This is a genomic window from Candidatus Alistipes pullistercoris (assembly GCF_027665465.1).
Classification (GTDB): domain Bacteria; phylum Bacteroidota; class Bacteroidia; order Bacteroidales; family Rikenellaceae; genus Alistipes_A; species Alistipes_A hominis.
This window is the reverse complement of record NZ_JAQDED010000001.1, coordinates 700,971-756,234: the sequence shown is the minus strand read 5'-3', so window position 1 is coordinate 756,234 and position 55,264 is coordinate 700,971. Positions and strand designations below refer to the sequence as shown.

66 protein-coding genes and 2 pseudogenes (1 of these 68 running past the window's edge) are annotated in these 55,264 nt (G+C 50.7%); 41 read left to right on the top strand and 27 right to left on the bottom strand.

Annotated elements, in window-relative coordinates:
- From PGR91_RS03365 to PGR91_RS03345, 5 genes and pseudogenes are all read left to right on the top strand, one after another.
- Positions 1–497: pseudogene (locus PGR91_RS03365) on the top strand (hypothetical protein); the annotation flags it as partial.
- A 27-nt stretch (positions 498–524) separates the two neighbouring features.
- A complete protein-coding gene (locus PGR91_RS03360; protein WP_147387363.1) occupies positions 525–1,022 on the top strand; it encodes a hypothetical protein in 498 nt (165 codons plus the stop codon).
- Between the two features lie 27 nt (positions 1,023–1,049).
- Entirely contained in the window at positions 1,050–1,481 is a 432-nt protein-coding gene (locus PGR91_RS03355; protein WP_118655687.1) for a DUF551 domain-containing protein, read from the top strand.
- 4 nt (positions 1,482–1,485) lie between these two features.
- Positions 1,486–1,965: a transglycosylase SLT domain-containing protein gene (locus PGR91_RS03350; RefSeq protein WP_147387362.1), complete on the top strand. Its 480-nt coding sequence runs from the start codon at positions 1,486–1,488 to the stop codon at positions 1,963–1,965.
- Between the two features lie 507 nt (positions 1,966–2,472).
- Positions 2,473–2,742, top strand: coding sequence for a hypothetical protein (locus PGR91_RS03345; protein ID WP_118655681.1), 270 nt, complete (start codon positions 2,473–2,475; stop codon positions 2,740–2,742).
- Here PGR91_RS03345 and PGR91_RS03340 read toward each other — a convergent pair whose 3' ends face one another.
- From PGR91_RS03340 to PGR91_RS03325, 4 genes are all read right to left on the bottom strand, one after another.
- On the bottom strand, positions 2,743–3,018 hold the full coding sequence (locus PGR91_RS03340; protein WP_118655679.1) for a Txe/YoeB family addiction module toxin: 276 nt from the start codon (positions 3,016–3,018) through the stop codon (positions 2,743–2,745).
- Positions 3,000–3,296 (bottom strand): hypothetical protein, encoded by a 297-nt coding sequence (locus PGR91_RS03335; protein ID WP_118655677.1) that lies wholly within the window; start codon positions 3,294–3,296, stop codon positions 3,000–3,002. The genes PGR91_RS03340 and PGR91_RS03335 overlap by 19 nt, the downstream gene beginning before the upstream one ends.
- 126 nt (positions 3,297–3,422) lie before the next feature.
- Positions 3,423–3,734: a helix-turn-helix domain-containing protein gene (locus PGR91_RS03330; RefSeq protein ID WP_118655675.1), complete on the bottom strand. Its 312-nt coding sequence runs from the start codon at positions 3,732–3,734 to the stop codon at positions 3,423–3,425.
- Positions 3,721–4,002: a type II toxin-antitoxin system RelE/ParE family toxin gene (locus tag PGR91_RS03325; protein WP_118655673.1), complete on the bottom strand. Its 282-nt coding sequence runs from the start codon at positions 4,000–4,002 to the stop codon at positions 3,721–3,723. The genes PGR91_RS03330 and PGR91_RS03325 overlap by 14 nt, the downstream gene beginning before the upstream one ends.
- A 324-nt stretch (positions 4,003–4,326) precedes the next feature.
- On the opposite strand from PGR91_RS03325, the gene PGR91_RS03320 reads away from it, so the two are divergent.
- From PGR91_RS03320 to PGR91_RS03265, 12 genes are all read left to right on the top strand, one after another.
- The gene (locus PGR91_RS03320; protein ID WP_147387361.1) at positions 4,327–4,608 is read left to right on the top strand and encodes a hypothetical protein; all 282 of its coding nucleotides are present in this window, start codon (positions 4,327–4,329) and stop codon (positions 4,606–4,608) included.
- Positions 4,609–4,610: 2 nt separating this feature from the next.
- The gene (locus tag PGR91_RS03315; protein ID WP_118655671.1) at positions 4,611–4,931 is read left to right on the top strand and encodes an SH3 beta-barrel fold-containing protein; all 321 of its coding nucleotides are present in this window, start codon (positions 4,611–4,613) and stop codon (positions 4,929–4,931) included.
- Positions 4,932–4,933: 2 nt separating this feature from the next.
- Positions 4,934–5,716, top strand: a complete 783-nt coding sequence (locus PGR91_RS03310; protein WP_118655669.1) for a phage antirepressor KilAC domain-containing protein — start codon at positions 4,934–4,936, stop codon at positions 5,714–5,716.
- The gene (locus PGR91_RS03305; RefSeq protein ID WP_259336707.1) at positions 5,703–5,837 is read left to right on the top strand and encodes a hypothetical protein; all 135 of its coding nucleotides are present in this window, start codon (positions 5,703–5,705) and stop codon (positions 5,835–5,837) included. The genes PGR91_RS03310 and PGR91_RS03305 overlap by 14 nt, the downstream gene beginning before the upstream one ends.
- A gap of 149 nt (positions 5,838–5,986) precedes the next feature.
- A complete protein-coding gene (locus PGR91_RS03300) occupies positions 5,987–6,865 on the top strand; it encodes a hypothetical protein (protein ID WP_182424199.1) in 879 nt (292 codons plus the stop codon).
- Positions 6,866–6,882: 17 nt separating this feature from the next.
- Positions 6,883–7,353, top strand: a complete 471-nt coding sequence (locus PGR91_RS03295) for a hypothetical protein (protein ID WP_118655667.1) — start codon at positions 6,883–6,885, stop codon at positions 7,351–7,353.
- 70 nt (positions 7,354–7,423) lie between these two features.
- Positions 7,424–7,924 (top strand): hypothetical protein, encoded by a 501-nt coding sequence (locus PGR91_RS03290; protein ID WP_147387360.1) that lies wholly within the window; start codon positions 7,424–7,426, stop codon positions 7,922–7,924.
- Between the two features lie 2 nt (positions 7,925–7,926).
- Positions 7,927–8,190: a hypothetical protein gene (locus PGR91_RS03285; protein WP_147387359.1), complete on the top strand. Its 264-nt coding sequence runs from the start codon at positions 7,927–7,929 to the stop codon at positions 8,188–8,190.
- Between the two features lie 3 nt (positions 8,191–8,193).
- Positions 8,194–8,598: a hypothetical protein gene (locus PGR91_RS03280; protein ID WP_118655661.1), complete on the top strand. Its 405-nt coding sequence runs from the start codon at positions 8,194–8,196 to the stop codon at positions 8,596–8,598.
- A gap of 63 nt (positions 8,599–8,661) precedes the next feature.
- Positions 8,662–8,895, top strand: a complete 234-nt coding sequence (locus tag PGR91_RS03275) for a hypothetical protein (RefSeq protein ID WP_118655659.1) — start codon at positions 8,662–8,664, stop codon at positions 8,893–8,895.
- A 169-nt stretch (positions 8,896–9,064) separates the two neighbouring features.
- A complete protein-coding gene (locus PGR91_RS03270) occupies positions 9,065–9,469 on the top strand; it encodes a hypothetical protein (protein WP_270399142.1) in 405 nt (134 codons plus the stop codon).
- Position 9,470: 1 nt separating this feature from the next.
- Positions 9,471–9,608, top strand: a complete 138-nt coding sequence (locus tag PGR91_RS03265) for a hypothetical protein (RefSeq protein WP_270399141.1) — start codon at positions 9,471–9,473, stop codon at positions 9,606–9,608.
- Between the two features lie 15 nt (positions 9,609–9,623).
- Here the strand turns inward: PGR91_RS03265 and PGR91_RS03260 are convergent, their stop codons facing one another.
- The 3 genes and pseudogenes from PGR91_RS03260 to PGR91_RS03250 all read right to left on the bottom strand — a co-directional run bounded on the left by PGR91_RS03260 (position 9,624) and on the right by PGR91_RS03250 (position 10,589).
- Positions 9,624–9,995 (bottom strand): hypothetical protein, encoded by a 372-nt coding sequence (locus PGR91_RS03260; RefSeq protein ID WP_270399140.1) that lies wholly within the window; start codon positions 9,993–9,995, stop codon positions 9,624–9,626.
- A 226-nt stretch (positions 9,996–10,221) separates the two neighbouring features.
- Positions 10,222–10,329: pseudogene (locus PGR91_RS03255) on the bottom strand (cell filamentation protein Fic); the annotation flags it as partial.
- Between the two features lie 8 nt (positions 10,330–10,337).
- Positions 10,338–10,589 (bottom strand): helix-turn-helix domain-containing protein, encoded by a 252-nt coding sequence (locus PGR91_RS03250; RefSeq protein WP_270399139.1) that lies wholly within the window; start codon positions 10,587–10,589, stop codon positions 10,338–10,340.
- 172 nt (positions 10,590–10,761) lie between these two features.
- Here PGR91_RS03250 and PGR91_RS03245 point away from each other — a divergent pair, with 172 nt between their 5' ends.
- From PGR91_RS03245 to PGR91_RS03220, 6 genes are all read left to right on the top strand, one after another.
- Positions 10,762–10,917, top strand: a complete 156-nt coding sequence (locus tag PGR91_RS03245; protein WP_270399137.1) for a hypothetical protein — start codon at positions 10,762–10,764, stop codon at positions 10,915–10,917.
- Between the two features lie 10 nt (positions 10,918–10,927).
- Positions 10,928–11,245: an SH3 beta-barrel fold-containing protein gene (locus PGR91_RS03240; RefSeq protein ID WP_270399135.1), complete on the top strand. Its 318-nt coding sequence runs from the start codon at positions 10,928–10,930 to the stop codon at positions 11,243–11,245.
- A gap of 88 nt (positions 11,246–11,333) precedes the next feature.
- On the top strand, positions 11,334–11,762 hold the full coding sequence (locus tag PGR91_RS03235; protein ID WP_270399134.1) for a hypothetical protein: 429 nt from the start codon (positions 11,334–11,336) through the stop codon (positions 11,760–11,762).
- Complete coding sequence (locus PGR91_RS03230; RefSeq protein WP_118655653.1) at positions 11,763–12,338, top strand: terminase small subunit; 576 nt, start codon at positions 11,763–11,765, stop codon at positions 12,336–12,338.
- Positions 12,331–13,761 carry a phage terminase large subunit gene (terL, locus tag PGR91_RS03225; protein WP_270399133.1) on the top strand — a complete coding sequence of 477 codons (1,431 nt, stop codon included), beginning with the start codon at positions 12,331–12,333 and terminating at the stop codon, positions 13,759–13,761. The genes PGR91_RS03230 and terL overlap by 8 nt, the downstream gene beginning before the upstream one ends.
- Before the next feature lie 10 nt (positions 13,762–13,771).
- Positions 13,772–15,196, top strand: coding sequence for a phage portal protein (locus tag PGR91_RS03220; RefSeq protein ID WP_118655651.1), 1,425 nt, complete (start codon positions 13,772–13,774; stop codon positions 15,194–15,196).
- A gap of 53 nt (positions 15,197–15,249) precedes the next feature.
- Here PGR91_RS03220 and PGR91_RS03215 read toward each other — a convergent pair whose 3' ends face one another.
- Genes PGR91_RS03215 through PGR91_RS03205 form a run of 3 tightly spaced genes read right to left on the bottom strand, consistent with a single transcriptional unit; the run spans position 15,250 to position 16,367 of the window.
- Positions 15,250–15,681, bottom strand: coding sequence for a hypothetical protein (locus tag PGR91_RS03215; RefSeq protein WP_220452152.1), 432 nt, complete (start codon positions 15,679–15,681; stop codon positions 15,250–15,252).
- A 1-nt stretch (position 15,682) separates the two neighbouring features.
- Positions 15,683–16,120, bottom strand: a complete 438-nt coding sequence (locus PGR91_RS03210; protein WP_118655649.1) for a Panacea domain-containing protein — start codon at positions 16,118–16,120, stop codon at positions 15,683–15,685.
- Between the two features lie 4 nt (positions 16,121–16,124).
- Positions 16,125–16,367, bottom strand: a complete 243-nt coding sequence (locus PGR91_RS03205) for a hypothetical protein (RefSeq protein ID WP_118655647.1) — start codon at positions 16,365–16,367, stop codon at positions 16,125–16,127.
- Between the two features lie 233 nt (positions 16,368–16,600).
- On the opposite strand from PGR91_RS03205, the gene PGR91_RS03200 reads away from it, so the two are divergent.
- The 7 genes from PGR91_RS03200 (at position 16,601) to PGR91_RS03170 (ending at position 21,729) form a co-directional block, all read left to right on the top strand.
- Positions 16,601–16,846, top strand: coding sequence for a DUF5678 domain-containing protein (locus tag PGR91_RS03200; RefSeq protein ID WP_118655645.1), 246 nt, complete (start codon positions 16,601–16,603; stop codon positions 16,844–16,846).
- Between the two features lies 1 nt (position 16,847).
- Positions 16,848–17,351: an aspartyl protease family protein gene (locus PGR91_RS03195; protein ID WP_172970719.1), complete on the top strand. Its 504-nt coding sequence runs from the start codon at positions 16,848–16,850 to the stop codon at positions 17,349–17,351.
- A gap of 24 nt (positions 17,352–17,375) precedes the next feature.
- Positions 17,376–18,707, top strand: coding sequence for a site-specific integrase (locus tag PGR91_RS03190; protein WP_118655641.1), 1,332 nt, complete (start codon positions 17,376–17,378; stop codon positions 18,705–18,707).
- Between the two features lie 408 nt (positions 18,708–19,115).
- Complete coding sequence (locus PGR91_RS03185) at positions 19,116–19,424, top strand: hypothetical protein (protein WP_147387358.1); 309 nt, start codon at positions 19,116–19,118, stop codon at positions 19,422–19,424.
- 69 nt (positions 19,425–19,493) lie between these two features.
- The gene (locus PGR91_RS03180) at positions 19,494–20,666 is read left to right on the top strand and encodes a 6-bladed beta-propeller (RefSeq protein WP_055203139.1); all 1,173 of its coding nucleotides are present in this window, start codon (positions 19,494–19,496) and stop codon (positions 20,664–20,666) included.
- Positions 20,667–20,713: 47 nt separating this feature from the next.
- Positions 20,714–21,028, top strand: a complete 315-nt coding sequence (locus PGR91_RS03175) for an NVEALA domain-containing protein (RefSeq protein ID WP_147387357.1) — start codon at positions 20,714–20,716, stop codon at positions 21,026–21,028.
- Positions 21,029–21,057: 29 nt separating this feature from the next.
- Positions 21,058–21,729, top strand: a complete 672-nt coding sequence (locus tag PGR91_RS03170) for a hypothetical protein (protein WP_125147127.1) — start codon at positions 21,058–21,060, stop codon at positions 21,727–21,729.
- 46 nt (positions 21,730–21,775) lie between these two features.
- Here the strand turns inward: PGR91_RS03170 and PGR91_RS03165 are convergent, their stop codons facing one another.
- Together PGR91_RS03165 and PGR91_RS03160 are read right to left on the bottom strand one after the other, a co-directional pair.
- Positions 21,776–22,354, bottom strand: coding sequence for an RNA polymerase sigma factor (locus PGR91_RS03165; RefSeq protein WP_055203143.1), 579 nt, complete (start codon positions 22,352–22,354; stop codon positions 21,776–21,778).
- Positions 22,345–23,523: a glycosyltransferase gene (locus PGR91_RS03160; RefSeq protein WP_118655639.1), complete on the bottom strand. Its 1,179-nt coding sequence runs from the start codon at positions 23,521–23,523 to the stop codon at positions 22,345–22,347. The genes PGR91_RS03165 and PGR91_RS03160 overlap by 10 nt, the downstream gene beginning before the upstream one ends.
- A gap of 181 nt (positions 23,524–23,704) precedes the next feature.
- On the opposite strand from PGR91_RS03160, the gene tgt reads away from it, so the two are divergent.
- Entirely contained in the window at positions 23,705–24,835 is a 1,131-nt protein-coding gene (gene tgt, locus PGR91_RS03155; protein ID WP_118655637.1) for a tRNA guanosine(34) transglycosylase Tgt, read from the top strand.
- 90 nt (positions 24,836–24,925) lie between these two features.
- Positions 24,926–26,020 (top strand): LptF/LptG family permease, encoded by a 1,095-nt coding sequence (locus tag PGR91_RS03150; protein WP_118655635.1) that lies wholly within the window; start codon positions 24,926–24,928, stop codon positions 26,018–26,020.
- Positions 26,021–26,109: 89 nt separating this feature from the next.
- On the opposite strand, the gene aroB is transcribed toward PGR91_RS03150, so the two are convergent.
- Entirely contained in the window at positions 26,110–27,153 is a 1,044-nt protein-coding gene (gene aroB / locus PGR91_RS03145) for a 3-dehydroquinate synthase (RefSeq protein ID WP_055203149.1), read from the bottom strand.
- Between the two features lie 115 nt (positions 27,154–27,268).
- On the opposite strand from aroB, the gene typA reads away from it, so the two are divergent.
- On the top strand, positions 27,269–29,068 hold the full coding sequence (typA, locus tag PGR91_RS03140) for a translational GTPase TypA (protein ID WP_101573542.1): 1,800 nt from the start codon (positions 27,269–27,271) through the stop codon (positions 29,066–29,068).
- A 66-nt stretch (positions 29,069–29,134) separates the two neighbouring features.
- Here the strand turns inward: typA and PGR91_RS03135 are convergent, their stop codons facing one another.
- On the bottom strand, positions 29,135–30,043 hold the full coding sequence (locus PGR91_RS03135; protein ID WP_118457914.1) for an EamA family transporter: 909 nt from the start codon (positions 30,041–30,043) through the stop codon (positions 29,135–29,137).
- Between the two features lie 169 nt (positions 30,044–30,212).
- Here PGR91_RS03135 and PGR91_RS03130 point away from each other — a divergent pair, with 169 nt between their 5' ends.
- The gene (locus PGR91_RS03130; RefSeq protein ID WP_118655633.1) at positions 30,213–31,364 is read left to right on the top strand and encodes an aldose epimerase family protein; all 1,152 of its coding nucleotides are present in this window, start codon (positions 30,213–30,215) and stop codon (positions 31,362–31,364) included.
- A 151-nt stretch (positions 31,365–31,515) separates the two neighbouring features.
- On the opposite strand, the gene PGR91_RS03125 is transcribed toward PGR91_RS03130, so the two are convergent.
- The 4 genes from PGR91_RS03125 to PGR91_RS03110 form a co-directional block, all read right to left on the bottom strand.
- Positions 31,516–31,785 carry a type B 50S ribosomal protein L31 gene (locus PGR91_RS03125; protein ID WP_055203156.1) on the bottom strand — a complete coding sequence of 90 codons (270 nt, stop codon included), beginning with the start codon at positions 31,783–31,785 and terminating at the stop codon, positions 31,516–31,518.
- 178 nt (positions 31,786–31,963) lie between these two features.
- Positions 31,964–32,839, bottom strand: coding sequence for a hypothetical protein (locus PGR91_RS03120; protein WP_228385730.1), 876 nt, complete (start codon positions 32,837–32,839; stop codon positions 31,964–31,966).
- Between the two features lie 58 nt (positions 32,840–32,897).
- Positions 32,898–33,344 (bottom strand): hypothetical protein, encoded by a 447-nt coding sequence (locus tag PGR91_RS03115; RefSeq protein ID WP_055203593.1) that lies wholly within the window; start codon positions 33,342–33,344, stop codon positions 32,898–32,900.
- A gap of 189 nt (positions 33,345–33,533) precedes the next feature.
- Positions 33,534–34,130: a DNA-3-methyladenine glycosylase I gene (locus PGR91_RS03110; protein ID WP_101573548.1), complete on the bottom strand. Its 597-nt coding sequence runs from the start codon at positions 34,128–34,130 to the stop codon at positions 33,534–33,536.
- Between the two features lie 728 nt (positions 34,131–34,858).
- Between PGR91_RS03110 and PGR91_RS03105 the strand changes: the two genes are divergently transcribed.
- Both PGR91_RS03105 and PGR91_RS03100 read left to right on the top strand, forming a co-directional pair.
- Positions 34,859–36,091 carry a YeiH family protein gene (locus tag PGR91_RS03105; RefSeq protein ID WP_118655631.1) on the top strand — a complete coding sequence of 411 codons (1,233 nt, stop codon included), beginning with the start codon at positions 34,859–34,861 and terminating at the stop codon, positions 36,089–36,091.
- Between the two features lie 240 nt (positions 36,092–36,331).
- Positions 36,332–38,767, top strand: coding sequence for a sugar-binding domain-containing protein (locus tag PGR91_RS03100; protein WP_118655629.1), 2,436 nt, complete (start codon positions 36,332–36,334; stop codon positions 38,765–38,767).
- 404 nt (positions 38,768–39,171) lie between these two features.
- Here the strand turns inward: PGR91_RS03100 and PGR91_RS03095 are convergent, their stop codons facing one another.
- The 9 genes from PGR91_RS03095 to PGR91_RS03055 all read right to left on the bottom strand — a co-directional run bounded on the left by PGR91_RS03095 (position 39,172) and on the right by PGR91_RS03055 (position 50,805).
- Positions 39,172–40,758, bottom strand: a complete 1,587-nt coding sequence (locus PGR91_RS03095; RefSeq protein WP_228385731.1) for a tetratricopeptide repeat protein — start codon at positions 40,756–40,758, stop codon at positions 39,172–39,174.
- Between the two features lie 264 nt (positions 40,759–41,022).
- Positions 41,023–43,152, bottom strand: a complete 2,130-nt coding sequence (pnp, locus tag PGR91_RS03090) for a polyribonucleotide nucleotidyltransferase (RefSeq protein ID WP_101573554.1) — start codon at positions 43,150–43,152, stop codon at positions 41,023–41,025.
- A 132-nt stretch (positions 43,153–43,284) separates the two neighbouring features.
- The gene (rpsO, locus tag PGR91_RS03085; RefSeq protein WP_055203075.1) at positions 43,285–43,557 is read right to left on the bottom strand and encodes a 30S ribosomal protein S15; all 273 of its coding nucleotides are present in this window, start codon (positions 43,555–43,557) and stop codon (positions 43,285–43,287) included.
- A 174-nt stretch (positions 43,558–43,731) separates the two neighbouring features.
- Complete coding sequence (locus tag PGR91_RS03080; RefSeq protein WP_259336705.1) at positions 43,732–45,171, bottom strand: NfeD family protein; 1,440 nt, start codon at positions 45,169–45,171, stop codon at positions 43,732–43,734.
- A 31-nt stretch (positions 45,172–45,202) separates the two neighbouring features.
- Positions 45,203–46,153: a CorA family divalent cation transporter gene (locus PGR91_RS03075; protein ID WP_055203071.1), complete on the bottom strand. Its 951-nt coding sequence runs from the start codon at positions 46,151–46,153 to the stop codon at positions 45,203–45,205.
- A 70-nt stretch (positions 46,154–46,223) separates the two neighbouring features.
- Positions 46,224–46,994, bottom strand: coding sequence for a menaquinone biosynthetic enzyme MqnA/MqnD family protein (locus tag PGR91_RS03070; RefSeq protein WP_118655625.1), 771 nt, complete (start codon positions 46,992–46,994; stop codon positions 46,224–46,226).
- Between the two features lie 207 nt (positions 46,995–47,201).
- On the bottom strand, positions 47,202–48,203 hold the full coding sequence (locus tag PGR91_RS03065) for a class II fructose-bisphosphate aldolase (RefSeq protein ID WP_055203068.1): 1,002 nt from the start codon (positions 48,201–48,203) through the stop codon (positions 47,202–47,204).
- A gap of 218 nt (positions 48,204–48,421) precedes the next feature.
- Positions 48,422–49,765 (bottom strand): glucose-6-phosphate isomerase, encoded by a 1,344-nt coding sequence (locus PGR91_RS03060; RefSeq protein ID WP_101573560.1) that lies wholly within the window; start codon positions 49,763–49,765, stop codon positions 48,422–48,424.
- A gap of 32 nt (positions 49,766–49,797) precedes the next feature.
- A complete protein-coding gene (locus PGR91_RS03055; protein WP_055203583.1) occupies positions 49,798–50,805 on the bottom strand; it encodes an NAD(P)H-dependent glycerol-3-phosphate dehydrogenase in 1,008 nt (335 codons plus the stop codon).
- Between the two features lie 277 nt (positions 50,806–51,082).
- On the opposite strand from PGR91_RS03055, the gene purH reads away from it, so the two are divergent.
- The 5 genes in view from purH to mrdA are tightly spaced (at most 34 nt apart) and all read left to right on the top strand, a layout consistent with a single transcriptional unit that may run on beyond the window.
- Positions 51,083–52,603: a bifunctional phosphoribosylaminoimidazolecarboxamide formyltransferase/IMP cyclohydrolase gene (gene purH / locus PGR91_RS03050; RefSeq protein WP_055203582.1), complete on the top strand. Its 1,521-nt coding sequence runs from the start codon at positions 51,083–51,085 to the stop codon at positions 52,601–52,603.
- Between the two features lie 31 nt (positions 52,604–52,634).
- Positions 52,635–53,654, top strand: a complete 1,020-nt coding sequence (locus PGR91_RS03045; RefSeq protein WP_055203064.1) for a rod shape-determining protein — start codon at positions 52,635–52,637, stop codon at positions 53,652–53,654.
- Between the two features lie 27 nt (positions 53,655–53,681).
- A complete protein-coding gene (gene mreC, locus PGR91_RS03040; protein WP_101573561.1) occupies positions 53,682–54,545 on the top strand; it encodes a rod shape-determining protein MreC in 864 nt (287 codons plus the stop codon).
- A 34-nt stretch (positions 54,546–54,579) separates the two neighbouring features.
- Positions 54,580–55,095, top strand: a complete 516-nt coding sequence (locus PGR91_RS03035) for a hypothetical protein (protein WP_055203060.1) — start codon at positions 54,580–54,582, stop codon at positions 55,093–55,095.
- A gap of 4 nt (positions 55,096–55,099) precedes the next feature.
- Positions 55,100–55,264 carry the 5' portion of a penicillin-binding protein 2 gene (gene mrdA, locus PGR91_RS03030; RefSeq protein ID WP_055203058.1) on the top strand. It continues 1,659 nt past the right edge of the window, so the window shows 165 of its 1,824 coding nt (coding positions 1–165); its start codon is at positions 55,100–55,102; its stop codon lies beyond the right edge, outside the window.

Here is a 55,264-nt window from a genome sequence, read left to right as displayed (position 1 = left end):
GTCAACAGCCGGGGAGAACCGCAACTGTCGGCACAAGCGCAATTAGGATTCCCCGCGAGTGGGAAGCAATGGAAGGGAATGTTGCCCACCGTTCAGACGCAAGGCTTGAAGATGTGCAACGGAAATGGCAAAACACAGTTTTATCCAGTGGGATTACTTCCGACACCACGCACAAGCGATCACAAGCCGCCCGTCTCGCCCCGCGCTATGACGAGAAAAAACGGATGCATTCGAAACGACAAATTGAGCAATATTCCTACGATACTCGGGGAGCATTGCCAATTAAGACCTGGCAAGACTTCCCTACTCAATCCCCGGTTTGTAGCCGAAATGATGGGCTTTCCTACGGACTGGACGGAATTACCTTCCCGAAATGGCGAAAAGAATCGATCAAAGCCTACGGCAATGCGATAGTGCCGCAGGTGGCGTATCGGATATTCGAAACGATTAATGAATATGAAAATTACCATGCCGAGCAAATTTTCAAAATAGTTTAACCGCCTCCGGGCATAACATTATAAGCTATGATTTTAAGATTTAGAGAAGGTTCCGCGCTTCATGCCGAATTAAAGCGGATGTACGATGTGCGCGAAGCCACGTACAAAGAGGCATGCGACATTATCGAAGAGTTGGTCGGCGAGCGACCGGAAGGATTCGGATACCTATGGGGCTGGGGTTTCACCTGTGCATGGGATCCGTACACGGTCGCATTTAAAGACGGTTTTGTTCCCGATCCCAAATTGATGTCGGAAAATACGGAAGAATCGACCCGTGAGCATAAAGTGTACAAAATACTTATAACCACCCAAAAAGGCCGGGAAGCGTCGGATAAATTCAAGAGATTCTACAATTCCATTACCTCCAACAGTCTGGAAAAGTTGGGTTTGCCTCTTCATGCAGAAAGTCGGTATTTCTATTTCATGCCCAGCAAGGATGAAGTCGGGTACTACCTCGCGGTTGGCAATAGTATAGCCGATGTGCTGAAAAATAACGTCGATATCACGATTGAATTACCGGAATGATTATCAATACAATTAAACCGAAAACCGATGACAATCTTACCGCCCATCTGCCGGGCATTGGCAATGGGACTGAATGAAGAATTTGAGAAAATGAGAACAGCAAAAGAAGCGGCCAGAGAGTATGCCGAAACATTATGGAATAGAAAATCCACCCTTGAATGGGATGTCAGCCGTGATGCCTGCAAATCTCGTTCTGAGCGAGATTTCCTCGCAGGCGAAGAGTTTGGTTATCGCAGGGGTTTTGCCGATGCCTGGCGATGGATTCCGGCGAGCGAGCAACTTCCGGAAGAAGGACGGAAGGTGTTGGTGAAAGAGGAATCTATATCCCCTAACACCGACGAAACCGCAAAAACAAACATAAAAGGGTATGAATTAGCGGTGTGGAATGGATGTGAATGGCAATTGGAGTACATAGATAAACCGACTCACTGGCGGCCCATTGAACGAGTAAATGAATAAGGGTATGAAATACATTTTATTGATTATCACCGCCCTACTCGTTATCATCCTGATTCGGGTAGAGCACATAGCGGACAGGATTCCGGAAATACGGTTTGATTCCATTATAGTCGATCCGCCGCCGGAAATTAAAAGGACTACACCGATTATCCGTTCGGATTGGGATTTATTCATCGAAGCCCTGATCTACGTCGAAAGCAAAGGAAACGAACGGGCCGTAGGTAAAAACGACGATGGCGGAGTACTGCAAATACGGCCCATCGCCGTAAAGGAAGCCAACCGTATCATAGGGTTTGACAAATTCGTCGATTCCGACCGTTTCGACCGCCTAAAATCCATCGAAATATGGGAAACGATACAAGAATACCACAATCCTGGGAAATCATTCGAAAAGGCCTTAAAACTCCATAACCCCAACGGTGGGGAAGAATATTCAGACAAAGTAATGAACAAATACAAGCAACTCAAACATGATAACTATTAAATCGCTCGCAAAGAAGCTGGAAATTGCCGAGATCCGCATCTGGTTTTTGATTCGGCAGCGGATTATCAAGACCACGAAGAAAGGAACTGATATTTTGGTCGATGAATCGGAGGTATATGGCTACCTGCAAAAACGCCCCGAACTATGGGATAAATGGAAGATAGACTATGAATACTGCCAGACTCACAAGATAGCATAAAAAAGCAAGGACTCCCCCGAAAGTTCGTCCCTGCCAACGTCCGCCCAGACATCCTCAAAGATATAAATTTTATATTGAAAAACATGACGACACCTTCAATAAAAAGAAGACGAGGCGGCAGACGCGACGACTCAACGGTTCACATTAACTTCACAAGGAAAGAACTGATAGACGAACTTCGGCGGGTGGAGTTCTATTGCAAGGTGGTAGACCGGCGGGCTCGAATCAAAGAACGCAGGATGAAAAAATAAAGCTGATACTTGCATAATGTCCCGGAACTATTGACCTTTGCGAAAACAGATTATTCTATGGCTGGAACGTCTGATTTACTACGGGAGATCGCCGACATGCTCGATGCGGGATTCTTCAAAAACATAACCGAGGATGATCTCGACAGGGCGAAAAGGGTGATTATGGCATTTCGGGATGTCAAAGTTGATTATGAGCAGGCGAAACGAATCACCGGCAAGTCCGATTCGGCTTTCAACGCTAAAATATCACGATCCGGGATACCCGTCTGCAAGGAACGGCTATACAGGTACAGCGATATGGTTAAGATCAAAAATAAAGAGGTTTGACTATTGATAGTGCCCCAGGGCGGATACGACAAGCACTTCAACCGTTTCCTCGTTTATCCGATATATCAACCTGTGTTCCGAACTTAGCCGCCGAGACCAAAAACCGCTATATTCATGTTTGAGTTGTTCAGGGTTGCCTATTCCCGTTTGGGGATGATCTTCAAGCTCGATAAATATTTGTTCGATACGCCTGGTAATCGCTCTATTGCCGCTCTTATGATGCTTTTGCAGATCTTTGCGGGCCTTATCTTTTACGATTATTTTATATTGTCCCATAGTGACTTGCTTGGATCATAAATAATTCCTTCTCCGGCTTTGCCTGCTTCGTATTCCTTGATACGGCGGGACAGTTCGGCGATATTTCGCGGATCGTCGAACCAGGGATCGCCTGAAGGGGATGGATTAAGACTGATACCGTCGCTAACCACTAACTCAATAAGTTTACGCCCGCGCTTCACAAATACGCGGGTATGTTCGGCCATGTCAAAGTATTTTTTTTGATTGTTCCGAAACTCCGAAGGGCTAATAGTAATTGCATCCATAATCTTTTTCATTTGTACACACTTTTGTACGTTTTCTTGTACAAATATAGTGCCTTTTATTGAGCAATGCAAATTTGTGTGGGTTTTCAGAACCAAGCTACCATCCGATGGCGGCCTTTTTCTTATCCACTAACCAAACTAAATGCTGGCAATAGATTTAACTATTTCTACTTTCATGCCCAGCGCATTGATAATTTTATAAAACATTCCCGCGCTGGGGTTGATAATGCCGTTTTCTACACGGGAAATGTAAGACTTTGTGACATTGATACGATTTGCGAGTTCTGATTGCGTTATTTTCGCTTCCTTCCTCGCATCGTGCAATATCTGTCCCGCATAAAAAGTGTATGCGTTTTCTTCGGCTTGTCTCCGTTTCGAAGTGCCGACCTTCCCGAACTTCTCATCCAAAACAGCGTCGTAATCCACAATCTGATGATTATTTGTCTCCATAATAAGCCTTTTTTATTTTTATCGCTTTCTCAATTTCGCTTGTCGGCGTTTTCTGTGTTTTCTTGTGAAATCCGTTAAACAATACGACTATCGATCCTTCTTCAAAAATAAAAAACACACGATAAATATTGCTGTTGTATTCGATTCGCAATTCATAAATATCATCCCTTAGCAACTTAACAAACTTTTTCGATAGTCTTTCTTGGGTTTGCAGGAGTAGTAGCCCGTACTGGATTTTCTCTTGCACCTTATTGCTTAGGGTTTCCATAAACCGCTCAAAATACCCTCCATATGTTATTATTCTACGTCTCACGTTGCAAATGTAATACAAAGTTTCAATTTATTGAAACTTTTTTTTTGTTTTTTTTGTTTGGTATTTAAAAAATAGTTCTTTATATTTGTAATGCTTAACATTTCGACGAGGCGGACTGACTAACCGCCTTCATATTTTAAGGGCGGCTTTTTTGTACCCCAGGATTTAGCGGTTACGTACCCCCGTGTAACGTCTGTAATAGACTTACAGCCTCGTCAAGGTGTTAAGCAGCGGGAAAGGCGTAACCGCTTTTTTATGCCTAACAAAATGCTTAACACCATGACAAACAACACAATCTATGCCAGCCATCATTCTGATTGCGGGTGTATTCTCGAACAATTAACGGACTCATTATCCGTTTACAAAGTTTCCAAGCGAGGCAATGAATCGCTGCTTTGCATCAAGAGCAGTCATGACGAAATCACCGTTACCCTTCGCCATGCAAAATTACTTCTCGAATCCCTTTCCCGTCTCATCGAAGACCGCACCATCACCGGCCCGCAACCGGTCTACAACTTCAGAGAATGCGTTAATGCTGGTAGAATCGTTAAAAGGGGGTAGCCATGAAAACATCTGATTTGCGAGACATTATGCGTATAGCTTGGCAACTTGTACGTAAAAATGGCTTCACAATGTCCGAAGCCCTGAAAACCGCTTGGCTTAATTTCAAGCTCAAGATGAAAATGAGATACGGAATCGTCAAGTTCTACTACCAGAAAATATCCGGTGAGATTCGTGAGGCATACGGCACTTTGCGCGCCGATCTTATGCCTCAGACAAAAGGTGCGGATCGCAAGCCCAATCCAACTGTTCAGGTCTATTATGATTCGGAACGCGAAGAATACCGCTGTTTCAAGATTGCCAACCTTATAAAAATCGCGTAGCCATGAACACACAAATATTCCAGTACAACGACAATCCGGTGACTTTCCGACTGGATAACGGGCTTACCTATGTGTCGGCCACTGAAATGGCAAAACCGTTCGGCAAGCGGCCAAATGATTATTTGTCGTTACCATCTACAAATGAATTAGTTAAGGCCATTACCAGAAAATCTGGTATTGCTGAAAATCAACTAATTAAAATAAATCGCGGTGGTCTTAATCCCGCCACCTGGCTCCACGAAGACGTAGCCCTTGATTTTGCACAATGGTTGAGTGTAGATTTTCGTCTTTGGTGTCTTGACAGGCTTAAAGAACTGCTGAAGTACGGCATCACAGCCACACAGCCGACCATAGAGGCTATCATTGACGATCCGGATAATGCGATCAAGCTGCTTACGGCGTTGAAGCAAGAGCGGGCCGAGAAGGAGCGCCTTGCCGAAGAAAACAGACTGGCAAACGAGCAAATCGAAAAGGCCGCGCCGATGGTGCAATATTACAATAAAGTATTGCAATCGGACAGCTTGATTACAACAAACCTGATAGCCGATCAATTAGGCGTTAGCGCAAGGCGGCTAAACGACATGCTGGTGAAGCGCGGTATTATATACCGGCAAAGCGATACCTACGTACTGTATGCGAAATACCGGGGCCAGGGATACGAAGGTTATAGGACGCATACTTACATCAGCAGCACGACCGGACAACAGTTCACCAAACAGCATCTATACTGGACGGAAAAGGGCCGCGAATTCATCTACAACCTGTTTCACGATGACCGAGTATGAATATACGGCCCTGGACGTAATCAAACGTATGGGCGAAGACGAAGTATTCCGCCGGGAATTGTTGCTGCTGATAAACGAGCTGCTTTGCATGTTGAAAAACGCATGTGAAAAATCGAATTAATTTTACATTTATACAACTGTAAACCAGGCATTTTATACTATTTTGCAAAGGGGTGGTGCGCTGTGCCGCCCCTTTCTATTTTTGTTCCATAGCGCTATCGGTAACGGCCCCACGTAAGCGGGCCGAAAATTAATAATCAATCAATAACTATGGACAAAGATATTTTTATGTTCGGCGACGGCGGGTCTAAGGGATCTGACATCATGGCGATGATTCCGGCGCTGATGCAGAACAAGGGTATGGACCCGAACCTCGTTGCGGCCCTGATGAACGGTAACAACAACCGGAATGGTTTCGGCGGGGACGGATGCTGGTGGATCTGGATTATCCTGCTGTTCTTCTGCTGGGGCGGCTTCGGCGGCAACGGTTTTGGCAACAATGGCGCTAACGGTCTTCCGGCACAACTTAACAACGATGCGGGTCGTGAATTGCTGATGAATGCAATTCAGGGCAACGGCGCAGCGATCAACCAACTGGCCGCCTCGCTGAACTGTTCGACAACGCAGCTTCAGGGCGCGATTTGCAGCCTTCAGGGATCGGTGGATAAAATCGGCGGTCAGATCGGAATGAGCGGACAGCAGATTATCAACTCCATTCAGTCTATGGGCTGTCAGATCGGCAACCAGATTGCCGAATGTTGCTGCAACGTCCGCCAGGACATCGTGAAAATGGGCTACGAGAATCAGCTCGCGACGATCAACCAGACCAATGCGCTGCAATCTACGGCCAACACGCAGTTCAACATCATCGGAGCGAAGATCGACGCACAGACGCAGATCATCAACGATAAGTTCTGCTGGCTGGAAAAAGCCCGTTTGCAGGATCGTATCGACGAACTCAGCCGCGAGAACTCACAGCTTGCTACGGCAGCCAGCTTGCAGTACCAGACTGCGAATATCGTCAGCCAACTCAAAGCCCCGGCACCGGTTCCGGCTTACATGGTTCAGAATCCGAATTGTTGCTACACGCCTACGGTGGCCGTTGCTTCGTCTCCGTTTTGCGGATGCGCTGCGAATGCCGTAATCTAAGCAAAAAGGAGGTGATTATGTATCCAAGAGCAGACTTTAGAGTTGTTTTTCCGGGATCGTTTATCCCCAGAGTGGATGTAGGCGGGATTTATGAACTCCGGACTAACGCAGTACAGATTACCGATGCTTCGGTGGACTACGGGATTTCCCCTATCTGTTACAATGCTTTGCCATGCAAAAGCGTGGTCTTGCTCAGTGTACATGCAGATGCGCCGGCGGGAGGCGAGTCCCTTCCGGTAACAATCGCAGTGCCGAACAACGGCCAGTCTACGGTTTCCAGTGCCGATACTACCACGGGAACAACGAAAATTCCGGTAGTAGATAGCAAGAACAGTAATGTCACGGGAGCCGATGTTACGGGGAGCACCGAACGCCTTGCCTATATCGATAAGCGAAACGGCATAATCCGTTTTCTGGAATTTACAGCAAGAGCGGCCCCCGCGCCGACTGCATCCGCTGAACCTGCAGCAAGTAAAAATTCAAAGTAAAAAAAAAACGAAAGCGCAGGGAGGCAATCCCCCTGGGCTTTCCTAAAAATTAAAAATCATGTTCCAAAATTTGAGAAAAGGATCATCTGTATATGTGCTCGACACACGGGAAACTCCGAAATTCTATACGGCGGCTGTCAAGGAGGTCGGCGTGCCGTACTATCCGCAGCCGACACCCGGACAACTGACGCCCTTCCAGCAGCAGTACATCAATATTACTATTGAGAACAACGAACCCTGGGGAGTGCCGGTTAATCTGGATGTCGTATCGAAGGATGGGCTTACCGTCTCCATGACGCGCGAAGGTCTGATGCCAGCTATCACAGCGGCGCAGAAAGAGAGTTCGGATATCATCAATTCGTTCGAACGTCACAAAGCGAACCTGGCAGCCTACGATCAGATTTTAAAGGATCTCGATCCTTCCTATGCGAAAGCGAAGGCTCAGGACGAAGAGATCAAGCGTCTGAACAACGAATTGAGCGAAATAAAGAGTATCATTCGTTCGGTTCCGAGCCTGGAGGATATAAAGGGCCTTTTCGATAAACAAGGAACACCAAAAACAGCTAAATGATTATGAGTTGGAATGGTATGGTAATCGGACGCGCTCACGGAGGCAGCGAACGAGAAGACGTGGATTATATGCTCGATGAAGCCTATGAAAAAGGCCGCGAGGATATGCGTCGAGAAATGATGGACAGCGGTCGATATGGAGATCGTTCAGACTATCCGCGCGGGGACTATGAAATGCGCCGCATGGATGGGGAGGGCTACGGAGATCGCCGCGGAGTCAAGGGTACCGGGCCGTATGCCGGTGAATACAGGCGTAGAAGGTATTAGGTTATGGGACGGCTTGATGTTTACGAAGCATTGCCGGAAGGTATGAGAGAATACCTCTCCAATCACGGCTGGCATTTCAGTAAAAAGCTGGCCGAGTACGCGACCCATCCTTCGCGGATGAAGAATGCCGACGGCACGTCGCACCACTGGGATCACGAACAGGTGAAACAGGCCCTTGAACGTAATGGGATTACGGTCGAGAAAGCAAAGGAATACGATTGTATGTACGTTGCGAATATGGCCTATTCGGATTTCTATCCGAAACCTTTGGCTTCCGAGGCTGCTGTATTGCAGTACGTGAAAGCCTACATCGATGATCCGGACGGGTACGACGGCATTGCGCTCACCCGCTATTATGCGGACTGCATAGGCAAGGGAGAACCTCTCGCCTGGGAAGAATTCCTGTAACCGGCGGGGCACTCCGAATAGTATGCGGAGTGCCCTTATTTTATTCAATTTAGAATCAATATCATGGAAGATACAGAACTGAAACAGTACATCTTGGATTATGCTAAATCCATCGCCAAAGGGGATGAAGACGTGCTGGCGGTCGCCGGACGCGTATCCGACTTCATCGAAGGCAAAGAAGACCGGTGTAAGGGGTGTACCCTTGTGCAATGGCTTTGGCTGATTTTATACCTGAATGTCGATGTCCTTTTAAGCAAGGACGATCAGGAGGACGAACCTAAAAAGACGAAGAAATGAACGAGTATGCCCAAAGATTATTGGCCGGAGAAAGTCTTCGGTCGGTCATCGGCAGCATGGATCCCCGCGACCATCGGCGGTTGTTGGAGTATGTGGATAAAGAAGCCACTTTTCTACCCAGATTCGTGCGCCGGAAGATGTGCAAGCGAATAAAAAAGTACATCGAAGAATGATTACCGCAGAAGTGCACATCCGCGAGTACGCCTGGGAGCTAAGGATCTATCTCGCCGTGACTTGTTACTATACGGACGAGATCATGGACTCCCTGGCCCGGATCGGCTGTCCGCCTGAGATCATGGACAGGGCTTACGACAACATGACCCAATGTGCATTGGATACGGGATTGACCTATTCGAATTCGCACCGGTCGGTCATGGTCGTGGCCCTCAGTTCGTCTCCGGCTCAGTTTTTAAACTCATTCGAGCATGAATTAAGGCATTTGACCGATCACATTGCCATTGTCGAAGGGCTTAAAATAGGCGGCGAAGACGTGGCCTATCTGACCGGCGATCTAAATTCCCTGCTATGGGAATACATACATCCTTTCGTTTGTTGCAAATGTAAAAGCCATTGATATGCGTGATGAAAAAGACTCCTGCGAAGTACAGGAACGAAAAGACAGGATCGACGAATTGCTCAAAGACCTGGAGGCAGAACTTCCCCAGCCTAAATTCGAACAGATAAAGGAAGAACTGTTTATGTTGCTGGGATAGCATACCGGCAAAGACTTAATTTGCGCCGTCCGGAAGAGTCTTCCACCGTCTTTTCAGATTGAGCAATATCCGTTCCTCACCGATGCGTTTTCTGCGGAGTCGGTAGTATCTCCATTGGTAGTAGGTTGATACAGGCCAGAACAAGTTGATAGATATGTCTTTGCAATTAAGTTCTTTTGCATACAAATTGGCCGTTTTAATGGATGTCGCCATGATCGCTTGCAAGACCGCTGATTTACATGCTTCGGACATCAACTCGCCCATCGTCTCGGTTAATTTCTCCAGTGCAATAATGGTGTTATTGAGTTCGATTGCTGTATATTCAGAAATAGCTTCCTGTAATGATTGCGAATATTCTTCGCAGGGGATGTCAATGTGTTGTTCCATGATACTATTTTTCATATTCACATTCACTCTTTTGTTACTTTCGTAATCATTGCCGTTGCTTTCGGGATCTCCGCGGATTCACATATCGAATCGTAAAATTCTTTTAATGCCTTTGCCGTATTATAAAAATATGAATCTCTCCCTGATTCCGCACGAATGCTATAAAATCGCCACAATGCTCGAATGGATCCACGACTTTCACACCTAAAGCAGAAGTAATGCCCTATAACCCCTTGACCGTTCCGACCTCGATACGGTCGATGGCCCCCGTCTCGAATAGTGCGTGTGCCTTTTCGAGACTACATGCGTCTATTTGATATGTTTTATTTCCCATAATCGCAACTATTTCCTTTCTTTCACCTCCAGCACTGTCCCGCATTTCGGGCAGGTGATCGTGTTCCTCGGTTGCGGGGCGAAAAGCTCCGTAACCGGCACGTCAAGAGCGGTGGCAATTTTTCGCAATGTCGTGATGGTAGTATTTCCGTTTATTGCCTTCGATAATCCGACACGAGAAATGCCGATTCTTTCGGCTAAATCCGTTTGTGTCATCCCTTTACTCTTGAGAATCTTGGCAATTCTAAATTCATTATCCATAATGTAAACATATTGTTAGGCGTCACAAAGATATAAATTATACTTAATGTATGCAAATTATCATTTAATGATAAAAAAAAGTTGTCAAAATATTTGTATGAATGAATAATTATTGTTTGCTTTGTATTGTTAAAAGATAACAACAAGTTTACAACAATTAAACGATACGACAATGAAAATAAGAAGATCAACCCCTAAAGTTAGTCGTGAGGCGGCGATAAAAATTGCCATGAACACAAACGGCATATCATACAAAATCGCTGTGAAGTACACTGATAGCGAATTGAAAGAAGTTTTGCGCCTGCTTAAACTAAAAGCTAATTTTTAAAACTGAAGCTGTGAAAACAACCGATTTAAAACAGATTATGATAATGGCGTGGCGTTTTTGGCATACCACACGCCGCGCATTTGGCGACTGCCTAAGACTGGCATGGCAGAATTTCAAAATTGTGCGTCGCATGCAAACTGACGTGGTCAAATTTTATTTTCAGAAGGTCGATGGGTCAATACGTGAAGCATGGGGTACACTGCGCGAGGATATCGTGTCTCCCGTAAATGGTAATCCTCATCACAAGAAAAACGATACGGTACAGGTATATTTTGACACAGAACGTCAAGAGTGGCGGTGCTTTAAACGGCTAAATCTTGTGGGTTAATTAGTAAATGTTATTCTACGAAAAAGAGTGATAAGATTTGCATAATGTGCCGGACGTATTGACCTTTGCAATGTAAGGTATTACGCCTATGTTTCAGGAAATATCGGAACTTAAATATGTCAAGTCCTTAAAGCGGGACGCCATCGAAAAGGAAGCTCGACTGAGTAAGCCGAAATTATCGGATCTCTCGTCGATCCCTTTGCTTTATGATGAGTTCAGACGAATTGTAGCCGATGACAAAAACCAGTCTAAACGGGCCGGTAGGTTGAAGAAACAATTCGTATTTATCATTCTATATCTATATTCTCCTGCCGCCCTTGCAGGTGGCAAAATCGGTACAGGTGTTCGCAATGAGCTTCAGATGTTATTTCAATATAAATCCCCCGCAGCGATCAGCAATATCGGGGCGAATGCGGCATTCTGGTATTCACAATACCGAGATTTCCGGAAACAGGTAGAGTCGGTATTTGTCCGGCTTATGGAATGGTATAACGATAGGATAAAAACGGATAGTTAAATGGCGAAGGGATTGACGATAAAACAGGAGAAGTTCTGTAACAAATACCTCGAATGCGGTAACGCGTCCGAGGCGTATCGCTTTGCCTATGACTGCTCGAACATGAGCGAAGAAACGATTTGGAAAAGGTCAGGAGAATTACTCCATAACGGGGCAGTAACGGGGCGGATAGATTATCTCAAAAGCCACCTTGCCGAGGCGGCGGGCATTTCAGCTCTCCAGATTGTTCGTGAGCACCAGAAGATCGCATTCTCCGATGCTACCCGTATTCGAAGTGGATGGATGTCGCTCAAGGAGTTTGAAGTCCTTACGGAAGATGAAAAAGCGTGTATCAAGTCGGTTGAGACTAAACAAACCAAGCGCGTTACTGATGAGGGGGAGATCATTATTGACGAACAAGTAAAAATCGTTTGTTATGACAAACAGAAATCGCTCGATAGTATCGTGAATATGCTTGGTTATAATGCACCTTCAAAAATAGCCAATACGGACAGTAAAGGGAACGACATCCCGCAACCTACGTTAAGTACAGACAGATTGCTCCAGTTGATAAAAGAAGGAAAGACGGATGGATGATTATTCGAAGGTGGGCGACCTGCTGGTCAAAGAGGGATCTCTGACATTTGCCGCTACGATGTTTGAGGCGGTGAATAGGAGACCCTTTCTGATATCTCAGCATCATCGGGAAATTTGTCGGAAACTGGATCAAGTACTCCGAGGCGAACACCCCACCAATCGACTAATACTGAACATCCCACCGCGCCACTCAAAAACGGAATTGGCAGTGGTAGCCTTCACTGCGATGGGCTTTGCCATCAATCCGCATTCGGAATTCATGCACCTATCCAGTAGCGATGAGCTTACGACCCGCAATGCGACGAATATCCGCCGAATCATGGAAGACCCAAACTATCGGGCTTTTTTCCCGCACGTCGAGCTATCGAATAACGCAAAGGGAAGTATATCTACATCGGGTGGCGGAGTATTCTATGCAGCGCCTTTTATGGGGCAAATTACGGGGTTCGGATGTGGCAAGCTAGGAGCGGAAGTATTTAGCGGATCTATGAATATCGATGACCCTATGAAAGCTCAAGATGCCTTTTCGACTACGATCAAACGTCGGATTGGGGGGCTGTGGACATCTACATTCAAGAACCGCCTTAACGATACGCGCACGCCGGTCATCGTGACTGCTCAGAGGCTTGCTCCGGACGATTTCTGCGGGTACCTGTTGGATACGGAGGGAACTATTGAAGAAGGTGGCGAATGGGATGTTGTGTTATTCCCGGCCATCGTAGATGATGGATTGTCTACCGAGCATGCGCTATGGGAGGCCCGTTTCCCTTTGAAGAAACTGAAAGCCTATCGAGAAGCGGACGAATTTACTTTCAATACGCAATATATGCAAGATCCCAAGCCCGCCGAAGGGCTGATGTACCGGGAGTTCAAAACATACGAGATAATACCTTATGCGCGGGATTCTGTGCGTAAAGCCTATGTGGATACGGCGGATACCGGCGACGATTATCTGTGCGCTATCTGTTATGTGGAACAGCCCGAAGGTATTTACGTGATCGATGTGCTTTATACGAAAAAACCGATGGAATACACGGAAACCGCGACCGCCGAAATGCTTTCCAAGCATCAGATCGACGTGGTGAATATCGAGAGTAACAATGGGGGGCGCGGTTTCTCCCGGAATGTAGAAAAACAATGCCGCCTGATGGGAAATAGTAAGACCCGTATTTCGTGGTTCGCTCAGACCGCGAATAAACAGGTGCGGATATTCACGAAGTCGGCAGACGTGAACAATATTATTTATTTCCCAATCGGATGGGATCGAAGGTGGCCGGATTTCTACCAGGCCATTGCTGGGTATATGAAAGAAGGCCGGAATGCTCACGATGATGCGCCGGATGCACTGACCGGATGCGTGGAGAAAAGGGATAAGTCGCGTAAAAAAAACACATATACAAAAGAGGATTTAGGGTTATTTTAACGTCTTATTTATGGAATACTTTGGGAATCTTTGGAAAACAATTAAGAATATCAGCCTGAATGCCATCGGAGTCAAAAGGACGCTTGATGAACTTATTCGTGATGGGGATGTGTCTAAGGCGATGACCTTATTCCAGAATAGGGACAATGAGGTCGATCAGGCTATTATGGAATACAATCCCGAAACGCACGAAGTCATGTTTCGGAAAAATAAGATAAGGAAGAACCGGGAGCCGTATAAAGTTGAGAAATTGCCACGGGCCTGGCAGCGGCATATCAATGAAGTCGCGCTATATTTCCTTTTGGCAAATCCGATCAAATGGAGCAAGGAGGATGTGAATCGATATGAAGACGCATTTACCGCCTACAACAAATTTTTAGCATCGACCCGGTTCAATACCACCATGCGTCAAGCCAAAAGGATTGCCGGTGCAGAAACGGAATGCGCCAAACTGTATCATATTTATCGCAATGAAGAGACATTTGCGCCGGAAGTGAAGGTGGTTTTATTGGCAAGATCATTAGGGCATACTTTACGTCCCATGTTCGACCAATACCACAATCTGATAGCCTTTGGATACGGCTACTATCTCAGGGAGAATGGGGTTACGATAGAGCATTTCGACATCCAGACTTCTGCCAATATAATCAAATGCAAACGATCTTTCCGTTCTTTGAATTGGGATATTGAGACTACACCGAACCCTTCTGGTAAAATCAATGTCATTTATTATCGACAAGAGAAGGAGTGGGATGGTGCGGAATTACGTATCAATCGGGACGAAATGATTGACTCAAAGGCTGCTGATGTCAATAATTATTTTGCTGATCCGATTGTGAAAATATCAGCAGACATATATGATTCATTGGTGGATCCTGAAATGGTCGGGAAAGTGCTCCAATGCGACGGTGAAAACAGTGTTTTCGAATACGTTACACCTCCGACGGCCTCTGATATGAAAGAGGGAGAAAAGAAGGTTTTAAAGGAATCGATTCATCAGGATACTATGACTCCAAAGTTCGACTATGAAAGTATGCTGGGATTAGGGACTCTCTCCGGTGATGCTTTGAAAAGGGCAATGATTCTGGGCTATATGAAGCGACAGAATCGCATGGAGATATATGACGAACTTGTTGACCGAGAAAAGAATCTTATCATTGCTATAATGGCTAATGTAACTCACGTCCATCTAAGAGACTCTCTTTTGAAAATGCAGATTACTCACGAATTTGCGGAACCTTTTAACGAAGATGTACAACAGCAATGGAGCGCGATAGGCAGTCTTTATCGGGATGGCGTTATATCTCTTGAAACCGCGATACAAAAACTTGGACTCGCTCCAGATCGGGAAAATGAGATACAAAGGATAAAATTAGAACGAAGTACATCCAGTTCTATTCAGGAAAATATTACTGTATCTGAGACAGAAAAGTAGTTGTACATATTGTAAATGGATAACAGTCCAGAATCCCTGGGCTGTTAAATGTATTAATGTTCGTATATATCACCGAACTTTGTTTCTATGAAAAACACACGGAAGACACAGCCAACTTGAAGCCCTACTAATGGCAAGTTGCTACCGGAAGATCGCAATACATGTACATTTGTTACATCGGGAGTAACACATTCGGGTAATTTTGGTATTATTTTACTTTTATGTAATGGTTCCATGCCGAAACCATGCCTCCCAGATTTTCTGATTTCTTCCCATCCTAACTCAGACAGCTTATGCAATCTGATTAAAAAGTCAATAAAAAAATCTGCTTTGTTACAACTTTTAATAGATTTGTCGGATAAGTATCTAAAACAAAACAAGGGATAGTCATCTTCGATTATTTTCTGAATGGCAATTGTTTTGGGAGTACTATTCTCCTTGATTAAGGATTTGTTGTTGCTATTGCTTTTTTTCTTTTTAGACATTTTACTTCAGGCGCTTCTTGAAAAATGTTCGCATCTTATTTTTTTCAATAACATTGCCCTTCCCGATATTCGTCGACTTCCAGGGCATTTCGTTATGGGTTAGATTCATTAGACCAATAGCTGAATAAACTCCATAAACTTTATATACTTCATTAAAAAGTTTTTCTTCTTCAGGTGTCAATGCAAGTACGTTTCCACTATATGAGATTCCCTTATTCCCATTATCTTGGAATCGCTCATACATGGAAGGGACTACCGGCCCGTACATCCATGCTTCAATATCTTCTTCAAATAACGGCTCATTAAAATAGGCTAAATGGAATCCTTGCATGTAATACAACAGCTTTTGCAGTTTTAAGTTGGAAATTAATTCCCCACTGTCATCAGAAGATCCTCTTGCTAAAATCTTATTAGCAATATCTAAAACGGGGTACGACATAGTATTATAGTTTAAAATATTCTTTTATGCTTTCGATATCCATTCGCATACTATTAAAATCAGCACGCAATCTGCCAACCTCATTTTTGATTTCTGCAATATCCGTAGCGTGATTCTCGCATTTCTTCAGCCGATTATTGAGCTTCTCAAACCTACCACGCAATATCCAGACAATAACGGCGCAAACCAGCACAATTATAATGTTAATATAGCTCTCTAACACCCAAGACCAAACAATTTTAGCCATTGTGTAATGCTGTTTGCTGTTTGTAAATTTTAATTATCACAAAGTTAATAAACAAATTTTTTACTTCAAATATAAAACGATCTTTTTGCATAGTTATTATATAAAATAGGGGAACCCCTGAAATCCATAAATATGGTATCCCCAAAGACTATATCAGGCGTTAAATTTGATAGTGAAAATTTGCACAAAGAGAAAAATTAATTTTATTTTGCAATCATAATAATGACGGTTTTATGGCTGACTTAAAAGCATTATTTCAATATTACCTTGACCATCAAACGGAATTCGTAGGTAAGTACAACGGGAAATATCTGGTCATAAAGGATAATTCCGTCGTAGGGGTTTATGATAATGAATCAGAAGCTTATTTTGAGTCAGAAGCTAAGTATGGATTAGGGAATTTTATCATTCAACTTTGCACACCGGGCGATGAAGCGTATGCACAGCATTTCATGTCCCGCGTGGCTTTTGTGCGCTAATATGGATCCGACTGCTTTTACAGTACGAGAAGAGAAAATCAGATTAAATAAACTCATCACCAGATGTGGGATTTGTAAGGTATATGATCCGGTGCGAGGCGGGGAACATCCCCCGGTTAAGACATTTCAAGCATTATGGGATACCGGCGCAACCAACTCTGTGATTACAAAAGTGGTCGTCGATAAGTTGGGTTTAAGCCCTATTGGTATGGGGCGTGTGTATACTCCCCAAGGAGAAGCCATAACTAATATGTATTTAGTCAACTTGTTGTTGCCTAATAATATCGGAATACCTTCGCTAAGGGTATCAGAAGGAATACTGAAAGGGTTTGATGTCCTTATAGGAATGGATATCATTAGCCTGGGGGATTTTGCGATCACACATAAAAATGACGGTACTGTATTTTCATTCCAACTTCCTTCCACACACGAATATGACTTTGTAAAACAAATAAATAATTCTAAGCAATCCATAAAAGCAAAGAAAGGTAGGAGAAGGCATTAATTTTCCCATATATTTATTCTACATATGATAACCTTCATCCTAACCAATAAAGCCCGCGACAGATCACCGATTGCGCTTCTTGTTTCTTTTAAAGGAAAGAAATACAAGAAAAGTACCGGCGTTTCCTGTCTTGTCAGAATGTGGAATCAGAATAAAAAGCGCATAAAGGTCACTACGTCGAATCCCGAAGCCAACGAGGATAACGACACTTTGGATAAGTGGGAGATCGCAGCCAAAGAAACGTTGTCAGAGTTCAAAACTTGCAGAAAAGCCCCCGATCCGAAGGAATTTATATCCAAGATTCAGTACAGGTTTTACGGCGAACAAAACAATGATGACGATGAAGAAGACGCTAAAATTGGCTTCTTCGATGCGTTCGACGATTACTTGCTGACGCACAAAATGTCGGATGTTACTATTACTAATCATAAGGTGATTTACCGGGCCCTAAAACGGTATGAACTGTACAGCAGGAATAAATTAACATTAGATGATGTAACGCCTAAAATACTTTCGGATTTCGAAGATTTTCTGGTCAAAGAACATACATTTTTTACGCACAACGAATCGGGCGGGGTGATCTGCATCCAGGCGTACAAACACATATACGAAGCCTGCCCCGAAACCAGAACTCCGAAGCAAAGGGGGAGGAATACCATTGCTTCGATCCACAACAAATTACGTACATTCTTCCACTGGTGCAAAACGAAGCGATACACAAATAATTACCCCTATGAGAATTTCGAAATGAAGAACGCGTCATATGGAACCCCCTTTTATTTGACTATCGAGGAACGGAATGCGCTATATCATTTTGATTTTTCATTTAGGCCCAGCCTTGCCCGACAGCGGGATATTTTCGTGTTTCAATGTTTGATCGGGTGTAGGATATCCGATCTGATGGCATTAACTAAATCCAATGTGATAAACGGAGCGATAGAGTACATCCCCCGCAAAACCATAGAAGACAGGGCGAAAGTGATCCGCGTGCCTCTTAATTCTATTGCCAAGGAGATACTTGATAAGTATGATGATAATGATGAGGATAAGCTATTTCCCTACATATCATCCCAGAAATACAATGATGCAATTAAAGAAATGCTGTCTATCGCCGGTATAAATAGATTAGTCACCATTTTGGATACGGTTACGCAGGAGCAGAAGCAAGTACCGATATGCGATGTAGCATCTTCTCACATGGCCCGGCGCACGTTTATCGGGAACCTTTACAAAAAAGTAAAAGACCCCAATCTGGTGGGATCTCTTTCCGGGCATAAGGAAGGAAGTCGCGCATTCAGCCGGTACCGCGAGATCGACGAGGAAATAAAAATAGATCTTGTAAAATCAATCGAATAGTTGACGTTGTCCGAAGAAAGAACTATCTTTGAATACGGGCATTGAGAATGCAGTACCAGGATGCAGTATCAAATTATTGTGACAAGATGGTATTTTTCATCACAACTATACAGCATTATTATCGTTAACGCGTTTATTTTGTGACCAAATAGCGATTTACGTAACAATATCCGCACTCCCTTATACAGTACGAAATTTCTTTTGCCATTCTTCGACAATATTTTTAGCCGATTATTTTGTGTAAAATTTTGTTTTAGAGTATTTTTTCTTTTTTTGTTATTATATTTGTATAATTATACGATTTAATTTATTCTTTGCCATTCAATCGGAAGGGAATTTTGTGGGTGGTAGTAATGATTATTACATTTTTTATTTTAAATATTTTTTATTCTCACATTTATAATAGCTATGAAAAAAGTTTTTCTTTTATTAACAGCTACTGCGATAATGCTGGCAGTAGGAGTGTATTCGTTAGTCGATACGAAAAATGTTGTTGGCCTTATGACATTGTCGGAAGTTGAGGCATTGGCTAGAAGCGAAGGCGAAAGCGGCGGCAGGGCCCCAAGAGAAATCAAAGTGCAATGTTGTGTCGAATGGGAGTATGATTATACGGATGCGCAAGGAGTAGACCATTTAAGATGTAAAAGAATGGAGGAGAAGTCTGGTTATGATTGTACAGGAGGTAGCTCTACCTGTACTCCGAGTTGGCCTTGCTAATTTGATTATCAGTGGATTAAATGTGATAAACGGAGAAGCGTCTAGTCGCTTCTGTCTTGTATTGTGATTATGAAGAAACTGATCGTAATTGTCTTTTGCTGCTTTTTTCTTTGTTGCCGGGATTCGTCAGACAAGGAAAACGGTACGGGGGAAAATTTGACAACGGTAACGATTGTACCGCAGGAACCTTTTCCGGTCGCCAAATTCATCGAGGATATCCGCGTTTTGCCGTTGGAGTCGGATGGAAAACATCTGATCGGGGCGGTGGATAACTTATTGTTTACGCGGGAGCGGATTGTCGTGTCGGATCAGAGGCTTTCGAAATGCGTTTATATATTCGATTATGACGGAAAAATCAAAGCGGTTATCGACAGGCAGGGCCGGGGGCCGGGAGAGTATATTTCACCGACTTACACGACTTTGACTCCGGATTCGAGCCGGATAGCCATCTATGATAATTTGGGGAGTAAAGTGTTGTTTTTCGATCTGGAAGGCAGATTCCTGGAACATAAAGAGGTAAGTTTCTGGTTTAGCGAGTTTGAGTATATAGACAAGGATCATGTCGTTTGTACTACTTACGGAGCGGATGATCCGGGGCTTAAAAAAGCGGATATGCAGGGGAATCTTATGATTTTTACCGACGGCGATTTCCGGATCGAGACGGGAGGCCTGCGAAATATGTATGGGGAGCATCCGAATTTTCCGTTTCGTCCTGAATTGAAGAAGATAAACGGAGACGTTTTTTTAACGCCGGCTTTCAGCGATACGGTTTACAAAGTCGGTACCGGTTCGCTTGAACCGTATTATCACGTGGATATATCGGCCATAGGCGGAGTTACCCATATGGATGCGGGAATAAGTCGGGATGAGTATGAGGATCTGGTAGATCATAATAATTTTTTTTCCGGAAGGTTTCTGGAGAACGACTCGTTCGCTTTGTTTATATTCACGGAGAACCGGGAGATCAAGGAGCGTATTTTCGACAAACGGACACAAAAAGTATATTCTTTGACGCGGGACAGCAAAGTCAATAATCCGTTTAGGATCAGTTGGTTCGATGTGGATCTGTTGCAGAGTAAAAGTATTTGCGATAACCGGTTTGTCGCTGTCGTTCCGGCGTATTATCTGTTAATGGGATATTCGAATTGTGCGGATGACTATCCTCAGTTGGCAGGTTTGAAGGAAGAAAGTAATCCAGTATTGGTGTTTTACAAACTTAAGGATCCGGATAAGACGGACTAATGGTTTTGATTATGTTATATATGATTAAATTTTAAATGATTAAAATTATGAAAAAAAATTATCTTTTATTAGCTGTTACTGCGATTATGATGTCTGTCGGGGCGTATTCGTTGGTCGATACGAAAGAAGCATCTGTTCTTATGTCTTTGAAAGAAGTCGAAGCTTTGGCAGATCAAGAATCGGACGGCGGGGAAGGTCGTTATAGTCCGTATTATATCTCTGTGGATTGTTGTACGAAATGGGAATTCGATTATACGGATTCGCAAGGAGCTAGTCATTATCGTTGTGTCAGCTGGATTCAAAAGACTTCGGTTGTGTGCGTAGCCGGAAATGGATCTTGTACTGCATATTCTCCTTGCTAGATTGAGCTAAGGTTAAGACAATTCTTTCTTTGGATACGAAACCGAACATTCGTCAATTTTTTGTTTTGAAAAAAATATATCTTATAGCGGCCGGTTTAGCCGTCGTTTTTCTTATTGTAACGAACCTTATTCTTGTTAAACGCGTTTCGGATGCGGAAACAGCGGTCGAATTGAGGGATTCGATTATTCGGGAGGCAGGTTCACGATCTTCTTCTCTGGAAGTGAAATACCTTAAAAGTTGTTTCAGTGGCTTGCTTTTGAATGAAGACATAAAAGCGTTTAATGCAGAATTGGTAGCGGCGGATCAGAGAAAGTATACGTTGGATCAGGCGCTGGGAAAAGGGCCTGTGCTTATATTGAGATACAGTGAACTGAACTGCGCGGATTGTGTGGTTTTTGCATTACGGAAAATTGCGGAAATTGCGGAAAAATATAAAGTGACTCCTGTCATTATTTCGGAATATTCTGATATGCATTCATTTAAAGATGCAGTTGCCAATTTTGGCAGAGATCGTTTTCTTTTCTACAATGTTGAAAAATTTTCCGATGTCGACCGGAAGGGGGTTCCTTATTATTGCTTATTGATGCCGGATCGTACGGTACATGCTGTCTTCATTCCCGATAAGTTACATCCGCAAATCACGGACTTTTATTTCGAGAACGTTGTGAAACGTTTTTTTAGTAATACGGATAATGATTGAGAGGCCGCGTTAATCAAAATCATGGGGCTTATTGAATCTCCGAAAGTTATTCTTTGTTTTCGGTGATGAATCGGCACAACTGTTCGCGGGCCCGGTGTATCTGGGTTTTGACCGTTCCCATCGGGAGCGAGAGTTTTGCGGCGATCTCTTCGTAAGAGAATTCACGGAAGAAACGGAGTTCGATCAATTCGCGGTAGCGCGGCGACATTTTCGCCAGCAATCCTTCCAACTGAACCTGGCTCTGGTGCGTGATCAGGTGCTCCTCGGGGGTCGGGCCTCCGAGGGAGCCGGATACGCCGATCCCTTCGCCGACATAGTCGATCGACACCGTATCGTCGCGCCGGCGCCGCGTGTAGTCGATGAACGTATTCCGTGCGATCGTATAGACCCATTGGCCGAACGTGAAACGGCTGCTGTAACGCTGCAGATTCAGGTATACTTTGACGAACGTCTCCTGCAGTAGGTCGTTGGTGTCGTCCACGTTACCCCCGGTGCGCTGCATGTAGAGTTGGTAGATCGAGTCGCGGTAACGGTTGAACAGGTGTTCGAAAGCGGTCGAATCCCCGTCCTGCACCCGCCCGATCAGTTCCTGATCGGTGGCAATTATGTAATCTTCTATCGCCATATCGCTTTGTTAGGCCGTATCCGGCGGCTCAACGTCATCAAAAAGCCGCCTAGCGGGGCCCAGAAATCATACAGGATGTAAGTTCCCCCAAATTTTTTTTCGCCGAGCCGCCGTCCGATCCGGCGCATTTTCAGTTCGACGATCAGCAGCCTCAGCAGAGCGGGCAGCAATGGAACCGCGATCCATCGGACAGGCAGCAACGCCGCCGCTGCCGCCGTTGTCGCGAAAAACAGGAACCGACTGGAGAGTTCGTTGCGGACTGCCCTTCGGGCCTTTGCCGGATAGTAACGAAAAGCGTGCCCGAAATATTTGTTGACGCCGTACCACCAGCCGAGGCCTCCGTACTGGATCTGGCGTACGGTCGCATTCGGATTCATTACGACGCTGACGTTGTCCGCGCGGACGATTTTCTGGATAAACAGGTCGTCGACGCCGATATTCATATTCAGGTGGTTGAACCCCCTGCTGTCGAAATAGAGGCTTTTCGTGTAACCGATGTTGTGCTCGGTGCCACGGAAGGTTTTCCCCCGCGTCGCGGCGGACAGGTAGCGCACCGAGGTCATCAGGCGACTGCAACGCATCCACCGGTTGGCCATGCCCTTTTTGGGTTCGATGCCGCAGTAACCGATGACCACGTCCCCGCAAATAAATCCTTTGGCCATCAGCGACAGCCATTTCTCGGAAACGGGGTAACTGTCCTGCGTCGTGAATATCAGGTGCTCGTAACGCGCCGCTTTGATCCCGACCGTCAGGGCCAGCTTGATGCTGTGTTCGTGATGGCTCTGCTGCCGGATGCAGGTTACGTGCAGGTTCGGCACGACAAGGCTTTTTTCCCGCAAGATCTCCCCGATCTCGTCGTCGTAGCTGCAATCGACCAGGACGACTTCGAATTCGTCGTATTGCTGTCCCAGCAACAATGGCAAGGTATGCTCGATGAAGTAGAAGGAGTTGCCACGAACCACGACCACGACCGAAACCGGCGGCGAGGGAATGTCCTGACGGATGCCCCGGTTGTTGCGGAACCGCGGCAGCCGGCCGTAGCGCCCCAGGTAGTAATGCAGTTGGATGAAGAAAAAAACGAGCGCGGCCCCTATCAGTCCCACGACCCAGTAAGGATGGACGATACCCTTTGCCGTCAGGTCGTTATACAGGAGATCCAAGTATTCCACGATGCGATCGGTTTAAACGTATTTCGTTGATTCTGTCCCGGTTGCCAGAACGTCGTTTGTCGGACGGGTTTTCACTCGGCGGTCGTCGCCGGCCCGGAAAACGGTTTACAAATGTACGGGATTTTGGGGGAATACCCAAACGGTTTCCCGATCCGCGAAAAAATATTTACCTTTGCCCTTCATGAATTTTGAACTCGCACATACCGATCCGCACAGTGCGGCGCGCGCCGGGGTAATCACGACCGGTCACGGGACGATCGAAACGCCGATTTTTATGCCCGTAGGAACGGTCGGAAGCGTCAAGGGCGTTTTCCACCGCGACTTGCAGCAGGAGGTGGGCGCGCAGATCATTTTGGGGAATACCTATCACCTGTACCTGCGGCCGGGCACCGAAATCCTCGAACGGGCCGGCGGCCTGCACCGTTTCTGCGGGTGGGAGCGGCCGATACTGACCGATAGCGGCGGTTTTCAGGTCTTTTCGCTGGCCGAGTGCCGCAAAATCACCGAGGAAGGGTGCCGTTTCAGTTCGCACATCGACGGGTCGAAACACCTGTTTACGCCGGAGAGCGTGATGGACGTGCAGCGGAGTATCGGGGCCGATATCATGATGGCGTTCGATGAATGTCCTCCCGGGGACGCTCCGTACGATTATGCGGCCAAATCGCTGAATCTGACCTGCCGGTGGCTCGAACGTTGTTTCGAGCGGTATGCCGCGACGCGGCCGAAGTACGGTTACCGCCAGTCGCTTTTTCCGATCGTGCAGGGATGTACCTATCCGGATCTGCGGACGCGTTCCGCCGAATTCGTGCAGCAGTTCGACGCCGACGGGTATGCGATCGGGGGACTGGCCGTCGGCGAGCCTGCGCCGGTAATGTACGAAATGATCGAACTGGTGAACGGAATCCTGCCGATCGACCGGCCGCGTTACCTGATGGGAGTCGGAACGCCGGTAAACCTGCTCGAAGCGATCGAGCGCGGCGTGGATATGTTCGATTGCGTGATGCCGACGCGCAACGGACGCAACGGGATGCTGTTTACCAGCGAGGGGATCATCAATATCCGCAACCAGAAGTGGCGCGACGATTTTTCGCCGATCGATCCGGCGGGCAACTGCTTCGCCGATACGGCGTACACGAAGGCTTACCTGCGCCACCTGACCGTCGCCGGCGAAATGCTGGCCGCGCAGATCGCGAGCCTGCACAACCTCGCCTTCTACCTGTGGCTGGTGAACGAAGCGCGCCGGCGCATCCTCGACGGAACTTTTTCGGCGTGGAAACCCGGAATGGTCGTTAAACTGTCGCAGCGATTGTAAATTTAGGCGGGAACCGGCCCCGAAATACCGGATTTTCGTTAACTTTGACCGCAGTTTGAAACGCATAGCAACAGCGCACGAATCACGAATATGAAATTCCCCGGAATCAAAATCATAGACCGTTACATCATCCGCAAGTTCCTGGGGACCTATTTTTTCGCTATTGCGCTGATCATCGTCGTGGTCGTGATCTTCGACGCGGCCGAAAAGATCGACGACTTCATCGAACTGAAGGCCCCGCTGTCGAAAATCGTCCTTCAGTATTATCTGAATTTCATACCGTTCTTTATCAATCAGTTCAGTGGGCTGTTCACGTTTATCGCGGTTATTTTCTTCACGTCGAAAATGGCTTATCAGACCGAGATCATCGCGATCTTGTCGGCCGGGATCAGTTTCCGGCGGCTGATGTGGCCTTATATCCTCAGCGCCGGGGCGATCACGCTGCTGAGCCTGGTGCTGAACCTGGTGGTGATTCCCGCGGCGAACGGCGAGCGACTGAAGTTCGAATTGAACTACATCAAGAATATCAAGGGGGCGAAGTACGATCCGCATATTTACCGGCAGATCGAGCCGGGCACGTTCGCTTATATCCGAGACTATACCGAGCAGACCCGGACTGCGGCGTTCTTCGTGCTCGAAACTTACGAGAACGGGACGATCGTGTCTTCGCTCGAGGCTGCGAATGCGAAGTTCGATCCCGAAACGGGGCGTTGGAGCGCTCCGAAAAGCGTCTACCGGAAATTTGAGGACGACAAGGAGATTTTTAATAACACGCAGGCGCTCGATACGCTTATAAACCTGAATACAAGCGAACTGGGGCGTGTGGAAGAACTGGTCAAGACAATGGATATCGTAACGCTCGGCCATTTTATCCAGCAGCAAAGGGCCAAGGGGTCGGATATGATTGCCCGCTTCGAGGTGGAACGGCACAACCGGTTCGCCTTTCCGGCCTCGACATTTATCCTGACGATCATCGGCGTGTCGCTGTCGTCGCGCAAAGTGCGCGGAGGAACCGGGCTTCACATCGGCATCGGCATCGTGCTGGCGTTCTCGTTCATCTTGTTCAGCAAGTTCGGCGAAGAGTTTGCTAAGGGCGGATTGCTGCCGCCCGGAATCGCCGTCTGGATCCCGAACATCATCTATTCGTTCATCGCATTCTACCTTTACAAGAAGGCTCCGAAATAGCGGACTATCCCGAACGGGGGTATTGAGAAACGAAAGCCTCCGGCACATATCTGTGCCGGAGGCTTTCGTTTCGGGACTTTTCGTCGATATTATTCGGCCGCCGGATCCGGCAGCCGGTCGATCTCGTCGAACGTGAACCGGCGGATTTCGCAGTCGCCGATGCCGCGCAGTAAAACGAAGCTGACCGAGTCAGCCTCTTTTTTCTTGTCGTGCTTCAACGCTTTGACGAGCCGTTTGAAGTCGATCTCCGTACGAATCGGCAGGCCCATCCGTTCGAATACCCGCCGCACGCGGTCGGCTTCGTCCTGCGTCGCGGTTCCCAAGTGGGCCGACAGGCGGGCGATCATGACCGTGCCGATCGCGACCGCTTCGCCGTGCAGGAATTCGTTGCCGCACTTTTCGATGGCGTGGGCAAACGTATGTCCGAGGTTCAGCTTGCGTCGTTCGCCGCTTTCGCGTTCGTCGCGTTCGACGACGTCGGCTTTGACGCGGATGGCCCGCGTGATAGCTTCGTTCAGCAGCGATTGGTCGTTGCGGAATGCGTCGATCGGATGGTTTTCGAACAGTTCGAACAGGCCCCGGTCGGCGATCAGGCCCGCTTTGATGATCTCGGCCAGCCCGGCCCGGAACTCGCGGTCGGGCAGCGTTTGCAGCATCGACAGGTCGCACAGTACGAAATCGGGCTGATTGAACGTGCCGACCATATTTTTGTATCCTTCGTAGTTGACTCCGTTTTTGCCCCCGACGCTGGCGTCCACCTGGGCCAGCAGCGTCGTAGCGACGAATCCGAACCGTAGTCCGCGCATGTAGGTCGACGCGACGAACCCGGTGATATCGGTAACGATGCCGCCGCCGATGCCGACGATGAACGTCGTCCGGTCGGCTCCCCGTTCGAGCAATTCGGCGTAGAGTTTGTTGACCGTCGTCATGGTCTTAATCGTTTCCCCCAGGCCGATCAGACAATAGTCGTACCGGTTGATGATCTCCTTGTAACGGCGGTGTACATTCCCGTCGGTGATGATAATAACCCGTTTGCCTTCGGGCAGGTAATTGTCGAGCGAGTTGATCACGTCGCCTACGACCACCTGCGAAGGCTTCCCTTCCCTGCGTTTAACCTCGATCACTTGTTTCATGTTCTGTGGATTTGTCCTGCGCCGCCCCGGCGTTTTCCGCCTGCGGCGTATCTCGGAATTATAATACAAAGATAAATTTTATTTCGTACCTTTGCTCCCGACAAAAATCCATTCTATGCAAAATTTACGCAATATTGCGATTATTGCCCACGTCGACCACGGCAAAACCACGCTCGTCGATAAAATGATCCTGCAGGGCAACCTTTTCCGTGACAATGAAAAAACCGGCGAACTGATCCTCGATAATAACGACCTCGAACGCGAGCGGGGGATTACGATCCTGTCGAAGAACGTGTCGGTGAATTATAAGGGAATAAAAATCAACATTATCGATACCCCGGGCCACTCGGATTTCGGCGGCGAGGTGGAGCGGGTGCTGAACATGGCCGACGGCGTGCTGCTGCTGGTGGACGCTTTCGAAGGGACGATGCCGCAGACGCGCTTCGTGTTGCAGAAGGCGCTGTCGCTCGGTAAAAAGCCGATCGTCGTGGTTAATAAGGTGGACAAGCCGAACTGCCGTCCCGAAGAGGTGTACGAGCAGGTGTTCGACCTGATGTTCACGCTGAACGCGACCGAAGATCAGCTCGATTTCGTGACGATCTACGGTAGTGCGAAACAGGGTTGGATGTCGCACGTATGGAAAGAACGCACCGGGGACATCACCCCGTTGCTCGATGCGATTATCGACAACATTCCGGCGCCGCAGCAAAAGGAGGGTACGCCGCAGTTACTGATCACGTCGCTGGAGTATTCGCCTTACGTCGGCCGGATCGCCGTCGGCAAGTTGACGCGCGGGACGCTGAAGTCGGGGATGCCGATCACGCTGGCCAAACGCGACGGTAAAACGATGGTCAAGACCCGAATCAAGGATCTGATGGTATTCGACGGATTGAGCAAAACCAAAGTCGAGCGGGTCGAATGCGGCGAGATTTGCGCGCTGGTCGGCATCGAAGGGTTCGAGATCGGCGATACGATCTGCGATTTCGAAAATCCGGAGCCGCTGGAACCGATCGCAATCGACGAACCGACGATGAGCATGTTGTTTACGATCAACGACTCGCCGTTCTTCGGCAAGGAGGGAAAATACGTGACGTCGCGCCACATCAAGGAGCGTCTCGACCGCGAACTCGAAAAGAACCTGGCGTTGCGCGTGGTGCCGGGCGCTTCGTCCGATAGTTTTATCGTGTACGGGCGCGGCGTGCTGCACCTGTCGGTGCTGATCGAAACGATGCGCCGCGAAGGATACGAATTGCAGGTCGGTCAGCCGAAAGTGATTATCAAGGAGATCGACGGGAAAAAGTGCGAACCGGTCGAAGAACTGACGATCGACATTCCGGAAGCGTATTCGGGCAAGGCGATCGAGCTGGTAACCAAACGCAAAGGGACGCTGCTCGACATGACTTCGATTTACGACCGCCAGCGGATCGTATTCGAAATTCCGTCGCGCGGAATCATCGGGCTGCGCAGCAACCTGCTGACCGCTACGGCCGGCGAAGCCGTCATGTCGCATCGGCTGAAAGGGTTCGAACCGTATAAAGGGGATATGGAGATGCGCCAAAACGGTTCGCTGATCGCGATGGAGACCGGTACGGCTTATGCCTATGCGATCAACAAGCTACAGGATCGCGGCACGTTTTTCGTATCGCCGCAGGACGAGATTTACGCCGGACAGGTAGTGGGCGAAAGCACGCGTCAGGAAGATATCGTAATCAACCTGACCAAGTCGAAAAAACTGACCAATATGCGCGCCAGCGGTTCGGACGACAAGGTGTCGATCGCGCCGCCGGTGATCTTCTCGCTGGAGGAAGCGCTCGAATACATCAAAGAAGACGAATATGTCGAAGTGACGCCGAAGTCGATCCGGCTGCGCAAGATTGTCCTGAACGAGACCGAACGCAAACGTCAGGCGAAATAAACGGTCGAAAACAAGATAACGAAAAGGCGGATCGACGATCCGCCTTTTCGTATTTTCGGGAAAGGTTTATCCGAAATAGAGCAGCATGGTGCCAGCCAGTACGACGGCGAGAATCGCCGCTTTCACCTTGATCTGCCGTTCGTGGAACAGGATCGCTCCGACGACGAACGTGAATACGACGCCCGACCGGCGGATCGGCGAGAGTACCGACAACAGCGCCTCGGGATCGCTCAACGCATAGAAGTACAAAAAATCCGATACGGTCAGCAGGAATCCGGTCAGAAAGATCGTCCACCGCCACTGCAACGGCGTGGTTTGTTTTCGTTTCGGATACCACATCAGCAGCACGATCACGATCATCATCAGCGACTGGTAGTAACAGGTGTAGGCCTGTATGGCCAGCCGGTCGTAACGGACGATCAGGAATTTGTCCCACAGCGCACTCGCCGCGCCCAGCAACGTCGAGGCGATCAGGAAATAGACCCACAGCATTTTTCGGCGCGGCGGTTCGCGGTCGTCCCGGCCGTCGCGTTTGTCGAGGTTCGACAGAACGACCAGCGCCGTCAGCACGACGATCACGCCGGCCCACTGGCTGAAATTGAGCCGCTCGCCGAAAATCAGGATCGCCCCGAGTACGACGAAAACCGGGCGGCTCGCCTTGACCGACGACGAGATCGTCAGCGGCAGGTGCTTGGTCGCAAAGAAACCGAATATCCACGATCCGAGTACGATTGCCGCTTTCAGCAGAATCCCCCAGTGCGCGTCGGCGGATACGGGGGGAATGTAGAAGGCGGTGTCCAACAGCGTATCCGGTGAGAAAACGCTCACCAATTGCAACGGCAGGAACAGGGCGGCGCTCAGCAGAATGCTGAGCGCCAGCACCGGAATAACGGCGTTGTCTTTCAGCGCGCTTTTCTTCGCCACCTCGTCGAGACCGAGAAAAAGCGATGAAAAAAATGCCAGTGTCAGCCACATAACCGTTTCGTTTGAATTTTTATGCGGCAAAGATAGCTATTCCGTTCGAAAACGGGTGCGAAACGGAGATTCGGGATATAAAAGCTTTCGGCGCGAATTGCTTTTTTCCAGGTTTTTTTACCTTTGTATAAAGGTTTTCGGATCGAAGGAATCATAAAATATAGGAATTATGAAAAAAATCCAGTTCTTGTTTATTGCGACGTTCGGTGCTTTTTTTGCCTGCACAAGCGGGCAGCATACCGGGACGGCTCCGGCGCTGGTTCAGGTTTCGGCATTCGATACGGTGTTGGACGGCTCGGACGTGTCGCTCTACACGCTGCGAAACGACAGCGGCATGGTCGTCCAGGTCACCAATTACGGCGCGCGCGTGGTATCGTTGTGGGTGCCCGATGCGAAAGGGGATTTCCAGGACGTCGTCTGGGGATACGAGTCGATCCACGACTACCTGGACTCTCCCGACCGGTTTTGCGGCCCGGTGGTCGGCCGTTACGGCAACCGGATCGGTAAGGGACGGTTTACCCTGGATGGGAAATCGTACCAGTTGACGCTGAACGATGGGGAGAACCACCTGCACGGCGGCGCCGACGGTTTCTGGAACAAGGTATGGATCGCGCGGCCGTTCGAGAACGAACAGGGGGAACAGGCCGTCGAAATGAGCTACCGGTCTCCCGACGGCGAAGAGGGGTATCCGGGTAATCTGTCGATTGCCGTCACTTATACGTTGCAGAAAAACAATGCCTTGAAGATCGAATACCAGGCAATGACCGATGCGCCGACGATCCTCAACCCGACGAGTCACAACTATTTCAATCTGCATGGAAACACGGCTTCCAGTACCGATTCGCATGTGCTAACGATCCATGCCGACCGATTTACGCCGACCGATGCGGGATTGATTCCGACCGGCGCGCTCGATTCGGTAGCCGGAACGCCGCTTGACTTCCGGGTGGCGCAGCCGATCGGCAGTCGGATCGACGCCGATTTCGAACCGATGAAGCTGGCTCGCGGATACGATCACAACTGGGTGCTGAACAAACAGGGGAACGAAATGAGCGTGGCCGCCGAAGTGTACGAACCCGCAACGGGGATCGTGATGAAGGTCGAAACCGATCAGCCCGGCCTGCAGTTTTACAGCGGGAATTTTATGGACGGGACGGAGATCGGCAAACGAGGCGACCGGCATAATTTCCGCACGGGGATAGCCCTCGAGACCCAGAATTTTCCCGATGCGCCGAATCACGAGAATTTTCCGTCCGCCGTGTTGCGCCCGGGCGAGACTTATACGCAGACCTGCGTCTATGCTTTCAGCGTGAAAAAATAGATCCGCCGACGGATTACAATGTCGTTCCGGAATCGTCCGGAACGGCTTTTTTGTTCTTCGGGGGCGCGGAACTTCGGGAACGCGAATCGCGCCAAAAGAAAACGGGCGCTTCGAAAAGTGCCCGTTTCGGTTGTTGAGATCAAAGCGCCTGCTATTTGTTGGCGGCTTTTTTATCGTAATGTTTTTGATAGCGGCTCATAAACTTATCGACGCGTCCTGCGGTGTCAACCAACTTCATCTTACCGGTGTAGAACGGGTGCGACGTGTTGGAAATTTCCATCTTATACACGGGATAGGTTTCGCCATTCACTTCGATGGTTTCTTTTGTCTGAACGGCGGACCTGCACAAAAACACATGATCATTCGACATATCCTTGAATGCCACCAAACGATAATTCTCAGGATGAATCCCCTTTTTCATGATGTTTTTTGTTTAAAAATAGTTAAAAATCAGTAAATTTCTACGATTGAGGATGCAAAGTTAGTAAATCAATCCGGTTTTCCAAAACAATGCATCCGTTTTTCCCCGAAAAACCGACCGCCGTTTCCGAAATCGCTTCCGAAGACGGCGCATTCGAAAGCATCGCCGTTGCGATCAACTACTTATAGCTGATGACCAGTACTTTGGAATACTCCCAGAATTTGCTTTTGTCCTTGATGACCAGCGATTCGAACACGCCGCTGTCGTTCATCACGAATTCGTACGACCCGGCCGGATGCGAACTGACGAGCGTCGCTTTCTTGTGTCCGATTTTCACGTCGTCGAAATTCCGGATATCGACCTGGGTGAAGCTGTCAAGGCTTCTGTTTTCGTTGATCTTCAGTGTTCTGCCGATGAATCCGCTCTTGTAGACGATCTCTTTCGAGAGCAGTTCCTTTTCCGATCCCACGATGTAATATCCGGTATTCAGGATGTTGTTCTGGGTTTTTACCTCCCCTTCGAGCGAGGTCTTTTCAGCGGTCAGTCCGCTGACCTGCGTATTGAGTCCCGAAACCTGCTCGGTCAGTTCGGCGACCTGGACGTGCATGTTTTCGAGATTTTGTTTCAGAATTTTGATTTCCTGGTCTTTCGATTCGATCTGGGCGTTCAGCTGCGCGATCAACTTCTCGAAACTGCCGATTTTGACGTTCGCTTTTTTAAGCTGGTCGGCCGACTGTTGCAACCGGGCGATCGTCTGCCGGTTGGCGATCAGCAGTTGGTTGATCGCTTCGATGTCCTCGTTGATCTGCGTGGTGGTTCCCTTCGGGATTTCGCCTTTGTCGATATTTTCGTTGATGATGTTTTCCCGGGATTTGATTGCGTTCAGATTCTCGGTAACGATGCTCAGCGACGAGAAAACTTCGTTGAGTACGGAATCTTTCTGGGCGACGACTACGGCCAGCGAATCGTTTTGGCTGGTCAGTCGCTCGGTTTTTTGTCCGCCCGTGCAGGACGCGAGCAGCAACAGCGCGAAGAGATATAAAATTTTTTTCATTACCCTGATGGATTAAGGTTTATTGGTTTTGATGTCGTATCCGGGCGTTACGGCCCGATCAGAAGGTGACTTTGATGCCCAACCCGAAATCGGCGGCGTGGAATCCGGTTTTTCCGATCACGTTCAGGTTCGGTTTATAATCCAAAGAGAATGCCAGAGGAATCGAAGCGACTTTGTATTCGAGTCCGACGATCCCGTTGATCCCGAACGTGAATTTGCCTTCGTGATGGTCCCACGACCCGATGTTGACGCCGGCGCCGTAATAGAAGTTGAATCCGCTGGCGATTACCGGCACGTTCCGTTCGTAGAGGGCGTACACGTTGAATCCCTGTGCGAAGTCGAGCATGCCTTCGATCGAGTTGACCGGGTCGAAATTGTGCCGTACGGTGATGCCGGAGGCGGTTACGCCGCCGCGGACGCCGATTGCCCAGTTATAGTTCTGGGCGCTGAGCCCCGTGACGGCGGTCAGCGACAAGATCGTTAGCAGAACAGCTATCTTTTTCATAAAACACAGATGAACGGTTAGTACCGGCAAAATTAATAATTTTAGTCATATAATCTCCCGGAAGGGATAAAAAGGAGGTCGCGAGGGACGGGATCGTGCGGATTGCTTCCGTCTTCCGCTTCCGGGAGGAGCATGGAGACCCGGGAAATCCGCGCGCCCTGTTTCCCGCCCGGCTTGTTTTTCATGCGGTTATACGGTTACGTGCCGAAATTTCGGATCTTTTCGGCAAATGCAGTCCTCCAGGTGATCGTTGATAAACCCCGAAGCCTGCAAGTGGGCGTAACAAATCGTAGTCCCGAAGAATTTGAATCCTCGTTTTTTCATGTCCTTGCTCATGGCGTCGGATTCGGGAGAAGATGCCGGAATCTCGCTCAACGACCGGAAGGTGTTGACAATCGGTTTTCTGTCGGGGAAGAACGACAGGGTGTATTCGTAAAAACTGCCGAACTCCTTTTGTATGGCGAGCAGCAGCCTTGCATTGGTGATCGCCGCTTTGATTTTCAGACGGTTTCTCACAATGCCGTCGAATCGCATCAGCCGTTCGACGTCTTCATCGGTCATTTGCGCCACCCGCTCGGCATCGAAATCGCAAAAGGCTTTGCGATACCCCTCGCGCTTCCTGAGAATAGTTATCCAGCTCAATCCGGCTTGGGCGCTCTCCAGCACGAGAAACTCGAACAGCGTCTTGTCGTCGGTCACCAATTTTCCCCACTCCCGATCATGGTATTTCACATACAGCTCGTCGGTTCCGCACCAGCCGCAGCGTCCGTTTATGATGTCTTGCATAATCACAATGTTTGAATACGGCGAAGATAGCGGATTCGCAGCGTCGTGCCAAATTTCAACGGACGATTCTGTTAATTTACAAACAACGAATTTTCCTTCCGATCGCCCGGCTTCGGAGGGTGATCGTCCCCCTGCAAAACCCAGCTCCGGGATGCTTCCGGCCTTTTGAGTCATCCGATATACACTCGTTGCCAGCGTTCCGATATCGGGTGTCGCAAGACCGTTTCCGTTTTTATTTGCCGTTTCGTATACTTAAGTAATAGAGTTATGAATCTTTTGGAATTATTGCCGTCGAATCGGCTGGATTCCATTGTAGGGCAGGTATTTGACAGTTAGACCCGCCGGGAATATGTGGTGCAAATACGGCATTTTTTACGGTTTACCGATACGCACGGACTGAGAGGAAGCCGCGATACATATACTGTCTGGCGGGTAACTGGAACACCAACCCGCGAAGCAAGCAAAGTATTCGTCCGATCTGAAAACAAGTCGGACGTTTTTATAGAAACATGATGAGAAGACAGGCGAAAATCCATCACAGTATCGGCTTTCCAAAGATTGCGTGCGGCACACGCTCCGTCCGCGACCGGTCGGAACGTTTCGGCCGGAATCCGGCGTCACGCACACCCGCCCGTGCGCAAAACCGCGCAATACGGAATAAGTATTTGCACCTATTGAACTTACCGGCGCATCGGCGTATCTTTGCCCGGAATCGCAAACCGAACTTTATGAAACGAAATTTCTGGGGTAGTTTTCGCAACGAAGACTGGATGGCAACGATCATGGGCCTGTTGCTGGTGGTCGCCGTAATAACAGTGCCCGGCTGGATTCCCGCATTTCCCAAAACATTGTCTACCGCCGGTTCCTGGCTATCGGTCGCCGGCATGTTCTTAATCGCAGCCCTGTTTTCCGCGCTCGGTATCAAACTGATGGGCGACCGGCTGCGGGGTTTCATCCCCTCTTTCGCCGCCATATTCGTCCTCTCGGCCCTTTGTCAATACGTTTCGATGCTTCCGCCCATCAAAACGGCGGGACTCGAATCCGTCTTTTTCTCGGTGATTCTGGGACTACTGATCCGCAATACCGTCGGATTACCCAAATGGCTTTCCCCGGCCGTCAGAAGCGAATACTACATTAAAATCGGCCTGATCCTGCTCGGCACGTCCGTTCTGTTCGGAGAAATTCTGAAAGCCGGAGCTTTAGGTATGCTCCAGGCCGTCGTCGTCGTCTTTACCGTCTGGTATTTCACTTTCTGGCTCGCCAGAAAGCTAAAACTGGACAGCGAAATGGGCATTATGCTGGCGAGCGCCGTATCGATCTGCGGCGTATCGGCGGCGATAGCGACCTGCGGAGCCATCAAAGGCGACAGCAAAAAGCTGTCTTTCGTGGTTTCCATCGTCCTGGTCGTGGCCATCCCGATGATGTCCCTGATGCCGCTTCTGGCAAAATGGATGGGACTTACGCCGGAAGTGGCGGGAGCATGGCTCGGGGGTACCATCGACACGACGGGAGCCGTAGTCGCCGCCGGCAAATTCCTGGGAGAAACGGCCGAGACGTACAGCGTCATCATCAAATCGTCCCAAAACGTACTGCTGGGAATCGCCGCATTCGCCATCTCGATCTACTGGTCGCTGCGCGGAACCAATCGCACCGAACGCCCCACCGCGAAAGTGATCTGGGATCGGTTTCCCAAGTTTGTCGTGGGTTTCGTAATCGCTTCGCTGGTCTTCAGTTTCTGTATGCCGCTGCAGGAGGCCAAAGCGCTCGGGGGATTGGCCAAAGGACTGCGCGAGGTCATGTTCTCGCTGGCTTTCGTGTGCATCGGGCTTGAGACCGATTTCCGGTTCATCTTCAAAAAAGAAAACAAAAGCAACATCGCCACCTTCTTCGTCGCCCAGGGATTCAATATCGTGGTCACGCTGGTAATGGCTTACCTGCTGTTCGGGTTGTGGGCCGGCTGATCGCCGACACAACGATTATGCTGCAACCCTTTGTAACGACGGTTCTCCAGAATCATTCGGTGAACCGTCGGTTTCGTACGATTCATTTTGTGCCGTGTCAGACCCGACGGGCGCGATCCGTCCAGCCGTAAAATTTCGGCGCGGATCCTCCTTTTGCAAATCCCGGTGAAGCATCGGCTTTGGTAATTTATCTTCGAATCGTTAACTTGCATCGATTTTAAACAACCCAAAACCGACACGATGAAACGAATTTACCGATCAATCCTGCTGCTGGCCGCCGCGCTGCCTGCGGCGTTTCCCGCAGAAGCCCGTGAAATCATCGATATCAACCGTAACTGGCGTTTTACGCTGGACGACGACCGGACGTACGGCGAACCGGCCTTCGACGACAGCGGTTGGCAACGGCTCGACCTGCCGCACGACTGGAGCATCGCAGGCGCTTACGACAAACGGAATCCGAGCGGGCCGCAAGGCGGCTTCATGCCGTGCGGAACCGGCTGGTACAGGCATTCCTTCGAAGCCCCCGCCGGTTCCGAAGGAAACCGCGTTTTCGTCCGTTTCGACGGCGTCTACATGAAATCCCAGGTATGGATCAACGGCCGCATGGTCGGCGAATACCCGAACGGGTACAATTCGTTCGAATACGACATCACCCCTTTCGTCCGCCGCGATACGCTGAACGTGCTCGCCGTCCGCGTCGACAATTCGTTGCAACCCGGGTCGCGCTGGTACACCGGATCGGGCATCTACCGGAACGTTCACCTGATCGTCACGTCGCAGATGCACTTTACCGACGGAGGCGTTTTCATCACGACTCCGGAAGTTTCGGCGGAACGGGCCCGAATCGAAATCAACTACCACGTCATCAACCACAACTACCCTGAGACGCGGTTTACCTGGACCGACAATAAGTCGCTGTACGTCTGGCTGCGCGACGGCAACGCCGACGCCGCGCCGAAAACCGACGCCAACAACCGGGTGCAGAAGGAATGCACGCTCACTTCGATCCTTTACGACGCAGACGGCCAGGAAATAAAACGGGTCTCGACCAAACATCGGATCGGGGATTACAGCGAAGCCGATCTAAGGCAACAAATCGAAATCGACCGCCCGCATCTGTGGTCGGACCAGACCCCTTACCTTTATAAACTGGTCGGTACGATCTCCTACGACGGCCGCGAGGCCGACCGGGTAAGCTATCCGGTCGGAGTGCGTACGATTCGTTTTTCGCCCGAACGGGGTATGGAAGTCAACGGCCGGCAGGTCAAACTACAGGGGGTATGCTTGCACCAGAACGTAGGTTGTTTCGGCAGCGCCGTACCGCTCGGGGTATGGCAGGAAAGACTCGAAACGCTGAAAGCGATGGGCTGTAATGCTGTTCGGCTCAGCCATTACCCGTTCGCGCCCGAATTCTACGATCTGTGCGACTCGCTCGGTTTTTACGTGTCGAACGAAATTTTCGACGAATGGAACCGCGGGCAGGAATGGGGCTATTCGGAAAGTTCGTACGGAAAAATGCCCTATACCTACCACCTCTATTTCGATCAGTGGGGCGAAACCGACCTGCGTCGAATGATCCGCCGCGACCGGAACCACCCGTGCGTCGCGCTGTACGTGCTCGGCAACGAAATTCCGAACCAGCGCATCCAGGGAATCGAAATCGCACAAAAGCTGAAAGCCATCACCCGTGAGGAAGACCCCACGCGGCCGGTAACCGCCGCCTGCGACTTCTTCGTCGGAGCCAATATTTACGGCTTTATGGATCAGTTCGACATCGCGGGTTACAACTACATCGACCGCATCCATCCGGACAGCCTGTACGCCGCCGAACACGCCCGTTACCCGAACCGCATCCTGCTCGGCACGGAGACTTATCATAAAACCCGCAACCACGTATCGATACGCGACAACGCCAGCGCGATCGGCGAATTCGTCTGGGTGGGCTACGACTACCTCGGCGAAATCGTGTGGCCGGATTACCGCGGCTGGGACGAAGGAATGCTCGATATCGCCGGCTTCCCGAAACCGGAATACTACCTGCGCAAAAGCTACTGGTCGGACGAACCCGTCGTCCATATCGGCGTCCGCCAGGGCCCCGACCGCGATTTCGATTGGAGTCCGCGCAACGTAGCCGACCACTGGAACTGGCAGGGGCGGGATCAGGACACCCTGGAAGTTTACGCCTACTCGAACTGCGACGAAGTCGAGCTCCGGATCGGCCGGCGCAGCCTGGGCCGGAAGCCGGTCGGGCGGAACGACTATTACGCTTTGTGGAATGTCCCCTTCAAAGCCGGCACGATTTCGGCAACCGGTTACAGGCAAGGGAAAAAGGTTGCCGAACACCGGCTCCTCACGGCCGGGAAGCCATATGCGGTCAAAGTATCGCGCATTTTCCGCTACGACGACGTTATCCGAGTAGAACTCTGCGTCGTCGACAAGGAAGGAATCCGTATCCCCGATTCCGAGGCGGAGATTACCCCTGGAAACATCCCGTCCGAACGCCTGCTCGGATTCGATAACGGCAATCAATACGACCCGCAGGGCCTCAAATACGCGTCCGCAGAACGGGGACGCTGCTCGGGCGGCCGCATGGTCGTCTACTTAAAACCGGATTCCGCCACCGTGAAAGCGACCTTCGATTCCCCGGGACTGATTTCAGCCGAAGCCGAGATCTAAATCTGCCGGACGAACATTCTCCCGGCAAATGTTCTTTCGAGTAAAAGAGAAGGCTGCGATTGCGAATCGCAGCCTTCTCTTCGAAACGTCTTTCCGAAACATTGCCCATATACAGATCCGTCCGAAAACACACGACGCTCCTCCGCACCGTCGTCGCAAACCGCCCGTTTGCTCTCGCCGGAACGGAAACCGGATCGTCGGAATACCCCCGACAAGCCCCAAAACGACGCTTAACCGAGACCATACGCAAAACCATCCGCATCCCCCGCCAGATCCATCGGCACGCCCCTCTCGGAACTTCTTCGTCCCTTTTATTCCCGGATACTCACATAGACATTCACGGATAAAAAACGAAGGCCTCCCCGACAGCGGGGAGGCCTTCGTTTTTTATCCGTAGGTTTCTCTTACAAAGCGAGGAACTCGGTCGTTCCGAACAGTTTCGAGAACTCGACGTCCTTGGTAGCCTGAGCCTTCATAGCGGGATCTTTGGCGATAGCGCTCTTCAGGTTGGCAACAGCGGAAGAAGAGTTACCTTCGCGCATAGCGATAACTGCTTTCAGGTAGTCGGCTTCAGCCGATTTTTCGTTCGACAGCAGCGATTTTGCTTTCGACAGGTTGCCGTTGAGAACTTCAGCGACTGCGAGGTTGTAACCGCTCAGCGCTTTGGCAGCCTCGGCATAGTTTCCTTCTGCCAGGTTAACCAGACCCATGTTGGCTTTCGAATCGGCCGTATTCAGAGCAGCGAAATATTTCTGAGCCGCAGCAGCGTCACCGCTCATCAGGGCTACGACGCCCAGGTTGTTGGTGATAGCGGCATCTTTGCTCATACCTGCAGCCTTTTCGAACAGGGCTTTAGCCTGAGAAACTTTACCGGCACGCGCATAAACCACACCTGCGTTGTTGTAACCGCGAACGCTGTTGTATTTGGTAGCGGCAGCCTGGTAAGCTTTCAGCTGGGCAGCGGCATCGTCGGTCAACGTAGCGGCATACAGCATCTCTTCTTCGCTCAGTACGTCGATGTTCGAAGCGGCAGCTTCTTTGATCTCGGCATCGGTGCGGCCTTCGATATCCACATCGGCGATCAGCTTCGTACGACGCAACTGCGGCAGGATTTCCTTAGCCAGCACATCGAATACGGAAGTCATGTTCTTGATCTCTTCGTCGCGTTTCACCGGATTGTCGTACATGGCCAGAACCTGCAGAATCAGGTCTTTGTCTTTGATGTCCGAAGCAGAAACCAGTTCTTTGAAACCTTCCCAGTCTTCACCGTAAGCGGCGATATCGTATTTCGGGTTTACGCTTTCGAGCGTTTTGCTGATGGCTTTCTGACCGCTTTCGCTACGAGCCTTCGACAGTTCGTCGTTGAACTTAACCGGGCCGTCGGGAGAAGCGTAACCTTTTGCATATACGTTACCCAGCGTAGCGCGATCCTTGTCCGAGTACTCTTTTACGAAAGCTTCGAACATCTTCACCTGATCCTTGGTCAACTCGCCCGGACGAACGTTCGATTTGTTGATCAGGTACATGATTTCGGCATTCTGAGAAATGGTGGTCACTCTCTTGAAGTTGTCGGGCATGATCGACAGGTAAGCGGCATTGTCAGCCAGAGCCTGGATGGTGCTTACGCCTTCGGCAACCGGGATGGCTGCAAACGGAGTAAATTCCTTGCGTTTTTTGCAGCCTTTTGAGCACTTCGACTCGATACGCAGTTCGAGGGTCGAAAGTTTAGCGCGTTCGTCGTACGGGAACGACACGGCCTGCGTATAGGAACCGCCGGTCTTGTAAGGAATAACGGTGTAGTTATCCTTTACTTTTTCACCCTGGATGAATTTGGGAGTACCTACCAACTCTCCGCCTTCGAATACCAGAACCGGAGTAACCTTCAGTACGGCTTTCTTGTTGAAGTACTTAGCAGGGAAATCAACACGTACGTCCGTAACGACGTTGCTACCCTTCAGGGTCAGCACGGCAGGCGTTGCAGACACACTCACTCTGTCCACTTTTTTCAACATCTTGTTGTAGCAATTACAGCTGGCTAGCAGTATTGCTAAAGAAGCGAGCATGAAACTTTTTACTAAACTTTTCATAATCAGTGCTTTAAAAATTAATTAATTGTTTATCTCTGGTTTTAATCTATTAATCCTCAACGCCATAGTTGATATCCGCAAAAATAAGAATATATTTTAAATAACAATTAAAAAATCGACTTATTTTTGAACCCGATACCTCCCCTGGGTAGGATATCAGTCATCAAACTATTGTTTATCAGACTTTAAAAGAGCTTTTTTCGAAAGTTTCAGCTTGCCATTTTTAGGATCAACACCGATCAGTTTGACTTCGATCATATCGCCCTCCTTCAGGCCGGTTTCTTCCATCGTTTCGAAACGTTTGTTGGCGATTTCGGAGATGTGCAGCAGACCGTCTTTGCCCGGCATGATCTCCACAAATGCGCCGAAAGCGACGATCGAACGAATCTTTCCCCGGTAAATTTCGCCGACTTCCGGAATCGCCACGATCCCTTTGATACGGGCCATAGCCGCTTCGAGAGCCTCCTTGTTTTCGCCGAAAATGTCCACGTATCCCTTTTCGTCCTTTTCGGTGATCGTAATCGTCGTGCCGGTCGTCTTCTGAATCTCCTGAATCACTTTGCCTCCCGGGCCGATCACCGCACCGATAAATTCCTGCGGGATCACGATCTGCTCGATCCGCGGAACGAACGGTTTGAGTTCGGCGCGCGGTTCGGATATCGTTTCAAGTATCTTGCCAAGAATGTGCATACGGCCCTGTTTGGCCTGTTCGAGCGCATTGGCCAGCACTTCGTACGAAAGACCGTCCACCTTGATGTCCATCTGAGTAGCGGTAATACCGTCTTTGGTACCGGTCACCTTGAAGTCCATGTCGCCGAGGTGGTCTTCATCGCCCAAGATATCGGACAGCACGGCGTATTTTCCGGTTTTGGCGTCGGTAATCAGCCCCATGGCGATCCCGGAAACCGGTTTCTTGATCTTCACCCCGGCATCCATCAGCGCCAGCGTTCCGGCACACACGGTAGCCATCGAGGACGAACCGTTGGATTCCAGAATATCGGATACGACGCGAACGGCGTACGGATTCTCTTCGCCCACCGGTACCATCGGCTTCAGCGCGCGCCATGCCAGGTTGCCATGGCCGATCTCGCGACGCGACAGGCCGCGTGCGGGACGCGCTTCGCCGGTCGAGAACGGCGGGAAGTTATAATGCAGCACGAACTGTTCGGTGCCTTTCACGAGCACGTCGTCGATCTGCTTCTCATCGAGTTTCGTCCCGAGCGTTACAGTCGTCAGCGACTGGGTTTCGCCGCGCGTGAAAACAGCCGAACCGTGCGCCGCGGGCAGGTAATCCACCTCGCACCAGATCGGACGGATCTCGGTGGTCTTACGGCCGTCCAGACGTATCCCCTCGTCGAGAATCATGTTGCGCATCGCTTTTTTCAGCACGTCATCGTGGAAATAACGCTTGATCAATGCGCCTTTTTCCGCCAGGAATTCTTCGCTGAATTGCGCTTCGAATTCGGCTTCCAGCGCATCGAATTTCTCCGAACGCTCGTGTTTCGCAGTCATCGACTTCGCGATCTCGTAAGCTTTGTCGTACGTGGCGGCGATCACCTGTTGGCGCAATTCCTCGTCGTTGCTTTCGTGGCAGTAGGTGCGTTTCACGTCCTTACCCAACTCTTTTGAAAGTTCGATCTGCGCGGCACAGTGCTTTTTGATCTCTTCATGAGCGAATTTGATGGCGTCGAGCATGACCGCTTCGGACACCTCTTTCATCTCGCCTTCGACCATCAGGATGTTGTCGATCGTAGCGCCCACCATGATGTCCAGATCGGCGTCGGCGTTCTGCGAGAACGTCGGATTGATCACGAACTCCCCGTTGATCCGCGACACGCGCACCTCGGAAATCGGGCCGCCGAACGGAACGTCCGAAACGGCCAGCGCAGCCGACGCGGCCAGCCCGGCCAGCGCATCGGGCATGATATCTTTATCGGCGGAAATCAAGTTGACGGTAACGAATACTTCCGCATGGAAATCGGAAGGGAACAGCGGCCGCAGCGCGCGGTCGATCAAACGCGATACGAGAATTTCGTAATCCGACGCACGGCCTTCCCGTTTCAGGAACCCGCCGGGGAAACGACCGCAGGATGCGTATTTTTCCTTGTATTCGACCGACAGCGGCATAAAATCGCAGTCGTCCTTAGCCTCTTTGGCTGCCGTCACCGTGGCGAGCAACATGGTGTTGCCCTGTTTGACAACAACCGAACCGTCGGCTTGTTTTGCTAATTTTCCGGTTTCGATGATTATCTCGCGACCTCCGCTCAATGAAATCACCTTTTGTGTTGCATTATACATGTTTTTATCCTTCTAAGTGTCTATGAAAAACTAAATTCAACGGGCAATCCGCACTCTCCGAAAAAGAACCGTTTTAATGAGAATAAAGCTGCCCTACGAGAGGGCAGCCTATTCCGTCGGTAACCCGGAAAATTACTTCCTGAGTTCCAGAGCTTTTACTACGGCTCTATATCTTTCAATATCAACCTTTTTCAAATAATCAAGAAGCTGACGGCGTTTTCCGACCAGACGCAGCAGCGAGCGCTGCGTACCGAAGTCTTTCTTGTTTTTTTTGAGGTGCTCGGTGAGGTGGTTGATACGGTAAGAAAATAACGCTACCTGGCTCTCGGGAGAACCGGTGTCGGTATTAGACTTTCCGTAGGTTGCAAAAAGCTCCTGCTTTTTGTCTGCATTTAAATAACCCATTGTTTTGAATTTAAAAGGTTTGTATTCCGCCTTGGCTACCCTCCTTCCTCAAAAGAGAGTCTTCTCAAAGCGACTGCAAATCTAACGTTTTTTTACGAAGCAACCAACTAATAATCAAAGAAAGATCGCATTTTTTACAGAAAATCCGTTTTCGGCGACCGAGGGGAGATCGTTTCAGGATTCCGAAGGGTCTGAAAAGTCCTGTTTGCAATAGAGTTGCCCGTTCCCGACGCGTACGACCCGCACTTTTTCGCCCCGTCCGATAAAAAGTCCGTTTTCGGCGACCGCATCGTAATAAATCCCGTCGAGCACGATCTTTCCGGACGGACGCAGAACGGCGGTGACCGTCCCGGTGCGGCCGACCAGGCCGTCCTGCGGCAACCGGTGGCCGACATAACCCTGTTCGGGAGTCAGGTCGGTCGTCAGCACGATCCGGCTGCGCAACCGCGAATCGCCCGTCAAAAAGCGGCGGCCGAAATAAAGCGCGGCGACGAATGCCGCGACGGAACCGACGATAACGACCAGAAACGGCCGGACGATCCGCCCGGCGGACAGTTCTCCGGAAAAGACGTGCCGCAAAACATCGTTGTCAATCGCGGCGAACGCAAGCCCCGTCACAACCGCCACGATCCCGGCGATCCCCGCAATGCCGAACCCCGGCAGCACGAAAATCTCGACGGCGATCAGCAGCAGCCCGACGACAAAAAGGATCGGTTCCCAATTCTGCACCATCCCCTCGAGGTAAAGCGGCGAAAAATAAAGCACGGCTCCGAGCACGGCGGCAACCAGCGGGAAACCCACTCCGGGGGTCTGCAACTCGAAGTAGATCCCGCCGACGATCAGCATGATGAAAATTCCCTGCGCGAACGGGTTCATCAACCAGCCGAGCACGCGGTCGAGCGTCGTCGGATTGTATTCATAAAGCGTATAATCGACGACTCCGGCATTCGACAGCACCTCGGCGACCGAAACGGCCTTGCCTTCGCTGTAATGCCGGGCGAGGGCCTCGTCGGCCGTCAGCGTCAGGACGCCGACCGTCGTACTGTCCCCGGCGGTCGTCCCGACCATCGCTTCGGCGATCGCCGGATCGCGCCGCCAGCGCCAAACGGTATCCGTTCCGTCTACCCGCTCCACTACTTTGCCGTGGGCTTCGGCCGTCGACCGCATTGTCGCGCGCATGAAACTCTGGTACTTGTCCGGCATCGGCCGCCCCTGCTGATCGACCACCGACGCGGCGCCGATATTGCCGCCCGGACGAATGTAAATGCGATCGGCCGCCAGCGCGATCAACGCGCCGGCCGAAGCGGCCTGGTTGTCGATCCACACCCATACCGGAATCCGGGAATTGAGCAGCATCGTGCGGATCGAATCGGCCGCCGCGACGACTCCGCCGTACGTATTCATTTGGATAACCACCAGGTCGGCTCCCATCTCGTCCGCCTGCGCGAGGCATTTCCCGGTCAGCCGTTCGACCGACGGCATGATGTCTTCGCGGATCGGGAAGGTATAGACCAACTTCCGCCCCGTAGAATCGGCCGCGCGCCCGGAAAACGTCCCGAGCAACAGCGCCAAAACGATCCCGACATATTTCATCCGGTTTGTTCTCATAGGCATGAAGACTGTAAAATTCATATTTCGGACACTCCTAAAGCCATTTTTTCCACCGGAAAAACAGGTACGTAAGCGCCGACACGAGCACCATCAACCCCAGCGCGAACTCATAGCCGTACTGCCAGCGCAACTCCTGGATGCTCTCGAAATTCATTCCGTAGATGCTGGCGATCATCGTCGGAGGCATGAAAAACAGCGCGGCGACGGTAAAGATCTTGGTCACGTTACTCTGTTCGATATTAATCAGACCGAGCGCGGTATCCTGCATGTAGTCGAGCCGTTCGGAACTGAAATCGGCATGATTGATCAGCGAATTGACGTCCTTGATCATCAGTTGCAGCTTCGGATAGATGTCGTTCGGGAAACGTTCGCTGCGCAGGATGCCCGACAGGATACGCTGTCGGTCGAAGATGTTTTCGCGGATCAACATCGTATTCTCCTGCATGTGGCTGATCTGCTTGAGGGTTTCCTTGTCGATATGTTCGCTGAGGTTCATGTTTTTGCTCAGCGTGGCGATGTTTTTGGCCAGGGCTTCGACCAAGTCGGCATCGAAATCGATCCGCACCTCGAGGATCGAGATCAGCAGGTGGTAGCCGGTCGAGTAGGCCCGGTAGTTCATCTGCAGCCGTTTCGCGCTTTCGGTAAACGTCCTGAATTCGCTGGTGCGCACCGACACCAACACGCCTTCGGTAATGATGAACGAAACGGGCTCGATACTGAACGCCTCGGGATTCGGAATGAAAAAGTTCGAATTGCAGATGATCGCATTCTCGGTTTCCGAATATTTGGACGAACTCTCGATCTCCTCGACCTGCTGACGCGTCTGTAGGTTGATCTCCAAAAAGTTCTCCACGGCTTTCTGCTCTTTGATCGTCGGAGAAAGCAGGTCGATCCACAAAATATCGTCGTAACCGAGATCGTCGAAAAGCCTGACGTCCGCGTTGCGAACGATTTTGTTATATTGCTTCAGGTAAATAGTAATCATTGTTCTTGAGCTTTAGAGGGTGAATAGTCGGGTCGCTTCCGTCCCCTCCGGGGGCGCGTCAACCGGAAGTTCAACCGGGATTGATCGGAGGGTCGATCTTCCTGCCCTCCTGCCAGTAAAGCGCCGTCGCACGGCGCTTCTGCTCATCAAAAACAAAATCGATATTCCGCGTCAGGTAATCGTAAGCATAACTTCTGTCGCCGTAACCGTAACAAGCGATCGCTTCGGGAATGTGCCGGACGCCGTAATCGAGCGCCTCGGCGAGCCGTTCGACGGTCCGGTCGTCCACGCCGGAACGCGCCACCCACGCCGCGAAAGCGAAAGGAAGCCCCGTCATTTCACGCCATGCGTCGGCCAGATCGTAACGATACCGGAACTTTTCCTCATGGTCGAACACCTTGTCGCCGATGATCAAATACCCCGTCCGCGGCTGCGGAGCGTTCAGTGCAGAGAAATCTTTCAGTTCTTTCCATTCGGGACGGATCCCCCACAACTTCGACGCGAGGATGCGCACCAATCTCACCGAAGTCAGCGAATGGCTGTCGAGATAAATCGTATCGAGCCGATCCAGCGGAGAATCAGCCGCCAACACCACCGTGCGAACCGAACAGCTCGCACCGATGCAGAACGGCGTAACGATGCGGATATCGGGAATCGACGGGACGGCCGCTACGGGAATCAGCGCGATTTCCGCGCCGCCGTCGCGCAACAGGGAAGCGCATCCCCGGGGCGGGGAGAGCAAAAGATCGGCATACAGGTCAATTCCCGCATGCTCGATACCATATATAAAAGGTATGGTATTGAGGTAAGATACCGCAACTATTCGGTTCCGCATCATCATCCATACAGCTTCAAAATTCGTTGAACAATATCCGCACCGCCTTCAAACGGGTGCGGGTCAGGCTGTTGGCAGAGTGCTTTCTCGGTGACAAACCACTTTCCCGTGACGCGAAGGTAACCAAAAAACGGCAATGTACAAGGCGCGGCGACAAAAAAAAGAGACGCCGTCCGCAATGGACGGCGTCTCGGGGTCGAAACGGACGGACGGTTAGCATTGAACTTTGCCGGCCGATCCCAGTACATTAATCAGTTTGTGTTCGTACAATTTTTTCAGGCTTTCGCGGGCCGGGCCCAGGTATTTGCGCGGGTCAAACTCGGCCGGCTTGGTAGCCAGCACTTCACGAACGGCAGCGGTCATCGCCAGACGGCCGTCGGAGTCGATGTTGATCTTGCAAACGGCGCTTTCGGCAGCCTTGCGGAGCTGTTCTTCGGGAATACCGATCGCATCTTTCAGCGCGCCGCCGTATTTGTTGATAACGGCGACCAGATCCTGCGGAACCGACGAAGATCCGTGCAACACGATCGGGAAGCCAGGAATGCGCTTTTCGATCTCCTGAAGAATATCGAAACGCAACGGGGGCGGAACCAGAACGCCGTTGGCGTCGCGGGTGCACTGCTCCGGCGTAAATTTATTGGCGCCGTGCGACGTTCCGATCGAGATAGCCAGCGAATCGACGCCGGTACGCGATACGAAATCGACTACCTGGTCGGGTTCGGTGTAGGTGTGGTGTTCGGCCTTCACATCGTCCTCGATACCGGCCAGTACGCCGAGCTCGCCTTCGACGGTCACGTCGAACTGGTGCGCATAGTCGACCACTTTCTTGGTCAGCGCGATATTCTCTTCGTAGGGCAGGTGCGAACCGTCGATCATCACCGACGAGAAACCCATGTCGATGCACGACTTGCAGAGTTCGAACGAATCGCCGTGGTCGAGGTGCAGCACGATCTGCGGATGAGCGCAACCCAGTTCCTTGGCATATTCCACCGCACCCTGAGCCATATAACGAAGCAGGGTCTGATTGGCATACTTACGGGCACCGCTCGACACCTGCAGGATCACCGGCGATTTCGTTTCGACGGTAGCCTGAATAATGGCCTGCATCTGCTCCATGTTGTTGAAGTTGAATGCAGCGATGGCGTATTTGCCCTCGATGGCCTTTTTAAACATCTCTCTCGTGTTCACAAGACCCAAATCTTTGTAATTTACCATGACAACTTATTTTTAGGTTAACAAATTCGGAAATTCTCCGTTTACGGCGGCCGCCTCGCAACGTCGTTGCGCCGACCGTCCGTCCGGCGCAATCGCATCCGGACGCTTTCCCGGTCGATTCCGTCCGATCCGGGTTTCAAATTTAATCATTTTCCGGCGCAATCCGACGAGTTTCGTAAAAAAATTTAAAATTCCCGTTCGCCGAATCCGCAGCGGACTTACAACCGGGCACGCAGCAATTTGCCCTCGTCCTCGTAACCCGGCTTGCCGAGCAGCGCGAACATATTCTTCTTGTACGCCTCCACGCCCGGCTGATCGAACGGATTGACGCCCAACGTATAACCGCTGATACCGCATGATTTTTCGAAGAAGTAGAGCAGGGCGCCGAGGTAGTACTCGTTCAACTCGGGAATTTCGATCCGGATATTCGGCACGCCGCCGTCCACGTGGGCCAGCATCGTCCCCATCTCGGCCATCAGATTCACTTCGCCGATCCGTTTGCCGGCCAGGTAGTTCAGTCCGTCCAGGTTATCCGGATCGGAATCGATCTTCAGACTGTGCCGCGGCTTTTCGACGCTGATAACCGTCTCTATCAGCGTGCGTTCGCCCTGTTGGATATACTGTCCCATCGAGTGCAGGTCGGCGGTCAGCGTCACGCTGGCCGGGAAGATACCTTTGCCTTCTTTCCCTTCGCTCTCCCCGTAAAGCTGCTTCCACCATTCGGACACGTACTGGAGCCTCGGATCGTAGCTGGCCAGTATCTCGATCTTATACCCCTTTTTGTACAACGCGTTCCGCGCAGCCGCATACTGAACGGCCGGATTTTCGTCGAACGGAACGTCGGCAGCCGTCATTTTCGCCATATCCTGCGCGCCGCGCACCAATTCGCCGATGTTGATTCCGGCAACGGCCAGCGGCAGCAAGCCGACCGGCGTCAGCACCGAATAGCGTCCGCCGATGTCGTCCGGAATCACGAACGTAGCGTAGCCCTCCTGCGTGGCCAGCGTCCGCAGTGCGCCGCGTTTGGCATCGGTCACGGCAACGATCCGTTTGGCGGCTTCCGCTTTGCCATAACGGGTCTCGATCTCCTCTTTGACGATCCGGAAAGCAACGGCCGGCTCGGTCGTCGTCCCGGACTTGGAGATCACGATGGCAGCCAGCTTGTACGGCTTCGTAGCGGCCAGCAGCTCATACAGATAGTCCTCGCTGAGATTCTGCCCGGCGAACAGCACGATCGGCTTATCCTGTTTCTTGTGCAGCAGTTGGAACGGATCGCTCATGGCTTCCAGCACGGCTTTCGCCCCGAGGTAAGAGCCCCCGATCCCGATCACCACGATCACTTCGGCCAGCGAAGCCAGCGATTTCGCGCAATCGTTAACGGCGTCCAGTTGGGCGGGGGTAATCTGCTCGGGCAGGTCCACCCACCCCAGAAAATCGTTCCCGTCGCCGCTGCCGTCGGACAACATGCGGTTCGACACTTCGACCCGTTCTTTTATCAATTCGAGATCCACGGGTTCGAGAATCCCGTAGATTTTGTCGATAGAAACTTTAATAATACTCATGATAATTATGTTTTGATGGATTTTACATGCCTTTACAGCAGCCGTCCGGTCAACCGGCCGACCGAGACCGACGGCGAAGCGCCGTCATAGAGAACGTCGTACACCATCCGCGCAATCGGCATATCCACGCCGCGCTGCCGGTTGATTTTCATAATGCATTCGGCCGCGTAATACCCTTCGGCCACCATGCTCATCTCCATCTGCGCCGAATGCACCGAATAGCCCTTGCCGATCATCAGTCCGAACCGACGGTTGCGACTGAACTGCGAATAGGAAGTAACCAACAGGTCGCCCAGATAAGCCGATGCGAACGTATTCCGGTTGCTGGGATAAGTCTGCGACATGAAACGCGACATCTCCATCGCCCCGTTCGAAATCAGCACGGCCAGAAAATTATCCCCGTAACCGAGGCCGACCGCGATCCCGACCGCAATCGCATAAATATTTTTCAGCACGGAAGCATATTCTATGCCGTATATGTCGGTCGAATGACCGACGTTTATATAATCGGTCCGAATTTTATCGCCCAGGATGCGCGAGTTTTCGAGCGTCTTGCAAACGACCGTCAGGTAGGAGAGCCGTTCGAGCGCCACCTCTTCGGCATGGCACGGGCCGGACACGATCCCGATCTGATCGAACGGAACGTCGTACCGGCGGTTGACGTACTCGGCCACCGTGATCAGATCGTCGGGAACGATGCCTTTGATCGCAGAGACGATGAATTTATCGCCGAGCGGTTCGGTCAGGGGTTCGAGCGTCGTTTTCAGGTAAACGGACGGAGCTGCCAGCACGACGATCTCCGCATCGCGCGCCACCTCGTCGAGACTGTCCGACAGGTGCAGGCTCCCCGGATCGAAACGGACGTCCCGCAGGTAGCGCGGGTTGGTCCCGTGCTTACGCACATGCTCCAGGACATCCCGGTTGCGGATGTACCAGCCGACGTTCCGTTCGTTTTCGAGAAGTATCTTGACCAGAGCCGTAGCCCAACTGCCGTGACCGACCACCGCACACCGCGCGTTCCGATCGATGTTGTACGCCATGATTTTATTCGCTTTCAAACCACAAATTTACAAATTATTTAAAATTTTCGCTATTCCGGAGCCGTTTTATCCGGAAACAGCCGCATAAATCGCACCCGGAACCGCAACGCCACCGCCCGGCGACCAAAAACTTCATTTTACGGACCGTCCGCCGCACCGGCAAAACGGCCGGAAACAAAAAAAAGAGACACAATCCATTTTTTGAAGTATAAACTCAAGCTGTAAACTCTTTTTTTGTATCTTTGTACGATTGATAAATACTAAACCATACAAGACGGTGAAAAAGATAAAAGGAGCACTTATTTCGGTCTACTACAAAGACGGCCTGGAACAGATTGTCAGAAAATTAGCGGAGGACGGCGTAACGATCTATTCGACCGGCGGAACCCTTTCGTTCATCGAGGGACTCGGTCTGAAAGCCGTGTCGGTCGAGAGCCTGACGGGGTATCCGTCGATCCTCGGCGGACGCGTGAAAACGCTCCATCCGAAAGTTTTCGGAGGGATCCTCTCCCGCCGCGACAATCCGCAGGACGCCGAACAGACCGCTCAATACGAGATCCCGGAAATCGACGCGGTGATCGTCGACCTCTATCCCTTCGAACAAACCGTCGCTTCGGGGGCCGAAGAGCAGGCCGTGATCGAAAAAATCGACATCGGGGGCATCTCGCTGATCCGCGCCGCAGCGAAAAACTTCAAGGACGTGGTGATCGTACCGTCGGTCGACCAATACGCCGAATTCTACGAAATCATTACCGCCCAACAATGCGCTACGACGCTCGAACAGCGCCGTCGTTTCGCAGCCTATGCGTTCGACGTCAGCTCGCACTACGATTCGGCCATCTTCAACTATTTCAACCGCCAAGAACAGATCGGCTCGTTCAAGCTGAGTTTCAACGGCGGAACGCCGCTGCGCTACGGGGAGAATCCCCACCAGTCGGCCGTCTTCTACGGCGACCTCGAACGACTGTTCGACAAACTGCACGGCAAGGACATCTCGTACAACAACATGCTCGACATCGACGCGGCGATCAACCTGATCGAAGAGTTCGACGAACCGACCTTCGTAATCATGAAACACAACAACGCCTGCGGCGTGGCGACGCGCCCGACGCTGTCCGAAGCGTGGAAAGACGCGCTGGCCGGCGACCCGGTTTCGGCTTTCGGCGGCGTGCTGATCTGTAACCGCGAAGTGGATGCGACGACCGCCGAAGAGATCAACAAGCTTTTCTTCGAAGTGATCCTGGCGCCCTCGTACACCGACGAGGCGCTCGCCGTCCTGGAATGCAAGAAAAACCGCATCATTCTGCGGCTGAAAGATACGACGCGCTGTCCGAAACAGTTCCGTTCGCTGCTGAACGGCGTAGCGGTGCAGGATCGCGACCTGAAAGTCGGAGGCGTAGACGGCGAACCGCGCTACGCGACCGAGAAACAGGCCGCGCCCGAACAGCTCAAAGACTTGATCTTCGCGAACAAGATCGTAAAACATTCCAAGAGCAACGCGATCGTACTGGCCAAGGCCGGTATGCTGATCGCCAGCGGCATCGGCCAAACCTCGCGCGTGGATGCGCTGAAACAGGCCATCGCGAAAGCCAAAAGTTTCGGGTTCGACCTGACGGGGGCCGTGATGGCGTCGGATGCGTTCTTCCCGTTCGGCGACTGCGTCGAAATCGCCCACAAGGAGGGCATCGACGCCGTGATTCAGCCGGGCGGCTCGGTACGCGACCAGGAGAGCATCGACTACTGCAACGCGAACGGCATGGCAATGTTGTTCACCGGTCTCAGACATTTCAAGCACTAACAAACCCTCTCACTATAAAGACCTAACGATTATGGGCTTATTTTCATTGACACAGGAGTTGGCCATCGACCTCGGCACGGCCAACACGATCATAATCAGCAACGGGAAAATCGTCGTGGACGAGCCGTCGATCGTGGCGCTCGACCAGCATACCGGCAAGGCGATGGCGATCGGCAAAAAAGCGCGCCAGATGCACGGCAAAACCCATCAGAATATCAAGACGGTACGCCCGTTGAAAGACGGCGTGATCGCCGATTTCAACGCCGCGGAGATCATGCTGCGCGGTCTGATCAAAATGGTCAAGAGCAACGGACGGCTGTTCAGTCCGTCGCTGAAAATGGTGATCTGCATCCCGTCCGGCTCGACCAACGTGGAGATCCGGGCCGTGCGCGATTCGGCCGAACACGCCGGCGGCCGCGAAGTGTATATGATCTACGAACCGATGGCCGCCGCGCTCGGCGCCGGACTCGACGTCGAAGCCCCCGAAGGCAACATGGTAGTCGACATCGGAGGCGGTACGACCGAAATCGCTTGCATCTCGCTCGGAGGAATCGTCTGCAGCGAGAGTATCAACGTTGCCGGAGACGTCTTTACCGAAGACATACAGACCTATATCCGTCAGCAGCACAACATGCGCATCGGCGAACGGACGGCCGAGGACATCAAGATCGCGGTCGGGGCAGCGCTGTCGGAATTGGAGGAAGAGCCTGAAGACTTCGAAGTGACGGGGCCGAACATCCTGACGTCGTTGCCGTCGGTACTGAGCGTCTCGTACAGCGAAATGGCCTACGCGCTCGAAAAATCGCTCGTCAAAATCGACGCGGCAATTATGAAGGTACTCGAAATGGTTCCGCCCGAATTGTATGCCGACATCGCCCGAAACGGGATTTACCTCGCCGGCGGCGGAGCGTTGCTCAAAGGGCTCGACCGGAGGCTGTCCGAGAAAACCAATATCCCGTTCCACATCGCCGAAGACCCGCTGCGCGCCGTAGCGCGGGGCACGGGCATTGCGCTGAAGAACATCGGACGTTTTTCGTTCTTGATGCGATAACCCTTTAACACGAACCGCCGCAAGAGAATGATCAAGTTTTTCCTGTTCATCAAGAAGATCCATTTCGTATTGATCTTCATCATTCTCGAAGCGTTTGCGATACACTATTACGCAAACAGCACCAGCTACACGAAAGCGAAGCTGATTACCGCCTCCAACTATGTTGTAGGCGGTATCTATTCGCAGATATCGGGACTGAACAGCTACCTGCACCTGAAAAAGGAGAATGCAGCGCTGACTGCCCGGGTAGCGCTGCTGGAAAACGAACTCGACGGTTTGCGGCGCGACGGCAGCGATCCGGCCGTACCGCCGGACTCGCTGCTTTTCACCGAAGATTCTGTCGCCGGCCGACGGCAGTTCGCTTACTTCCCGGCTCGGGTCATCAACAACTCGATCATCCGGCAGGAGAACTACATCACGCTGAACCGCGGCGTCGAAGACGGCTTGCAGCCCGATATGGCGGTCGTGGCCGACAGGGGCATCGCGGGTTACGTAATGAACTGTTCGGATCATTTCGCCGTGTGTATGTCGGTGCTGAACCGCGGCTTCAAAACGAGCGGAAAGATCAAAGGAACCGACTATTTCGGATCGGTTTCGTGGGACGGCGCGAGTTACGAATACGTCATGCTGACCGAAATCGCAAAATACGCGCAGATCCATGTCGGCGACACGATCGTGACGACCTCGCACTCGTCACGGTTTCCGCCGGGGCTCATGATCGGCACGGTGGCGGACTTCGAACTGAACAACGCGACCTATTACGACGTCCGGGTAAAACTGCATACCGACATCGCCGCACTGAACAACGTAGTGGTGATCAAATACCTGGACGCCGAAGAGCGCGAAACGCTGGAAAACGACGTTTCGATGACTTCGGCCGCTGTGCAATAGAGCGGCCAAACACACTGCAAACGACGAAGAAACGATGTACAGAACGCTGGAATATACGATCCTATTCGTGGTAATGGCCCTGTTGCAGGTTTTCCTGTTCAGCCGGATCGGGGTCAGCGTCTACATTCATCCGCTGGCCTACGTCGCCTTTATCATCCTGCTGCCGATGGAGATCGCGCCGCTGCTGTTGCTGACGCTCGGACTGTTGATGGGCGTCACGATGGACGTTTTCATGGGAACGGCCGGAATCAACACGATCGCCACGCTGTTCGTCGCATTCTGCCGCCCGACGCTGCTGAACCTGCTGGCCGGCAAAGACGAGGTGAAGGACGGCGGAATTCCGAACGTCAACCGGCTCGGGATCAAAAAATTCATCAAATACGCCTCCTTCATGGTGCTGCTGCACAGCACGGTATTCTTTATTTTCGAAACGCTGTCGCTGCACTTCTTCTACCTTACGCTGCTGCGGATCCTCCTGAGTTCGGCGGTTACGCTGCTGCTGGTGTATTTCTGCCAACGCCTGTTCTCGGTCAACCGTCAAAAACCGTAACGCCGTGGATACCCCCCGCCGAATCAAAACCTTACAGGGAGTCGTCATCGTCATCGCGGCGATCGTCCTGCTGCGGTTGTTCTATATCCAGGTGCTCGACGGCAGCTACAAGACGAATGCAGACAACAACGTCCTGCGCTACATGGTGCAGTACCCGCCCCGGGGCGAA

What these genes read in the sequence shown, in the direction of transcription:
- PGR91_RS03360 (WP_147387363.1), top strand. Translation starts at nt 525, where the DNA reads ATGATTTTAAGATTTAGAGAAGGTTCCGCGCTTCATGCCGAATTAAAG.
- PGR91_RS03055 (WP_055203583.1), bottom strand. Translation starts at nt 50,805, where the DNA reads ATGGCGTACAACATCGATCGGAACGCGCGGTGTGCGGTGGTCGGTCAC.
- PGR91_RS03190 (WP_118655641.1), top strand. Translation starts at nt 17,376, where the DNA reads ATGATAACCTTCATCCTAACCAATAAAGCCCGCGACAGATCACCGATT.
- PGR91_RS03200 (WP_118655645.1), top strand. Translation starts at nt 16,601, where the DNA reads ATGGCTGACTTAAAAGCATTATTTCAATATTACCTTGACCATCAAACG.
- PGR91_RS03260 (WP_270399140.1), bottom strand. Translation starts at nt 9,995, where the DNA reads ATGGAACAACACATTGACATCCCCTGCGAAGAATATTCGCAATCATTA.
- PGR91_RS03320 (WP_147387361.1), top strand. Translation starts at nt 4,327, where the DNA reads ATGACAAACAACACAATCTATGCCAGCCATCATTCTGATTGCGGGTGT.
- mreC (WP_101573561.1), top strand. Translation starts at nt 53,682, where the DNA reads ATGATCAAGTTTTTCCTGTTCATCAAGAAGATCCATTTCGTATTGATC.
- PGR91_RS03220 (WP_118655651.1), top strand. Translation starts at nt 13,772, where the DNA reads ATGGAATACTTTGGGAATCTTTGGAAAACAATTAAGAATATCAGCCTG.
- PGR91_RS03100 (WP_118655629.1), top strand. Translation starts at nt 36,332, where the DNA reads ATGAAACGAATTTACCGATCAATCCTGCTGCTGGCCGCCGCGCTGCCT.
- PGR91_RS03300 (WP_182424199.1), top strand. Translation starts at nt 5,987, where the DNA reads ATGGACAAAGATATTTTTATGTTCGGCGACGGCGGGTCTAAGGGATCT.
- PGR91_RS03115 (WP_055203593.1), bottom strand. Translation starts at nt 33,344, where the DNA reads ATGAAAAAGATAGCTGTTCTGCTAACGATCTTGTCGCTGACCGCCGTC.
- typA (WP_101573542.1), top strand. Translation starts at nt 27,269, where the DNA reads ATGCAAAATTTACGCAATATTGCGATTATTGCCCACGTCGACCACGGC.
- PGR91_RS03245 (WP_270399137.1), top strand. Translation starts at nt 10,762, where the DNA reads ATGAAAATAAGAAGATCAACCCCTAAAGTTAGTCGTGAGGCGGCGATA.
- PGR91_RS03175 (WP_147387357.1), top strand. Translation starts at nt 20,714, where the DNA reads ATGAAAAAAAATTATCTTTTATTAGCTGTTACTGCGATTATGATGTCT.
- PGR91_RS03335 (WP_118655677.1), bottom strand. Translation starts at nt 3,296, where the DNA reads ATGAAAAAGATTATGGATGCAATTACTATTAGCCCTTCGGAGTTTCGG.
- PGR91_RS03210 (WP_118655649.1), bottom strand. Translation starts at nt 16,120, where the DNA reads ATGTCGTACCCCGTTTTAGATATTGCTAATAAGATTTTAGCAAGAGGA.
- PGR91_RS03250 (WP_270399139.1), bottom strand. Translation starts at nt 10,589, where the DNA reads ATGGATAATGAATTTAGAATTGCCAAGATTCTCAAGAGTAAAGGGATG.
- PGR91_RS03355 (WP_118655687.1), top strand. Translation starts at nt 1,050, where the DNA reads ATGACAATCTTACCGCCCATCTGCCGGGCATTGGCAATGGGACTGAAT.
- PGR91_RS03265 (WP_270399141.1), top strand. Translation starts at nt 9,471, where the DNA reads ATGCGTGATGAAAAAGACTCCTGCGAAGTACAGGAACGAAAAGACAGG.
- PGR91_RS03105 (WP_118655631.1), top strand. Translation starts at nt 34,859, where the DNA reads ATGAAACGAAATTTCTGGGGTAGTTTTCGCAACGAAGACTGGATGGCA.
- PGR91_RS03315 (WP_118655671.1), top strand. Translation starts at nt 4,611, where the DNA reads ATGAAAACATCTGATTTGCGAGACATTATGCGTATAGCTTGGCAACTT.
- PGR91_RS03120 (WP_228385730.1), bottom strand. Translation starts at nt 32,839, where the DNA reads ATGAAAAAAATTTTATATCTCTTCGCGCTGTTGCTGCTCGCGTCCTGC.
- PGR91_RS03130 (WP_118655633.1), top strand. Translation starts at nt 30,213, where the DNA reads ATGAAAAAAATCCAGTTCTTGTTTATTGCGACGTTCGGTGCTTTTTTT.
- PGR91_RS03035 (WP_055203060.1), top strand. Translation starts at nt 54,580, where the DNA reads ATGTACAGAACGCTGGAATATACGATCCTATTCGTGGTAATGGCCCTG.
- PGR91_RS03195 (WP_172970719.1), top strand. Translation starts at nt 16,848, where the DNA reads ATGGATCCGACTGCTTTTACAGTACGAGAAGAGAAAATCAGATTAAAT.
- PGR91_RS03305 (WP_259336707.1), top strand. Translation starts at nt 5,703, where the DNA reads ATGACCGAGTATGAATATACGGCCCTGGACGTAATCAAACGTATGGGC.
- aroB (WP_055203149.1), bottom strand. Translation starts at nt 27,153, where the DNA reads ATGAAACAAGTGATCGAGGTTAAACGCAGGGAAGGGAAGCCTTCGCAG.
- PGR91_RS03150 (WP_118655635.1), top strand. Translation starts at nt 24,926, where the DNA reads ATGAAATTCCCCGGAATCAAAATCATAGACCGTTACATCATCCGCAAG.
- PGR91_RS03215 (WP_220452152.1), bottom strand. Translation starts at nt 15,681, where the DNA reads ATGTCTAAAAAGAAAAAAAGCAATAGCAACAACAAATCCTTAATCAAG.
- PGR91_RS03350 (WP_147387362.1), top strand. Translation starts at nt 1,486, where the DNA reads ATGAAATACATTTTATTGATTATCACCGCCCTACTCGTTATCATCCTG.
- PGR91_RS03185 (WP_147387358.1), top strand. Translation starts at nt 19,116, where the DNA reads ATGAAAAAAGTTTTTCTTTTATTAACAGCTACTGCGATAATGCTGGCA.
- PGR91_RS03340 (WP_118655679.1), bottom strand. Translation starts at nt 3,018, where the DNA reads ATGGGACAATATAAAATAATCGTAAAAGATAAGGCCCGCAAAGATCTG.
- PGR91_RS03275 (WP_118655659.1), top strand. Translation starts at nt 8,662, where the DNA reads ATGGAAGATACAGAACTGAAACAGTACATCTTGGATTATGCTAAATCC.
- PGR91_RS03070 (WP_118655625.1), bottom strand. Translation starts at nt 46,994, where the DNA reads ATGATGATGCGGAACCGAATAGTTGCGGTATCTTACCTCAATACCATA.
- PGR91_RS03285 (WP_147387359.1), top strand. Translation starts at nt 7,927, where the DNA reads ATGAGTTGGAATGGTATGGTAATCGGACGCGCTCACGGAGGCAGCGAA.
- PGR91_RS03345 (WP_118655681.1), top strand. Translation starts at nt 2,473, where the DNA reads ATGGCTGGAACGTCTGATTTACTACGGGAGATCGCCGACATGCTCGAT.
- PGR91_RS03205 (WP_118655647.1), bottom strand. Translation starts at nt 16,367, where the DNA reads ATGGCTAAAATTGTTTGGTCTTGGGTGTTAGAGAGCTATATTAACATT.
- PGR91_RS03080 (WP_259336705.1), bottom strand. Translation starts at nt 45,171, where the DNA reads ATGCCTATGAGAACAAACCGGATGAAATATGTCGGGATCGTTTTGGCG.
- PGR91_RS03280 (WP_118655661.1), top strand. Translation starts at nt 8,194, where the DNA reads ATGGGACGGCTTGATGTTTACGAAGCATTGCCGGAAGGTATGAGAGAA.
- terL (WP_270399133.1), top strand. Translation starts at nt 12,331, where the DNA reads ATGGATGATTATTCGAAGGTGGGCGACCTGCTGGTCAAAGAGGGATCT.
- PGR91_RS03230 (WP_118655653.1), top strand. Translation starts at nt 11,763, where the DNA reads ATGGCGAAGGGATTGACGATAAAACAGGAGAAGTTCTGTAACAAATAC.
- tgt (WP_118655637.1), top strand. Translation starts at nt 23,705, where the DNA reads ATGAATTTTGAACTCGCACATACCGATCCGCACAGTGCGGCGCGCGCC.
- PGR91_RS03065 (WP_055203068.1), bottom strand. Translation starts at nt 48,203, where the DNA reads ATGGTAAATTACAAAGATTTGGGTCTTGTGAACACGAGAGAGATGTTT.
- PGR91_RS03075 (WP_055203071.1), bottom strand. Translation starts at nt 46,153, where the DNA reads ATGATTACTATTTACCTGAAGCAATATAACAAAATCGTTCGCAACGCG.
- PGR91_RS03135 (WP_118457914.1), bottom strand. Translation starts at nt 30,043, where the DNA reads ATGTGGCTGACACTGGCATTTTTTTCATCGCTTTTTCTCGGTCTCGAC.
- PGR91_RS03045 (WP_055203064.1), top strand. Translation starts at nt 52,635, where the DNA reads ATGGGCTTATTTTCATTGACACAGGAGTTGGCCATCGACCTCGGCACG.
- PGR91_RS03325 (WP_118655673.1), bottom strand. Translation starts at nt 4,002, where the DNA reads ATGGAAACCCTAAGCAATAAGGTGCAAGAGAAAATCCAGTACGGGCTA.
- PGR91_RS03270 (WP_270399142.1), top strand. Translation starts at nt 9,065, where the DNA reads ATGATTACCGCAGAAGTGCACATCCGCGAGTACGCCTGGGAGCTAAGG.
- PGR91_RS03180 (WP_055203139.1), top strand. Translation starts at nt 19,494, where the DNA reads ATGAAGAAACTGATCGTAATTGTCTTTTGCTGCTTTTTTCTTTGTTGC.
- pnp (WP_101573554.1), bottom strand. Translation starts at nt 43,152, where the DNA reads ATGTATAATGCAACACAAAAGGTGATTTCATTGAGCGGAGGTCGCGAG.
- PGR91_RS03110 (WP_101573548.1), bottom strand. Translation starts at nt 34,130, where the DNA reads ATGCAAGACATCATAAACGGACGCTGCGGCTGGTGCGGAACCGACGAG.
- PGR91_RS03330 (WP_118655675.1), bottom strand. Translation starts at nt 3,734, where the DNA reads ATGGAGACAAATAATCATCAGATTGTGGATTACGACGCTGTTTTGGAT.
- PGR91_RS03295 (WP_118655667.1), top strand. Translation starts at nt 6,883, where the DNA reads ATGTATCCAAGAGCAGACTTTAGAGTTGTTTTTCCGGGATCGTTTATC.
- PGR91_RS03125 (WP_055203156.1), bottom strand. Translation starts at nt 31,785, where the DNA reads ATGAAAAAGGGGATTCATCCTGAGAATTATCGTTTGGTGGCATTCAAG.
- rpsO (WP_055203075.1), bottom strand. Translation starts at nt 43,557, where the DNA reads ATGGGTTATTTAAATGCAGACAAAAAGCAGGAGCTTTTTGCAACCTAC.
- PGR91_RS03165 (WP_055203143.1), bottom strand. Translation starts at nt 22,354, where the DNA reads ATGGCGATAGAAGATTACATAATTGCCACCGATCAGGAACTGATCGGG.
- PGR91_RS03235 (WP_270399134.1), top strand. Translation starts at nt 11,334, where the DNA reads ATGTTTCAGGAAATATCGGAACTTAAATATGTCAAGTCCTTAAAGCGG.
- PGR91_RS03310 (WP_118655669.1), top strand. Translation starts at nt 4,934, where the DNA reads ATGAACACACAAATATTCCAGTACAACGACAATCCGGTGACTTTCCGA.
- PGR91_RS03060 (WP_101573560.1), bottom strand. Translation starts at nt 49,765, where the DNA reads ATGAGTATTATTAAAGTTTCTATCGACAAAATCTACGGGATTCTCGAA.